Source organism: Brevundimonas lenta (assembly GCF_014196335.1).
GTDB lineage: Bacteria > Pseudomonadota > Alphaproteobacteria > Caulobacterales > Caulobacteraceae > Brevundimonas > Brevundimonas lenta.
Map to the genome: position 1 here is coordinate 54,965 of NZ_JACIDM010000003.1, position 53,357 is coordinate 108,321.

General features: G+C 69.5%; 61 protein-coding genes, 1 other RNA gene and 1 pseudogene (2 of these 63 running past the window's edge). 29 read left to right on the plus strand and 34 right to left on the minus strand.

What is annotated here, in order from left to right; translation table 11 throughout:
- From purC to GGR12_RS13490, 7 genes are all read left to right on the plus strand, one after another.
- Window positions 1-374 carry the 3' end of a phosphoribosylaminoimidazolesuccinocarboxamide synthase gene (gene purC, locus GGR12_RS13465; protein WP_183204976.1) on the plus strand. 385 nt of this gene lie to the left of the window's left edge, so 374 of the gene's 759 nt are visible here — the last part of the coding sequence; its start codon lies off the left edge, out of view; it ends in the stop codon at window positions 372-374.
- Window positions 374-610 carry a phosphoribosylformylglycinamidine synthase subunit PurS gene (gene purS, locus GGR12_RS13470; protein WP_183204977.1) on the plus strand — a complete coding sequence of 79 codons (237 nt, stop codon included), beginning with the start codon at window positions 374-376 and terminating at the stop codon, window positions 608-610. Before purC ends, purS begins: the two co-directional genes overlap by 1 nt.
- A complete protein-coding gene (locus GGR12_RS16760) occupies window positions 607-738 on the plus strand; it encodes a hypothetical protein (protein WP_281378594.1) in 132 nt (43 codons plus the stop codon). Before purS ends, GGR12_RS16760 begins: the two co-directional genes overlap by 4 nt.
- A gap of 300 nt (window positions 739-1,038) precedes the next feature.
- Entirely contained in the window at window positions 1,039-1,515 is a 477-nt protein-coding gene (locus GGR12_RS13475) for a YbhB/YbcL family Raf kinase inhibitor-like protein (protein WP_183204978.1), read from the plus strand.
- A 20-nt stretch (window positions 1,516-1,535) separates the two neighbouring features.
- Window positions 1,536-2,234: an HD domain-containing protein gene (locus GGR12_RS13480; protein WP_183204979.1), complete on the plus strand. Its 699-nt coding sequence runs from the start codon at window positions 1,536-1,538 to the stop codon at window positions 2,232-2,234.
- A gap of 46 nt (window positions 2,235-2,280) precedes the next feature.
- Window positions 2,281-2,943: a phosphoribosylformylglycinamidine synthase subunit PurQ gene (gene purQ / locus GGR12_RS13485; protein ID WP_183204980.1), complete on the plus strand. Its 663-nt coding sequence runs from the start codon at window positions 2,281-2,283 to the stop codon at window positions 2,941-2,943.
- A gap of 70 nt (window positions 2,944-3,013) precedes the next feature.
- Window positions 3,014-3,562 (plus strand): sugar O-acetyltransferase, encoded by a 549-nt coding sequence (locus GGR12_RS13490; protein ID WP_183204981.1) that lies wholly within the window; start codon window positions 3,014-3,016, stop codon window positions 3,560-3,562.
- Here the strand turns inward: GGR12_RS13490 and GGR12_RS13495 are convergent.
- Window positions 3,559-4,536 (minus strand): aspartyl/asparaginyl beta-hydroxylase domain-containing protein, encoded by a 978-nt coding sequence (locus GGR12_RS13495; protein ID WP_246328928.1) that lies wholly within the window; start codon window positions 4,534-4,536, stop codon window positions 3,559-3,561. The genes GGR12_RS13490 and GGR12_RS13495 overlap by 4 nt on opposite strands.
- 133 nt (window positions 4,537-4,669) lie before the next feature.
- Window positions 4,670-4,858 (minus strand): hypothetical protein, encoded by a 189-nt coding sequence (locus tag GGR12_RS13500; RefSeq protein ID WP_183204983.1) that lies wholly within the window; start codon window positions 4,856-4,858, stop codon window positions 4,670-4,672.
- 112 nt (window positions 4,859-4,970) lie between these two features.
- Between GGR12_RS13500 and GGR12_RS13505 the strand changes: the two genes are divergently transcribed.
- Entirely contained in the window at window positions 4,971-5,762 is a 792-nt protein-coding gene (locus tag GGR12_RS13505; protein ID WP_183204984.1) for a hypothetical protein, read from the plus strand.
- Here the strand turns inward: GGR12_RS13505 and GGR12_RS13510 are convergent.
- Both GGR12_RS13510 and GGR12_RS13515 read right to left on the minus strand, forming a co-directional pair.
- Window positions 5,759-5,998, minus strand: a complete 240-nt coding sequence (locus GGR12_RS13510; RefSeq protein WP_183204985.1) for a Tat pathway signal protein — start codon at window positions 5,996-5,998, stop codon at window positions 5,759-5,761. The genes GGR12_RS13505 and GGR12_RS13510 overlap by 4 nt on opposite strands.
- The gene (locus GGR12_RS13515; RefSeq protein WP_183204986.1) at window positions 5,998-6,156 is read right to left on the minus strand and encodes a hypothetical protein; all 159 of its coding nucleotides are present in this window, start codon (window positions 6,154-6,156) and stop codon (window positions 5,998-6,000) included. Before GGR12_RS13515 ends, GGR12_RS13510 begins: the two co-directional genes overlap by 1 nt.
- 101 nt (window positions 6,157-6,257) lie before the next feature.
- On the opposite strand from GGR12_RS13515, the gene purL reads away from it, so the two are divergent.
- The 4 genes from purL to GGR12_RS13535 are packed head-to-tail and all read left to right on the plus strand — an operon-like array spanning window position 6,258 to window position 10,849.
- A complete protein-coding gene (gene purL, locus GGR12_RS13520) occupies window positions 6,258-8,468 on the plus strand; it encodes a phosphoribosylformylglycinamidine synthase subunit PurL (protein ID WP_183204987.1) in 2,211 nt (736 codons plus the stop codon).
- Window positions 8,465-8,869, plus strand: coding sequence for a hypothetical protein (locus tag GGR12_RS13525; RefSeq protein ID WP_183204988.1), 405 nt, complete (start codon window positions 8,465-8,467; stop codon window positions 8,867-8,869). Before purL ends, GGR12_RS13525 begins: the two co-directional genes overlap by 4 nt.
- Window positions 8,870-8,880: 11 nt before the next feature.
- Window positions 8,881-9,225: a DUF305 domain-containing protein gene (locus GGR12_RS13530; RefSeq protein WP_183204989.1), complete on the plus strand. Its 345-nt coding sequence runs from the start codon at window positions 8,881-8,883 to the stop codon at window positions 9,223-9,225.
- 52 nt (window positions 9,226-9,277) lie between these two features.
- Window positions 9,278-10,849, plus strand: coding sequence for an alkaline phosphatase D family protein (locus GGR12_RS13535; protein ID WP_183204990.1), 1,572 nt, complete (start codon window positions 9,278-9,280; stop codon window positions 10,847-10,849).
- A gap of 4 nt (window positions 10,850-10,853) precedes the next feature.
- Here the strand turns inward: GGR12_RS13535 and GGR12_RS13540 are convergent, their stop codons facing one another.
- From GGR12_RS13540 to GGR12_RS13585, 10 genes and pseudogenes are all read right to left on the minus strand, one after another.
- Window positions 10,854-11,684, minus strand: a complete 831-nt coding sequence (locus GGR12_RS13540; RefSeq protein WP_183204991.1) for a DUF5694 domain-containing protein — start codon at window positions 11,682-11,684, stop codon at window positions 10,854-10,856.
- Between the two features lie 68 nt (window positions 11,685-11,752).
- Complete coding sequence (locus GGR12_RS13545; protein ID WP_183204992.1) at window positions 11,753-12,574, minus strand: TIGR00282 family metallophosphoesterase; 822 nt, start codon at window positions 12,572-12,574, stop codon at window positions 11,753-11,755.
- 3 nt (window positions 12,575-12,577) lie between these two features.
- A complete protein-coding gene (locus GGR12_RS13550) occupies window positions 12,578-13,177 on the minus strand; it encodes a 5-formyltetrahydrofolate cyclo-ligase (protein WP_343053261.1) in 600 nt (199 codons plus the stop codon).
- Window positions 13,178-13,301: 124 nt separating this feature from the next.
- Window positions 13,302-13,462: non-coding RNA, 6S RNA (gene ssrS / locus GGR12_RS13555), on the minus strand.
- A 127-nt stretch (window positions 13,463-13,589) separates the two neighbouring features.
- A pseudogene (locus GGR12_RS16865) lies at window positions 13,590-14,981 on the minus strand (TIGR01777 family oxidoreductase); the annotation flags it as partial.
- On the minus strand, window positions 14,959-15,615 hold the full coding sequence (locus tag GGR12_RS13565) for a DUF4166 domain-containing protein (protein ID WP_183204993.1): 657 nt from the start codon (window positions 15,613-15,615) through the stop codon (window positions 14,959-14,961). The gene GGR12_RS13565 and the pseudogene GGR12_RS16865, both read right to left, overlap by 23 nt.
- Window positions 15,616-15,633: 18 nt before the next feature.
- The gene (locus GGR12_RS13570; RefSeq protein WP_183204994.1) at window positions 15,634-16,176 is read right to left on the minus strand and encodes a GbsR/MarR family transcriptional regulator; all 543 of its coding nucleotides are present in this window, start codon (window positions 16,174-16,176) and stop codon (window positions 15,634-15,636) included.
- A 145-nt stretch (window positions 16,177-16,321) separates the two neighbouring features.
- A complete protein-coding gene (locus GGR12_RS13575; RefSeq protein ID WP_183204995.1) occupies window positions 16,322-16,702 on the minus strand; it encodes a hypothetical protein in 381 nt (126 codons plus the stop codon).
- Window positions 16,702-17,007: a cell division protein ZapA gene (locus GGR12_RS13580; RefSeq protein ID WP_183204996.1), complete on the minus strand. Its 306-nt coding sequence runs from the start codon at window positions 17,005-17,007 to the stop codon at window positions 16,702-16,704. Before GGR12_RS13580 ends, GGR12_RS13575 begins: the two co-directional genes overlap by 1 nt.
- Window positions 17,007-17,264 carry a hypothetical protein gene (locus tag GGR12_RS13585; RefSeq protein WP_183204997.1) on the minus strand — a complete coding sequence of 86 codons (258 nt, stop codon included), beginning with the start codon at window positions 17,262-17,264 and terminating at the stop codon, window positions 17,007-17,009. The genes GGR12_RS13580 and GGR12_RS13585 overlap by 1 nt, the downstream gene beginning before the upstream one ends.
- 97 nt (window positions 17,265-17,361) lie before the next feature.
- On the opposite strand from GGR12_RS13585, the gene tkt reads away from it, so the two are divergent.
- Genes tkt through purT form a run of 4 tightly spaced genes read left to right on the plus strand, consistent with a single transcriptional unit; the run spans window position 17,362 to window position 21,786 of the window.
- Window positions 17,362-19,356 carry a transketolase gene (tkt, locus tag GGR12_RS13590; protein WP_183204998.1) on the plus strand — a complete coding sequence of 665 codons (1,995 nt, stop codon included), beginning with the start codon at window positions 17,362-17,364 and terminating at the stop codon, window positions 19,354-19,356.
- Entirely contained in the window at window positions 19,353-20,198 is an 846-nt protein-coding gene (locus GGR12_RS13595) for an alpha/beta hydrolase (protein WP_343053263.1), read from the plus strand. Before tkt ends, GGR12_RS13595 begins: the two co-directional genes overlap by 4 nt.
- On the plus strand, window positions 20,195-20,590 hold the full coding sequence (locus GGR12_RS13600) for a VOC family protein (RefSeq protein ID WP_183204999.1): 396 nt from the start codon (window positions 20,195-20,197) through the stop codon (window positions 20,588-20,590). The genes GGR12_RS13595 and GGR12_RS13600 overlap by 4 nt, the downstream gene beginning before the upstream one ends.
- A 2-nt stretch (window positions 20,591-20,592) precedes the next feature.
- Window positions 20,593-21,786 carry a formate-dependent phosphoribosylglycinamide formyltransferase gene (gene purT, locus GGR12_RS13605; RefSeq protein ID WP_183205000.1) on the plus strand — a complete coding sequence of 398 codons (1,194 nt, stop codon included), beginning with the start codon at window positions 20,593-20,595 and terminating at the stop codon, window positions 21,784-21,786.
- Window positions 21,787-21,976: 190 nt separating this feature from the next.
- On the opposite strand, the gene GGR12_RS13610 is transcribed toward purT, so the two are convergent.
- Window positions 21,977-23,878: a methyl-accepting chemotaxis protein gene (locus tag GGR12_RS13610; RefSeq protein WP_183205001.1), complete on the minus strand. Its 1,902-nt coding sequence runs from the start codon at window positions 23,876-23,878 to the stop codon at window positions 21,977-21,979.
- A gap of 212 nt (window positions 23,879-24,090) precedes the next feature.
- Between GGR12_RS13610 and GGR12_RS13615 the strand changes: the two genes are divergently transcribed.
- Window positions 24,091-25,251, plus strand: coding sequence for a carbohydrate porin (locus GGR12_RS13615; protein WP_246328930.1), 1,161 nt, complete (start codon window positions 24,091-24,093; stop codon window positions 25,249-25,251).
- A gap of 12 nt (window positions 25,252-25,263) precedes the next feature.
- On the opposite strand, the gene GGR12_RS13620 is transcribed toward GGR12_RS13615, so the two are convergent.
- A complete protein-coding gene (locus GGR12_RS13620) occupies window positions 25,264-26,403 on the minus strand; it encodes a S41 family peptidase (protein WP_246328931.1) in 1,140 nt (379 codons plus the stop codon).
- A gap of 215 nt (window positions 26,404-26,618) precedes the next feature.
- Window positions 26,619-27,308: an EF-hand domain-containing protein gene (locus GGR12_RS13625; RefSeq protein WP_183205004.1), complete on the minus strand. Its 690-nt coding sequence runs from the start codon at window positions 27,306-27,308 to the stop codon at window positions 26,619-26,621.
- A 130-nt stretch (window positions 27,309-27,438) separates the two neighbouring features.
- On the opposite strand from GGR12_RS13625, the gene GGR12_RS13630 reads away from it, so the two are divergent.
- From GGR12_RS13630 to fba, 6 genes are all read left to right on the plus strand, one after another.
- On the plus strand, window positions 27,439-28,155 hold the full coding sequence (locus GGR12_RS13630) for a response regulator (RefSeq protein WP_183205005.1): 717 nt from the start codon (window positions 27,439-27,441) through the stop codon (window positions 28,153-28,155).
- Entirely contained in the window at window positions 28,152-29,750 is a 1,599-nt protein-coding gene (locus GGR12_RS13635; RefSeq protein ID WP_183205006.1) for an ATP-binding protein, read from the plus strand. Before GGR12_RS13630 ends, GGR12_RS13635 begins: the two co-directional genes overlap by 4 nt.
- Entirely contained in the window at window positions 29,750-31,078 is a 1,329-nt protein-coding gene (locus GGR12_RS13640) for a S41 family peptidase (protein WP_183205007.1), read from the plus strand. Before GGR12_RS13635 ends, GGR12_RS13640 begins: the two co-directional genes overlap by 1 nt.
- Before the next feature lie 114 nt (window positions 31,079-31,192).
- The gene (gene gap / locus GGR12_RS13645) at window positions 31,193-32,200 is read left to right on the plus strand and encodes a type I glyceraldehyde-3-phosphate dehydrogenase (protein ID WP_183205008.1); all 1,008 of its coding nucleotides are present in this window, start codon (window positions 31,193-31,195) and stop codon (window positions 32,198-32,200) included.
- Between the two features lie 173 nt (window positions 32,201-32,373).
- Window positions 32,374-33,570 carry a phosphoglycerate kinase gene (locus GGR12_RS13650; protein WP_183205009.1) on the plus strand — a complete coding sequence of 399 codons (1,197 nt, stop codon included), beginning with the start codon at window positions 32,374-32,376 and terminating at the stop codon, window positions 33,568-33,570.
- A gap of 119 nt (window positions 33,571-33,689) precedes the next feature.
- The gene (gene fba / locus GGR12_RS13655) at window positions 33,690-34,775 is read left to right on the plus strand and encodes a class II fructose-bisphosphate aldolase (protein WP_183205010.1); all 1,086 of its coding nucleotides are present in this window, start codon (window positions 33,690-33,692) and stop codon (window positions 34,773-34,775) included.
- Between the two features lie 53 nt (window positions 34,776-34,828).
- Here fba and GGR12_RS13660 read toward each other — a convergent pair whose 3' ends face one another.
- A complete protein-coding gene (locus GGR12_RS13660) occupies window positions 34,829-35,467 on the minus strand; it encodes a DUF2799 domain-containing protein (RefSeq protein ID WP_183205011.1) in 639 nt (212 codons plus the stop codon).
- A 126-nt stretch (window positions 35,468-35,593) separates the two neighbouring features.
- Between GGR12_RS13660 and GGR12_RS13665 the strand changes: the two genes are divergently transcribed.
- From GGR12_RS13665 to rpoH, 4 genes are all read left to right on the plus strand, one after another.
- On the plus strand, window positions 35,594-36,595 hold the full coding sequence (locus GGR12_RS13665; protein WP_183205012.1) for an RluA family pseudouridine synthase: 1,002 nt from the start codon (window positions 35,594-35,596) through the stop codon (window positions 36,593-36,595).
- A complete protein-coding gene (locus GGR12_RS13670) occupies window positions 36,592-37,296 on the plus strand; it encodes a hypothetical protein (protein ID WP_183205013.1) in 705 nt (234 codons plus the stop codon). The genes GGR12_RS13665 and GGR12_RS13670 overlap by 4 nt, the downstream gene beginning before the upstream one ends.
- Before the next feature lie 15 nt (window positions 37,297-37,311).
- Complete coding sequence (locus GGR12_RS13675) at window positions 37,312-37,620, plus strand: GNAT family N-acetyltransferase (RefSeq protein ID WP_183205014.1); 309 nt, start codon at window positions 37,312-37,314, stop codon at window positions 37,618-37,620.
- Between the two features lie 213 nt (window positions 37,621-37,833).
- Window positions 37,834-38,718 carry an RNA polymerase sigma factor RpoH gene (gene rpoH, locus GGR12_RS13680; protein ID WP_183205015.1) on the plus strand — a complete coding sequence of 295 codons (885 nt, stop codon included), beginning with the start codon at window positions 37,834-37,836 and terminating at the stop codon, window positions 38,716-38,718.
- 74 nt (window positions 38,719-38,792) lie between these two features.
- Here the strand turns inward: rpoH and GGR12_RS13685 are convergent, their stop codons facing one another.
- From GGR12_RS13685 to GGR12_RS13720, 8 genes are all read right to left on the minus strand, one after another.
- Entirely contained in the window at window positions 38,793-39,599 is an 807-nt protein-coding gene (locus GGR12_RS13685; RefSeq protein WP_183205016.1) for a response regulator, read from the minus strand.
- Between the two features lie 72 nt (window positions 39,600-39,671).
- Window positions 39,672-40,967 (minus strand): adenylosuccinate synthase, encoded by a 1,296-nt coding sequence (locus GGR12_RS13690; RefSeq protein ID WP_183205017.1) that lies wholly within the window; start codon window positions 40,965-40,967, stop codon window positions 39,672-39,674.
- An 85-nt stretch (window positions 40,968-41,052) separates the two neighbouring features.
- The gene (locus GGR12_RS13695) at window positions 41,053-42,216 is read right to left on the minus strand and encodes a phosphoserine transaminase (protein WP_183205018.1); all 1,164 of its coding nucleotides are present in this window, start codon (window positions 42,214-42,216) and stop codon (window positions 41,053-41,055) included.
- Window positions 42,213-43,109, minus strand: coding sequence for a DnaJ C-terminal domain-containing protein (locus GGR12_RS13700; RefSeq protein WP_183205019.1), 897 nt, complete (start codon window positions 43,107-43,109; stop codon window positions 42,213-42,215). Before GGR12_RS13700 ends, GGR12_RS13695 begins: the two co-directional genes overlap by 4 nt.
- A 113-nt stretch (window positions 43,110-43,222) precedes the next feature.
- The gene (locus GGR12_RS13705; RefSeq protein WP_183205020.1) at window positions 43,223-46,933 is read right to left on the minus strand and encodes a baseplate multidomain protein megatron; all 3,711 of its coding nucleotides are present in this window, start codon (window positions 46,931-46,933) and stop codon (window positions 43,223-43,225) included.
- Window positions 46,934-47,368 carry an NlpC/P60 family protein gene (locus tag GGR12_RS13710; protein WP_183205021.1) on the minus strand — a complete coding sequence of 145 codons (435 nt, stop codon included), beginning with the start codon at window positions 47,366-47,368 and terminating at the stop codon, window positions 46,934-46,936.
- Window positions 47,365-48,018: a DUF2163 domain-containing protein gene (locus GGR12_RS13715; protein ID WP_183205022.1), complete on the minus strand. Its 654-nt coding sequence runs from the start codon at window positions 48,016-48,018 to the stop codon at window positions 47,365-47,367. The genes GGR12_RS13710 and GGR12_RS13715 overlap by 4 nt, the downstream gene beginning before the upstream one ends.
- Window positions 48,011-48,646: a DUF2460 domain-containing protein gene (locus GGR12_RS13720; protein WP_183205023.1), complete on the minus strand. Its 636-nt coding sequence runs from the start codon at window positions 48,644-48,646 to the stop codon at window positions 48,011-48,013. Before GGR12_RS13720 ends, GGR12_RS13715 begins: the two co-directional genes overlap by 8 nt.
- A gap of 164 nt (window positions 48,647-48,810) precedes the next feature.
- Between GGR12_RS13720 and GGR12_RS13725 the strand changes: the two genes are divergently transcribed.
- Window positions 48,811-49,293, plus strand: a complete 483-nt coding sequence (locus tag GGR12_RS13725) for a DUF805 domain-containing protein (protein ID WP_183205024.1) — start codon at window positions 48,811-48,813, stop codon at window positions 49,291-49,293.
- Window positions 49,294-49,302: 9 nt separating this feature from the next.
- Here GGR12_RS13725 and GGR12_RS13730 read toward each other — a convergent pair whose 3' ends face one another.
- The 8 genes from GGR12_RS13730 to GGR12_RS13765 all read right to left on the minus strand — a co-directional run bounded on the left by GGR12_RS13730 (window position 49,303) and on the right by GGR12_RS13765 (window position 53,210).
- Window positions 49,303-49,830, minus strand: a complete 528-nt coding sequence (locus GGR12_RS13730) for a phage tail tape measure protein (protein ID WP_183205025.1) — start codon at window positions 49,828-49,830, stop codon at window positions 49,303-49,305.
- 63 nt (window positions 49,831-49,893) lie between these two features.
- Window positions 49,894-50,067: a phage tail assembly chaperone gene (locus tag GGR12_RS13735; RefSeq protein WP_343053265.1), complete on the minus strand. Its 174-nt coding sequence runs from the start codon at window positions 50,065-50,067 to the stop codon at window positions 49,894-49,896.
- Window positions 50,064-50,354 carry a GTA-gp10 family protein gene (locus GGR12_RS13740; protein ID WP_183205026.1) on the minus strand — a complete coding sequence of 97 codons (291 nt, stop codon included), beginning with the start codon at window positions 50,352-50,354 and terminating at the stop codon, window positions 50,064-50,066. Before GGR12_RS13740 ends, GGR12_RS13735 begins: the two co-directional genes overlap by 4 nt.
- Window positions 50,354-50,764 carry a phage major tail protein, TP901-1 family gene (locus GGR12_RS13745; protein ID WP_183205027.1) on the minus strand — a complete coding sequence of 137 codons (411 nt, stop codon included), beginning with the start codon at window positions 50,762-50,764 and terminating at the stop codon, window positions 50,354-50,356. The genes GGR12_RS13740 and GGR12_RS13745 overlap by 1 nt, the downstream gene beginning before the upstream one ends.
- Before the next feature lie 86 nt (window positions 50,765-50,850).
- Entirely contained in the window at window positions 50,851-51,249 is a 399-nt protein-coding gene (locus tag GGR12_RS13750) for a DUF3168 domain-containing protein (protein ID WP_183205028.1), read from the minus strand.
- The gene (locus GGR12_RS13755; protein WP_221212398.1) at window positions 51,246-51,539 is read right to left on the minus strand and encodes a head-tail adaptor protein; all 294 of its coding nucleotides are present in this window, start codon (window positions 51,537-51,539) and stop codon (window positions 51,246-51,248) included. Before GGR12_RS13755 ends, GGR12_RS13750 begins: the two co-directional genes overlap by 4 nt.
- Before the next feature lie 11 nt (window positions 51,540-51,550).
- On the minus strand, window positions 51,551-51,817 hold the full coding sequence (locus tag GGR12_RS13760) for a head-tail connector protein (RefSeq protein ID WP_183205029.1): 267 nt from the start codon (window positions 51,815-51,817) through the stop codon (window positions 51,551-51,553).
- A gap of 148 nt (window positions 51,818-51,965) precedes the next feature.
- On the minus strand, window positions 51,966-53,210 hold the full coding sequence (locus GGR12_RS13765; protein WP_183205030.1) for a phage major capsid protein: 1,245 nt from the start codon (window positions 53,208-53,210) through the stop codon (window positions 51,966-51,968).
- Between the two features lie 94 nt (window positions 53,211-53,304).
- On the opposite strand from GGR12_RS13765, the gene GGR12_RS13770 reads away from it, so the two are divergent.
- Window positions 53,305-53,357, plus strand: the 5' portion of a protein-coding gene (locus GGR12_RS13770) for a hypothetical protein (protein WP_183205031.1). Its footprint extends 820 nt past the window's final position; 53 of the gene's 873 nt are visible here — the first part of the coding sequence; the start codon lies at window positions 53,305-53,307; its stop codon lies beyond the right edge, outside the window.

Sequence of the window (53,357 nt, forward strand, 5' to 3'; positions counted from 1 at the left end):
ACGATCCGATGGTGACGGAAGAGCACATCACGGCCTTCAACTGGGCCTCGACCCAGGAGCTGGACGACATCCTGGCGATGACCGTGCGCGTGAACGACTATCTGTCGGGCATGTTCGGCGCCGTCGGCATCACCCTGATCGACTTCAAGATCGAATTCGGCCGCATCTGGGAGAACGACTTCTCCCGCGTGATCCTGGCCGACGAGATCAGCCCCGACTCGTGCCGCCTGTGGGACGTCGCCACCGGCGAGAAGCTGGACAAGGACCGCTTCCGCCGCGACCTGGGCAATGTGATCGAAAGCTACACCGAGGTGGCCCGCCGCCTCGGCATCATGAAAGACATGCCGACCGTGATTCAGGGGGGACTGCACTGATGGCCAAGGTGAAGGTTCATGTGTTCCTGAAGCCCGGCGTGCTGGACGTTCAGGGCAAGGCTGTCGAAGGCGCCCTGCACGGTCTGGGCTGGGCCGGCGTCGCCCACGCCCGCGTCGGCAAGCTGATCGAGTTCGACCTGGACGGCGTCGAGGATCTGGCCGCCGAGGCGAAGAAGATGTGCGAGACCCTGCTCGCCAACACGGTCATCGAAAGCTACCGCATCGAGGTGGCGTGAGCCGCCTCGTCAAGCTTCTGATCGCCCTGTTCATCGCCGGCTGCTGCGTGGTTTTCGCGGCGGCGCTGGCCGGTGGACTGATGGACGACCGCGCGTTTACGCCCGAAGCCAAGGGCGCGGCGCACTAGCGATAGACACCTGGACGCCTTGTCATCCCGGACGCCGCGGAAGCGGCGATCCGGGACGGCGTTCGCTCGTGGGCCAGCCTCCCGGAAATCGCGACGCGATTATCCGGGAGACGGGTGACATCAGGCTTTTTCCCCTCCCTGTCTCCCGGATAGCTGCTGACGCAGCTTCCGGGAGCTGAGTTGTTGGCAGTCCAACGTCCCGGATCGCCGCTTCCGCGGCGTCCGGGATGACAAGGTTCCCCATGGTGACTGTCGTGCAGTCTGTGCGTTAGGGTCCCACGCCTTTCGCGGGAGACGCCCATGACCTTCACCCTCACCTCGAACGACATCACCGACGGCGGCGTCCTGCCGGACGCCCAGGTGCAGGCGAAGGGCAACGCCTCGCCGCATCTGAAATGGTCCGGCGCGCCGGAGGGCACGAAGAGCTACGCCGTCACCTGCTACGACCCCGACGCGCCGACGGGCTCGGGCTTCTGGCACTGGACGGTCGCCAATATTCCGGCGGACGTGACCGAGCTGAAGACCGGCGCGTCGCCGAACGACATGCCGCGCGGCGCGGTCGAGGGTCGCACCGACTACGGGCATCCGGGCTTCGGCGGGGCCGCCCCGCCGCCGGGCCACGGTCCGCACCGCTACATCTTCACGGTGTTCGCGGTGGACAAGGAACGGCTGGACGTCGTGGCTGACAACTCGGGCGCAGTGTTCGGCTTCAACCTGCATTTCCATACGCTGGCCAAGTCGACGATCACGGCGACCTATGAAAACACGGGCGGCTGAGGGGCCGGAGGGGGACGGACATGAAGCGGATCATTCTGGCGATTGCGGCCTGTGCGGCCCTGACGGGCGGACCGGCGGCGGCGCAGGACGCCCCGACCGTGGCGACGGCGTCTCCGGCGGGCATTCCGGCCGACAGCCCATGGCGGCAGGCGGTGCTGGTCCAGGCGCTGGAGCATTTCCAGCATCCCGGCTGGGGCTGGCGGCATTCGGAGCGCGACTATCTGCTGGGGATGCAGATCGCGCGCGAGGAAGGGCTGACGGTCGACGAGGACGTGATGTTCGCCGCCGCCTTCCTGCACGACTGGGGCGGCATCGAACCGTTCGCGGTGGAGGGCGTGGATCACGCAACGCGCTCGGTGGAGCTGGCCGAGCCATTCCTGCGCAACGCGGGCTTCCCGATGGAGAAATTCCCGGCGGTGCGCGCGGCGATCCTGGGCCACATGTACGACAAGGACCCCGAGGGGCCGGAGGCGGTCGCCCTGCATGACGCGGACCTGGTCGACTTTCTGGGCGCGACCGGCGCGGCGCGGATGCTGGCGGTGACGGGCGAGCGGCCCGACTATGACCAGGCGCTGGGGCGGATCGAAACCTTCTCGGCCAATCTGCCCGGGCGGCTGGAGACGGATGCGGCGCGCCGGATGGCCGAACCGCGGGTGGAGTCGATGAACGCCTTCATGGCCGAGCTGCGGCGCGAAACGCCGACGGGCGCCAAACCCTGACCAGGCGCCCTGACATTGGCGCCGAACCCTGCTAAACGCCCGCGCCATGAGCGCAGCCGTCATCGTATTCCCGGGTTCCAACTGCGACCGTGACTGCAAGGTCGCCGTCGAACGCTCCACCGGCGAAAAGGTCGAAATGATCTGGCACGGCGAGACCGAGCTGCCGAAGGGCCTCGATCTCATCGTCCTGCCGGGCGGCTTCTCCTACGGCGACTACCTGCGCTGCGGGGCCATGGCGGCGCAGTCGCCGGTCATGCAGGCGGTGAAGAAGGCCGCCGACGACGGCGTGGCCGTGGTCGGCATCTGCAACGGCTTCCAGGTGCTGTGCGAAGCCGGGATGCTGCCGGGCGCCCTGCTGCGCAACAGCGGACTGAAATACGTCTGCAAGCCGATCAGCCTGACGGTCGCCAACGGCCAGACCCGCTTCACCTCGGGCTACCAGGGCCAGCGCGAAGTCATCATGACCCAGGGCAACGGCGACGGTAACTATTTCGCCGACGCCGAAACGCTGGCGCGGCTGGAGGGCGAGGGCCAGGTGGTGTTCCGCTACGTGGACAACCCCAACGGCTCGGTCGCCGACATCGCCGGCATCCAGAACGCCCGCGGCAACGTGCTGGGCATGATGCCCCACCCGGACCGGGCCTTCGAGGCCGAGCTGGGATCGGCCGACGGCGCGACCCTGTTCCAGAGCATCTACAACGCCGCCTGACGCGCGGCGGGCTTGACCCGCCCGGCTTAACAGTTCGAACTCAACCGGCGCGAACCGGTTGAGAGGCGGCATGTTCATCAGCGAACGCCAGAAGATGATCTCGGGTCAGCCGTACGACCCGGGCGATCCGGAGTTGCAGGCCGATGCGGCCGCCGCGCGGCAGTGGATGGCGCGCTACAACGCCAATATGGCGGCCTCGCCCGCGGATCGACGCGACCTGCTGCGCCAGCGGCTGGACGAGGTCGGCGAGGGCGCGGTGATCCGGTCGCCGTTCCACTGCGACTACGGCTACAACATCCGCCTGGGCCGCGGGGTCTTCCTGAACTTCAACTGCGTCATTCTGGACGTGTGCGAGGTCGAGATCGGCGAGCTGACGCAGATCGGGCCCGGGGTGCAGATCCTGACGGCCGACCACCCGCGCGATCCGGAACAGCGGGCGCAGGGGATCGAGTTCGGCAAGCCGATCACCATCGGACGCAATGTCTGGATCGGCGGCGGAGCGATCATCCTGCCGGGCGTGACCATCGGCGACGATGCGGTGATCGGCGCGGGCTCGGTGGTGACCAAGGACGTGGCGGCCGGCGCGACCGTGGTCGGCAACCCGGCGCGGCCGCGCTAGACCCCCCAGGCGGGTCCGCCGGCGCCGTAGCCGTCGATGGCCTGGAACATGGCGGCGACCAGATCGCGCTCCTCGTCGGTCAGCTCGGGCTTCCAGACGTCGAAGATCAGGATGGTCCGGTCGAGGCCGCTGTCGTTGCGGGCCTCGTGCTCGATGGTGTCGTCGAAGGCCCAGGCCTCGCCCTCCCGCCATTCCCGAATGTCGTTGCCGACGCGGAAACGGCTGCCTGAGGGGGCGATGACCGGCAGATGGCAGATCAGGCGGGTGTTGATCAGGCCGTGGTGCGCCGGAATGCGGGCGCCGGCCTTGAGGCGCGAGAACAGGATGGAGGGGGTCCGCCCCGGAACGCGGCACAGCGGGACCTCGGCCAGGGCCTCGAGCGTGCGGGGGCAGCGGCGGGCGATGTCGGGCTGTTCGAGGCCGTCCTTCCAGAGGAAGAGCGCGCTCCAGTCCGGATTGTCGATCATGCCGTCGGTGTCGGTATTCGGCCGGTCGGCGCGCTTTTCGACATAGGGACGGAACAGGCCCGGCTCGGCCAGCAAGGCCTCAAGTTCGGTGCGGATATCGGCCGTCGCATCTTCGATGGCCGACAGCCACGGCAGGGTGTCGCGCGGCTGGAACTGGATCTGGGGCAGGCCGGGGAACAGGTAGAACAGCGGCTCCTGCTGATAGAGCTGCTTGCGGCCGGCCATCAGGTCCAGCGACAGGGAGAAGCGGTCACTGGATTTCGCGGTGTCGAAGCCGGCCCCGGCGAGGCTTTGCGTCAGGTGATCCTCGAAGCGGCGCGCCTGCTCCTGCGCGGCGGCCTGGGCGCGGCGCAGTTCGGCGATGAGGTCGGCCGGCAGACCGCGACCGTCGCCGGCGCCGCGGAGGGCGAGGCTGTAGAAGCTGGCTCCGGTCCGGCCGTCGCCCAGACCGGTCAGCGCGTCGGCCTTGGCGATCAGGGCGCGGAGGTCGCGGGGATTGGCCTGCAAGCGCCGCTCGGCATCAGCCAGCAGGCCGCGCCACCGGGAATCGTCGGAAATCGGCTGAGCACTCGACATACCCGGATCGGAGGTCGGCGAGCGCCGTCAGTCAAGACGCATTTCCGCCACAGTTCACCAAGTCCTAGGGCTGTTCGACGTCGTCCTCATCGTCGATGTCCTCGTTCGGGGTGCGGATGCCGCCGGGGTCGCGCTGGGCCTTCAGTTCGCGCTCTCCGAAGCCGAGGCCCTGCTCGCGGGCGCGGTCGGCCTGGACCGTGTCGGTCTCGAAATGCGGTTCCTCGGCGGGGGTCGGACGTTCCTTGTCGGCCATGTCGTGTCTCCTTGTGTGCAAGGATCAACCGGACGCCGGGGTCCGGGTTCCATCGGATGGATGAACCAACACCGTTGCTGCACGTAGTTCAGGCGTAGCCGCAGGAGCCGCCATGGACTCGATCGTTCGACCCACATCCGCACAGACGACCCGACGGCTGATCGTGCTGGCCTGCGCGGTGTTCGCGGTGGTCATCGCCGAGGCCCAGATGCTGATGGGCTGGGGTCAGAGCGCGGCGGAGTTCGCCGCGGACAGCGACGCCACGCTGAAGGTCGCGGGCTTCGCCTTCGCCATCTGGGGCGTGATCTACATCGGCGTGCTGATCTATGCGGTGCGACAGGCGCTGCCGACGATCGGGGAAAGCGATCTGCTAAACCGGTTCGGCTGGCCGTCGGCCATCGCCTTCGCCGGTATAGGGCTCTGGATCGTGGCTGCGGCCTTCGACCAGGAGCTGCTGACCATCGTGCTGATCTTCGCGTCGCTGGCGGTGCTGGTCGTGCCGCTGGTGACCAATGCGCACCTGATCCGGGCGATTCCCCGGACCGGGCGGGAGCGATGGTTCATCGTCTGGCCGCTGGCCCTGCTGGCCGGCTGGCTAGCGATCGCGGCGCCGGTGAACCTGGTGACGGTGATCACAGGCGACGGCGCCCTGCCCGGTGTCCTGTCGCCAACGACCTGGGCGATGGTGGTGCTGTCGCTCGTCGTTCTGACGGCGCTGAGCATGACCTGGATCCTGAGGTCGATGCCGTTCGCCCTGCCGGTCGCGTGGGGCCTGCTGGGCGTGTTCGTGGCTGAGAAGGAGCGCAACATCCTGCTGGCGGGCTTCGCCATCATTGCGGCCGGCGTCGTGCTGGTCGGCGCGGTGATCCTGACCTTCCAGCTGAAGCCGGCAGTCGAACGCTAGGACCGCCTGGGCTTCCTGACCACCGGCGCGTCCTGCGGATCGGGCCCGGCCCCGACATCGAAGGCGCCCGATTCGTCGAAACCGACGCTGCCGACGCCCGTGGCCGACCCGGTCAGGCGCTGACGACGGCTCTGCATCGCCGCTTCAGGCGCGGCCTCCGTCAGCATGCGCGCCTCGTCCGGATCGTTGGACAGGTTCATGTGTTGGTGTTCGGGCGTGATGTCGTCACGGCGCATCAGTCCTCATCCTCTTCGTTTTCGTCTTCGTTATCGTCGTTGGCGGCCTGGCGGGCGGCCCGTTCGGCGGCGGCGGAAGCGCCCGCGTCATCGGCGGCGATAGTCGGCGCGTCGGGGTCTTCCGGCGTGGCGGCGGGGTCGATGGGCTGGTCGGGCATGGCGGCCTCCTTCGATCTCAGGGGACTCAATGACGCGCAGGCGGCGATGTTCCGCGACCGATGGCTGACACGGCGGCCGTCTGCCGCTATGAGGCCGGGCCATGAGCGCTCCCCAGAAGACCATGGCCGAACTGGCCGCCGAATACGGCCTGGCCCCGAACGAATATCAGGTCGTCCTCGACCGGCTGGGCCGAGAACCCAACAACGTCGAGCTCGGCGTCTTCTCGGTGATGTGGTCCGAGCACTGCTCGTACAAGTCGTCGAAGATCCACCTGGGCAAATTCCCGACCAAGGGCCCCCGCGTCATCTGCGGGCCGGGCGAGAACGCCGGCGTCATCGACATCGATGACGGCGACGCCTGCATCTTCAAGATGGAGAGCCACAACCACCCGTCATACATCGAGCCCTACCAGGGCGCGGCGACCGGCGTGGGCGGCATCATGCGCGACGTCTTCACCATGGGCGCGCGCCCCGTGGCGCTGCTGAACGCCCTGCGCTTCGGCGATCCGTCGCACGAGAAGTCGAAGCGCCTGGTCAAGGGCGTGGTCTCGGGCATCGGCGGCTACGGCAACTGCGTCGGCGTGCCGACGGTGGCGGGCGAGACCAATTTCCACGCCGGCTACAACGGCAACATCCTGGTCAACGCCATGTGCGTCGGCATCGCCAAGGCCGACAGCATCTTCTACTCGGCCGCGCCGGGCGCGGGCATGTCGGTGGTCTATTTCGGATCGAAGACCGGCCGCGACGGCATCCACGGCGCGACCATGGCCTCGGCCGAGTTCGACGAGGATTCGGACGAGAAGCGCCCGACCGTGCAGGTCGGCGACCCGTTCGCCGAGAAGCTGCTGATCGAGGCCACCCTCGAACTGATGGCCTCGGGCGCCGTGGCCGCGATCCAGGACATGGGCGCGGCGGGCCTGACCTCGTCTTCGGTCGAGATGGCCGGCAAGGGCGGCGTCGGCATCGAACTGAACATGGACGCCGTGCCCCAGCGCGAAGAGGGCATGACGGCCTATGAGATGATGCTGTCGGAAAGCCAGGAGCGGATGCTGGCCGTGCTGAAGCCCGGCCGCGAGAACGACGGCTACCGCATCTTCGAGAAATGGGGCCTGGACGCCGCCGTCATCGGCAAGACCACCGACACCGGCCGCCTGATCCTGAACCACCATGGCGAGGTCGTCTGCGACGTGCCGCTGGCACCGCTGTTCGACGACGCGCCGATGTACGACCGCCCGTGGGTCCAGCCGGAGCTGCACCCCCGCCTGGCCCCCGCCGAAGTGCCGGCCCCGGAGAGCTGGGTCGATGCGGTGCTGAAGGTGCTGACCTGCCCCGACATGGCGTCCAAGCGCTGGATCTGGGAGCAGTACGACCGCCACGTGATGGCCGACACCCTGCATGACTCCTCGACCGGCGCCGACGCCGGCGTCGTGCGCGTGCACGGCACGGAAAAGGGTCTGGCGGTCACCAGCGACTGCACCCCGCGCTATGTGCTGAACGACCCCTATGAAGGCGGCAAACAGTGCGTCGCCGAAGCGTGGCGCAATCTGACCGCCGTGGGTTCGCGCCCGATCGCGATCACCGACAATCTGAACTTCGGCAACCCGCAGCGCCCCGAGATCATGGGCCAGATCGTGCGCGCCATCGACGGCATGGCCGAGGCCTGCCGCGTGCTGGACTTCCCGGTCGTGAGCGGCAACGTCAGCCTGTACAACGAGACCAACGGTGCAGCCATTCCGCCGACCCCGACCGTCGGCGCCGTGGGCCTGCTGTCGAACTACGATGTGGTGACCGGCTTCGGCGGCATGCACGAGGGCGATGTGCTGGTGCTGATCGGCGAGACCGTCGGCGAACTGGGCGCCTCGATCTATCTGCGTGAAGTGCTGGGCCGCGAGGACGGCGCCCCGCCGCCTGTCGACCTGGCGCTGGAGCGCAAGACCGGCGACTTCGTGCGCGAGCAGATCCACGACGGCGTTCTGACCGTGGTGCACGACCTCTCGGACGGCGGCCTGATCGGCGCGGCGGCGGACCTGGCCCTGGCCTCGGACGTCGGCGTCGAGCTGGATGCGGACAGCAAGACCCACGCCCACATCCTGCTCTTCGGCGAAGACCAGGCGCGCTACCTGGTGGCCGTGCAGGACGCCACGGACGTGATCGCAAAAGCCCAGGCAGCCGGTCTGCACGCCTCGGTGGTCGGCCGCGCCAAGGGCCGTGACTTCACGTCGACGGGCCCGAACGGCGACCTGTTCCGCCTGCCGCTGGATCATCTGCGCGAGATGCACGAAGCGTGGATGCCGAACTGGATCGAGGGTTGAGCTTGCGCGCCGTCGTCGCGGGGCTGGTGCTGGGCCTGACGCTGGCCGCCTGTCAGACGTCGCCCGAAGTGCCGACGGCGCCGGTCACCCAGATGTCCGTGTCCATTCCCGTCGACTGCGACATTGAGGTGGTGTTCGGCAGCTACGCCATGGGCGCCGATCAGGCCCTGCGCGGGCGGGTGCGGGAGCTGCTGGCGTCGAACACGGGCGTGGGGGAGTTCAGCGAGAAGCGTTGGGGCCGGGAGGGCGAGTCGACCTTCTGCATCCATGCCATCAATCCCGGCGCGGCGGACAGCCTGTACACGACGATCGCCGGCTGGATTCCGGACAGCAGCGACCGGCATCCGACCAGCGTCGCCCACCGCGACGGACGCAGCCGCGCCGCCACCTGGCCGGGCTGAGGACACCCAGAATGCGTACGGCCCTCCCCTTCCTGCTGCTCGCCACCCTGGGGCTTGCCGCCTGCGACGGCGGCGGCGATCCGGTTGAGCAGGCGCTGCGCGAGACCGCCGCGGCCAATCACGCGGCGCGGCTGCCGGAGGAGAGCGTTTCGGTGAAGCCGGCGGGCTCGGCGGACGAGGCCTGGGTCGCCGCGGCGATCCAGCAGAACCGCCAGGCCATCGCCTCGGCCGGACAGGTGCTTGCGGCCACGGACGATCCGGCCGTCCGGAAAATGGCGCAGGCCGCGATCGATGCGCGGACCCGCGAGATCAACGACCTGCAGGCCTGGACGCCCGCCGCACGCCCGGCGGCGTGACGAACGTCACATTTCCGGTTTAGGTCGTCGCGCGACGTCGAAGGGGCCTCTGATGAACCTGCCTGATTCCGTATCCCGACGGGGATTGATGTTCGCGCTCGGCGCGGGCGGCGTGGTGCTGGGCTCAAGCCGGCAGGCGCTGGCCGATCCGGTTTTCGCCGAATATCCGTTCCAGCTGGGCATCGCCGCGGGCGACCCCGCGCCGGACGGCTTCGTGATCTGGACGCGTCTGGCCCCGCGCCCGCTGGAGATCGGCCACGGCATGCCGTCGCAGCCGGTGCCGGTGAAGTGGGAGGTCGCCTCGGATCGCGGCTTCGCCACCGTGGTGCAGAAGGGCGAGGCCGTCGCGCGGCCCGAACTGGCCCACGCGGTGCACGTCGAGATCACGGGCCTGGAGCCGGGCCGGGACTATTTCTACCGCTTCATCGCCGGGACAGAGCGCACCCCGTCCGGGCGCGCGAAGACGGCGCCGGCGGCCGGCAGCGCCGTGGCACAGGCCCGCTTCGGCGTGCTGGGCTGCCAGGCCTATGAGCAGGGGCTGTACACGGGACACCGGAAGATCGCGGGCGAGGACCTGGACTTCGTCTATTGCTACGGCGACTACATCTACGAGGGCCGGGGCAACCGGACCTATACGGGGTCGGGCGGGACGATCGAGAACCCGCGCCAGCACATCGGCGGCGAGTGCTACAGCCTGGACGACTACCGGCGGCGCTATGCGCAGTACAAGCTGGATACGGACCTGCAGGCCAGCCACCTGGCGGCGGCCTGGTACGTGACCTGGGACGATCACGAGATCCAGAACAACTGGGTGTCGGATCAGGACCCGGACGAGGTGCCGCCGGAGATCTTCAACCTGCGGCGTCAGGCGGCGGCGCAGGCCTTCTACGAGCACATGCCGCTGCGGCGGTCGTCGTTCCCGCGCGGGGCGGAGATGCAGCTGTACCGTCAGGCGTCGTGGGGCGACCTGCTGGATCTGAACTTCCTGGATACGCGCCAGTTTCGCACCAACCAGCCGTGCAACGACGGCTGGGCGACGACCTGTGCGGGCGTGTCGGATCCGGCGTCGCAGGTGCTGGGCGAGGCGCAGGAGCAGTGGCTGTACCGCAACCTGGATCGCAGCCGCGCGCACTGGAAGGTGCTGGCGCAGCAGATCATGGTGATGGACCTGGACCGCAAGGAAGGACCCGAGACGGGCTACAACCTGGATACCTGGGCCGGCTATTCGATCCCGCGCCAACGGCTGCTGGACCGGCTGCGCGAGCGCCGCATCGGCAACACCATCGTGCTGACCGGGGACGAGCACCAGAACTATGCCGGCGAGCTGTTCCGCGACAGCCGCAATCCGGACGGCGCGCCGATCGCCACGGAGTTCGTGACGACGTCGATGAGCTCGTCGGGCGACGGGCAGGACCAGCGGGCCGACGGCCGGCGCTATCTGGCCGACAACCCGTTCCTGAAATTCAACAACGCCCAACGCGGCTACGTCGTCTGCGACGTGACGCCGGAGCGCTGGCAGACCGAGTTCAAGGTGCTGGACAAGGTGTCGGAGCGCGGCGGAACGCTGACCACGCGGGCGAAGCTGGCGGTCGCCTCGGGCGATGCGCGGATCGTCGCGGCCTGACCCGTCAGGTCGTCGGAAGGTAGTCCGCCGGCTCGACCAGGCGGTAGCCTGGCGTGGTCTGGACCATCTGCCGGAGCCAGTAGTTGTGACCTGAGCCGTAGATGACGACGATGCGGTCGCCGGGCTCCGCCGCCTGCATCAGGCGGGCGAAAATCATGGCGTTGCGGGTGTACCAGCGGCCGTTCAGGAAGGCGCCCGGCTGGGCGTCGCCGGAGCCGAAGGACATCAGGGCCGAATAGAAGGTCTGGTCCGAGGCGACCCGTTCGGGCGTGTTGATGCCGGCGAGGATCTGCCCGACGGTCTGCGTCTGCTGGCGCTGTTCGAAGTCCGCGATCATGGCGGCGACGGTCGCGTGCATGGCGCCGAGATCGTCCATGCGCCCGTTGGCCTCGGCCCAGGCCTGCACGTCCTCGAACGGGAAGTAGGACGGCTGGCCGTCGTGGTCCTGTTCGTCGATGGCGTAGACGCGGGTCAGGCCGAGCCTGTTGGCCAGGCGGTAGCCGATCTGGATGCGTTCATCGCCGTCGGTCAGGAGATCGGCGGGGGTGAAGGCGGGATAGCGGTGGTCCAGCATGGTCGACTGGTCCCGCGCGATGCGCTCGATGGCGACCGCCGTGGGACGGAAGCGCGCCAGGCCTTCAGCCACGGCCTCCAGCTGGGCCTGCTTTTCGGGCGTGGTGACGGGATCGACCCGGGCGTTGTGCAGGTCCTGCCCCGGATTATCCATGTGATACGTGCCGAGGATCATCACCTCGATCGGCGCGGGCGTCGGCGTCTGGGCCTGGGCGGCCGCAGGGAAGGCGAGCGCCGCGACGGCGGCGAGGATCTTCAGCATCGGTCGGGCCCCACAGAGGTTCTGCAAAGGCAGAGGCCGCGAAGGGCCCGATTGGATGCAGTCGGCGGTCAGACGACCGGGATGGCCTGGCTGAGGCGGCCGCCGACGCGGATGGGTTCGACGCGGGTGGCGAGGCCGGTCTTGTCGTCGGTCTCGACATAAACGCCGCAGATGGTCGCCGGGCCGTGGGCCGGAGTATAGCGGCCGCCGGAGATGCGGGTGGTGAAGCGCCGCAGGGGCTCTTCCTTCTCGTTGCCGATGACGGAGTCGTAGTCGCAGCAGCCGCCCGCGTCGGTCTGGTAGGCGGTGCCGCCGGGCAGGATCTGGCTGTCGGCGGTCGGGACGTGGGTGTGGGTGCCCACGACCAGCGAGGCGCGGCCGTCGCAGAAATGGCCCATGGCCATCTTCTCGCTGGTGGCCTCGGCGTGCATGTCGACGATGACGGCGTCGGCGGCGATGCCCATCGGGCAGGCGGCGAGTTCTTTCTCGACGGCGCTGAAGGGGCAGTCCATCGGGTCCATGTGCACCCGGCCGAGGACGTTCATGACCAGCACGGTCTTGCCGCTGTGGGTCTCGAACAGATTGGCCCCGGCGCCCGGTGCATCCATCAGGCGCGGATAGTTGGCGGGGCGGATCAGGCGCGGCTCGCGCACGATGTAGGTCAGGGCCTCCCGCTGGTCCCAGCTGTGATTGCCCAGCGTCAGGCAGTCGGCGCCGGCCATGAACAGCTCATTGGCGGTGTTCTCGGTGATGCCGAAACCGCCCGCGGCGTTCTCGGCGTTGACCACCACGAAGTCGAGCTTCAGGTCGCGCTTCAGCGCGGGGAGATGGTCGATGAGGCCGTCGCGGCCGGACTTGCCAACCACATCGCCGAAGAACGCCAGACGCATATTTCAGAGAACCTTTCGGGCGGGGGTATAGCCCACCTCGGTGAGAACGCCATGCAGGCGTATGTCGTGTCGGTAGACCGGCAGGCCGTCGACCTGCTGACCGACGTAGGCGAAGCCGATGCGCAACGCTTCCGGCAGGGCCGCGAAGGTGCGGTCGTAGTAGCCGCCGCCCTGCCCCAGGCGACCGCCGTCGAGGTCGAAGGCCAGCAGGGGCGTGAGGATCAGGTCAGGGGTGACCGTGTCGGCCAGCAGCAGGGGCGCGGGCACGCCGACAAGATCGAGCTCCAGCGGTTCGCCCGGCGCCCAGCGGCGGAAGATCATCGGCGCATCGGCCTGGATCACCACCGGCAGGCACAGGACGCGTCCGAGGCGGGACAGGGCCAGGGACAGGGCGTCCATGTCGAGTTCCGAGCCGATCGCGCGATAGACGGCGACCACCTCCACGACCGGAAGGGCGGCCGCGTGTTCGGCGGCCCGCAGGGAGGCTTCGGGATCGAGGCCGGCCAGGCGCTTGCGCGCGGCGCGCATGGTCGCCCGGAGTTCGTGCTTGTCGATCATCCGCGAGAGGTAGCGCATCGGGTGGGCGGGAGTCCCCCCCTGCACTGGCCCCCTCCACCATCCTTCGCTTTCAGCTGCGGATGGTCCCCCTCCCCCTGCGGGGGAGGAAATGCGCTCATGCAGCGAGGCCCCGCGGGCCGAGCGCTAGCGCACCAAGGAAGGAGAAGGTGGCGGCGCCGCGTGAACCGTGAAGGACTGTTCAATCCTCTCGACCTGGGTAGCCAGGTGGGCTCCGTGTGCTCAGGCCCTCGAGCCCAAACAGGGACAGATCCCTTCGAGTGAATTAAGGTCGCGAGGATAAGTCGCCTTCGACGTGAGCCGCAGCAGGACCCGCCGCGGACCAAGATAGTCGGTCATACCCCTTTACGCCAGTGGCGCGACGGGGCCGGGCGCCGACGATGGCGGCGAAAGCGCTGTCCAGGTCGGGGTGGCGAAAGCGGAAGCCGGTCGCCAGCGCCTTCGCCGGCATGATCCGCTGACCGCCCAGAAGCAACTCATCCGCGAAGGCGCCCAGCGCCAGCCGCAGGGGCGCCGCGGGCGCGGCGAGCAGGGCTGGACGATGGAGCGCGCGGCCGAGGGCGCGGGCGAAATCCCGGTTCGTCGCGGGCTGGGGAGCCACAGCGTTCATGGCGCCCCGGACCCGCGGCTCGGCGACGGCATGCAGGATCAGGCGCACGCAATCGTCGTGCGTGATCCAGGACATCCACTGACGCCCGGAACCCATGGGGCCGCCGAGGCCGAACTCGAACGGGGTCAGAAGGCGCGACAGCATGCCGCCCCCGGCGCCGAGGACCAGGCCGATGCGCAGGGTGACCACGCGGACACCCATGGCCTCGACCGGCGCGGCGGCGTTCTCCCACGCGTCGCACAGACGGTGACTGAAGCAGGGGTTGGCGGGGCCGGTTTCATCGAGGATTTCGTCGGCGTGCAGGCCGTACCAGCCGATGGCCGAGCCGCTGACCAGGACCTCGGGCCGGCGCTCCAGCCGGGCGATCAGACGGCGGAGGTCGCGGGTGACTTTCAGGCGCGAGCGCAGGATGCGGCGGCGCTTGGCGAGGGTCCACAGGCCGTCGCTGATGGGCTCGCCGGCGAGATTGACCACCGCGTCAATGCGCGTGTCGTGAGCGATCTGGTTCAGGTCAGTGATGACGGTGATGGGGGCGGCGAGGTCGGCGGTCTTCGGATTGCGGACCAGGGCGATGACCTCGTGACCGGCGCCGGTCAGGGCCTCGATCAGCCGACGGCCGATGAAGCCGGTTGCGCCGGTGACGAGGACGCGTCGGCGGCCCGGAAGCTCACGCCCCATCAGGGCGGCGTCGGGCTGGACCAGACGGTCGGAGCGTTCGCTGGCGGCCAGGTCGCGCAGACCGAAGACGAAGACGCCGGCGGCCGCGGCGCTGGCCACCAGACTCCACAGGCCATGCGAGGTCGCGGCGAGGGTCGTCGGCTGATTGCTCCACGCCAGCAGAAGGGGCGCAAGCAGGATGAGGATGGCGCCGTAGTTCAGGGCCAGCAGGGTATGGGTGACGCGCTCCGAAGCCGGCAGACGGCGGGTGCGGTCCTCCTCGACGAAGTCGGTCAGGGTGATGACCACCTCGACGGCCAGCAGAACCATGACGGCGATGGCGAGCAGGCCTTTCGGCTCGGCCCACGCGATCATCAGGAAGAGGGCCGCGTAGATGAGGTTGCGGACGCCGTGCAGACGAAGCTCGGCCTTCTGCGACGGCCGCCACGCCAGCCGCTCGGTCAGTTCATGGTGGAACAGGGTGTCGAAGGCGCCCATGGCGATCTGGAGCGTCAGCAGGATCCAGAGCAGGTCGGTCATGTCAGTCGTCCTGGAACACCGCATCCTGGCCGAGAAGCCGGCCGAGCAGCGGGTGATCGAGGGCCAGGGTGAAGGCGAAGCGGCCCTCGCCGAGGTCACGGTGGGTGATGGTCAGGGCGCCGGGCTCGGTCCAGCGCGGCAGGCGGATGCGGACGCCCAGAACGGTCGCGAAATAGTGGGCGCTGCGGAACACCAGCGCGCCCTCCTCCGCCGTGACGGTCAGGGCCATGCCGACGCCGGCGCCGACGTATTCTTCCAGCCCGGTGGGGCCGGCGAAGCGTTTGGCGCTGTGAATGACCTGCGGGAAGCCGTCGGCGCGGACGTACATGCGCGTCCAGACCTGGCCCTGGCCGACCGCGTCCTCGGTGACGGCGACGACGCTGGGCCCCGGCTGGAAGACCAGCGGCAGGGGCGCGCCGATGAGGCGGGCGGCCTGGGCCAGGAGGCGGCCGGCGAGGTTGCTTTCGACGGCGAGGACGTCGCCCTTGTAGACGACGGTGGCGCCGCCCTTCAGGCGCTTGGAGAAGCGGCAGCGGACCGCCAGGGGCAGACCCGCCCAGTCGGCGGCGGGAAGCAGGGCGCGGAAGCGAAGGTCGGCCAGTTCGCCTTCCGGCGCGGCGCCTTCGGCTTCGTTCCTGATTGCGACTGCAGCCCCCATCGTCCCCTCCCCTGTTCGCTATTTGCCGCCGGGAACGAGCGCCGCGATCCGCGCGCCCAGTTTCAGCAGCGCCATCAGCTTGGGCCGGGCGACTGTGGTGATCTGCCCGTACCAGCGATCGATGGTCTCGGTGAATTCCAGCATCTCCTTCAGCCGCTTGAGGGCGACCGGGGAGACGGTGGGATCGGTCTCGGCCTCGGCGACGCAGGCGCGCAGGGTCTCGACCGCGGGGTCGATCTCCTTGGCCTTGCGCCCGGCGGCGATGCGGGAGGCGACCTCCCAGACATCGGTCTCGGCCTCGAAATGCTCGCGCCGGTCGCCCTTGATCGGGACGCGGCGGATCAGGTTCCAGGCCAGCAGCTCCTTGAGGGAGTTGGAGACGTTGGAGCGGGCCATTTCGAGGGTGACGGCGATATCCTCGGCCGTCATCGGCTTGTCCGCCGTCATGAGGAAGGCGTGGATCTGGGCGACCGAACGGTTCACGCCCCAGAAGCCGCCCATCTCGCCCCAGTGGAGGACGAAGCGTTCGATGGCGTCGGGAAGTTTCGTTGTTTCTGTCATGACAGAAATATCAGATGAAGCGGGACAGGAGTCAAGCGGTGGAGTTGTCGGAGTTTGAATGGATGAGGTCGGAGCCGCCCCCTCCGTCACGGCGCAAAGCTGCGCCGCGCCACCTCCCCATGGAATGGGGAGGAGATGGCGGGCGTCAGCGCTTGTCGGCGCGGCGCCAGCCGAGGACGCAGAGGCCCAGCATGATGCTGTTACCGACGGCGTCGAGCAGACCCAGCGGGGTGAAGACCGGGTCGACGAAGGTGAACCACCAATTGAACCAGAAGAACGGCAGCAGGCCGATTCCGTAGGCGAGGAAGGTCGTCTTCGTGAATTTGGAAAAGGCCGCGAACAGGCCCGAGATCATCGCCTGGGCGCCGAAACAGGCGACCACGAAGGGCAGGATCGGCGCGTCGATGCGGTGCTGCGGCAGGAAGGTCAGATCGATGACGCTCTGCGGGGCGACGAGGGCCCAGCCGCCGAGGACGAAGAATACCGCGGCGATGCCCCACTGGATGCGGCGAGCCGTCAGGAGCATCAGAGGCCCTGGGCGATCTTTTCGAGGCGGGCGGCGACGGCGTTGAGCGCCTCGGCGACGCCGTCGACATTGGCCGCCGCCGGGACGGGCGCGCCGCCGTTGAGGCGGATCTCGTGCAGTTCATCGGCCAGCATCAGGCCGGCCATGAGGAACAGGCGGATGTCGCCGACGTGGCCGACCTCACCCGCCACCTGGCGGACGTGGCTGTCGAATTGTTTGGCGAGGATGCGGACGCGCTCTTCCTGGCCGTCGGCGCAACCGACGGCGTAGGGGCGGCCGTTGATCTCGACAGTGACCGTCGCCATCAGCGCCCCTCCTGCTCGGCGAGGGTGTCGCGAATGGCGTCCTCGGCGCGGCCCAGAACGTCGGCGGCGTCGCGGACGGCGGCTTCAAGCTCATGAATTCGCACGCGATCGGTCTCACTGGAGGGGCCGGGCGCGAACAGGTCGTCGTCAGGCACGCGGCTGGCCCCGGCGGCGCGGCTCTTCAGATCAAGCAGGCGTCGCTCGAGAAGCGCCAGCGCGCGGTCGACGCGATCCTTGGCGGCCGATGCAGCATCCATCCGGTCAGAACCTCCAGAATCCGTATAGAACCCGCGCGCGCGTCGGGGTAAAGCGGCGCGCCTCCCTTTTTCCGCCTCCCCACATAAAGGTCTCCCCGTGACCGACGCCAAAACCGTATCCGAAAAAGCCTCTCCGAAGCAGATGGCCGACGCCATCCGCGTACTGGCCATGGACGGCGTGGAGAAGGCGAAGAGCGGCCACCCGGGCATGCCGATGGGCATGGCCGACGTGGCGACCGTGCTGTTCTCGAAATTCCTGAAGTTCGACGCGAGCCGCCCCGACTGGGCCGACCGCGACCGCTTCATCCTGTCGGCCGGCCACGGCTCGATGCTGATCTACGCCCTGCTGCACCTGACCGGCTACAAGGCCGCGACGAAGCAGGAGCTGTCGAACTTCCGTCAGTGGGGCTCCAAGACCGCCGGCCACCCCGAGTACGGCCACATGCCGGGCGTCGAGGTCACCACCGGCCCGCTGGGCCAGGGTCTGGCCACTTCGGTCGGCTTCGCCATGGCCGAGCGCCATCTGGCCGCCAAATACGGCAAGGACCTGGTGGATCACCGCACCTGGGTCGTCGCGGGCGACGGCTGCCTGATGGAAGGCGTGTCGCAGGAGGCGATCACGCTGGCCGGCCGCTATCAGCTGAACAAGCTGACCGTGCTGTGGGACGACAACGAGATCACCATCGACGGCAAGGTGTCGCTGTCGGACGCCACCGACCAGAAGGGCCGCTTCAAGGCCGCCGGCTGGGCCGTGAAGGCCATCGACGGCCACGACATGAAGGCCATCAAGTCGGCGCTGGCGTGGGCGACGAAGCAGGACAAGCCGACGCTGATCGCCTGCAAGACCAAGATCGGCAAGGGCGCCGCCACCATGGAAGGCAGCCACAAGACCCACGGCGCGGCGCTGGGCGCGGCCGAGGTCGCGGCCACTCGCCTGGGCCTGGCCTGGCAGCACGAGCCGTTCGAACTGCCGGAAGCCGTCGACAAGGCGTGGAAGAAGGTCGGCCGTCGCGGCGCCACCGAGCGCAAGGCGTGGGAGGCCCGTCTGGCCGCTTCGTCGCAGGCCGCAGACTTCACCCGCGCGATGAAGGGCGACCTGCCTGAGGGCGCCTTCGCCAAGATCGACGCGAAGATCGCCGAGCTGGTCGAGACGAAGCCGGCCCAGGCCACGCGCCAGTCGTCGGGCGCCGCCCTGGACGAACTGTTCGCCGCCATTCCGGAGCTGATCGGCGGCTCGGCCGACCTGACCGGCTCGAACAACACCTTCGTCAAGGACACGCCGATCTTCGACGCGCCGACCTATGAGGGCCGGTACATCAACTACGGCATCCGCGAGTTCGGCATGGCCGCGACCATGAACGGTCTGGCGCTGCACGGCGGGGTGATCCCGTACGGCGGCACCTTCATGGTGTTCGCGGACTACAGCCGTCCGGCGATCCGCCTGGGCGCCCTGATGGGCGTGCGCGCGATCCACGTGCTGACCCACGACTCGATCGGTCTGGGCGAGGACGGCCCGACCCACCAGCCGGTCGAGCACCTGGCCGCCCTGCGCGCCATTCCGAACCTGCTGGTCTTCCGCCCGGCCGATACGGTCGAGGCGATGGAGTGCTGGAAGCTGGCGCTGGAGCACAAGACCGCGCCGTCGGCCCTGGCCCTGTCGCGCCAGAAGACCGCCGCGGTCCGCACGGTCGCCGCGACCGAAAACCTCTCGGGCAAGGGCGCCTATGAGCTGCGCGCCGCCAACGGCGCGGCGAAGGCGACGATCTTCGCCACCGGCACCGAAGTGCCGCTGGCCCTGGCCGCCGCCGACCGGCTGGAAGCCGAAGGCACGCCGACCCGCGTGGTCTCGGTCCCCTGCTTCGAGCTCTTCTTCCAACAGCCGAAGAAGTATCAGGACAGCGTCATCGGCCGCGGCACGGTGCGCGTCGCCGTCGAGGCCGCGATCCAGCAGGGCTGGGAGCGCTTCATCGGCGAGGACGGCGGCTTCGTCGGCATGAGCAGCTTCGGCGCCTCGGCCCCGGCGGAGGTTCTGTACGAGAAGTTCGGGATCACCACGGACGCCGTGGTGGACGCGGTCAAGGCGCGTCTGTGACAGGCCTGCGCCGTCTGATGCTGGCGGCGGGGTTTGCCCTGTCGCTGGCTGCGGGGCCGATCGCCCACGCGCAGACGGAGCCGGTCGAGACACCGATCGTCATCGGCCAGTCGTACGCCCTGCCCTCGGCCATCTATGGCGGGACGCGGGAGATCAACGTCTGGCTGCCGCCAGGCTATGCCGAGAGCGGCCAGACCTATCCGGTGCTGTACCTGCTGGACGGCGGACAGCAGCAGGACTTCCACCACATATCCGGCATCGCCCAGCTGGGGACGATCGTCGGCACGACGCGGGATGTGATCGTGGTGGGCGTGGGGTCGGTGGATCGTCGCAACGAGCTGGCTCTGCCGACGGAAAATCCCGAGCTGATCGCGCGCTATCCCACCCAGGGTCAGTCGAGCCGGATGCGGGACTTCCTCTGGAAAGAGGTCGAGCCCTTCGTCGAAGGACGCTTCCGGACCAATGGCGAGACGGCGCTGATGGGCGAGTCCCTGGCGGGCCTGTTCGTGGTCGAGACTTTCCTGAAAGAGCCGCAGATGTTCGACGCCTATGTGGCGGTGAGCCCAAGCCTGTGGTGGGACGGCGGCCAACTGGCGCGACAGTCGGGGGCGCATCTGCGCGATCACTCGAACGATCCGCGCACCCTGATCCTGACGATGGGCGACGAGGGACCGGAGGCGCAGGCGCTGATGGATACGCTGACCGCCAGCCTGCGCGACCATGCCCTGCCCGGCGTCACGTGGGAGTTCCAGCCGCGGCCGACCGAGACCCACGCCACCATCTATCACGGCGCGGCGCTGGACGCGTTCCGGCGCCTGTATGCGGTCCCGCCCGCCCAATGAGCCGGATCAGCGCCATAAGCCTGCTGGTCAGGGACTACGACGAGGCGATCGCCTTTTACGTCGGCAAGTTGGGCTTCGAGCTCAGCGAGAACACCGACATGGGCGGCGGCAAGCGCTGGGTGCGGGCGACGCCGAAGGGCGGGCAGACCTCGCTGCTGCTGGCGAAGGCGACCAGCGAGGCGCAGCTGTCCCAGGTCGGCGACCAGGCCGGCGGCCGGGTCTGGCTGTTTCTGGAGACGGACGATTTCGCGCGCGACCATGCGGCGTGGACCGCGGCGGGCGTGACCTTCCGCGAAAGCCCGCGCTACGAACCCTACGGCACGGTGGCGGTGTTCGAGGACCTGTACGGCAACGCCTGGGACCTGATCGAACCCACCCGCAACGGAGACTGACCATGAAGCTGGGCACGCCCCTTTCCGACACCGCCGTGCGCGTGATGCTGCTGGGCTCGGGCGAGCTGGGCAAGGAGGTCGCTATCGAGCTGCAGCGCCTGGGCGTCGAGGTGATCGCGGTCGACCGCTATCCCAACGCCCCGGCGATGCAGGTGGCGCACCGCAGCCATGTGATCCCGATGACGGATCCGCAGGTGCTGAACGGCGTCATCATGGCCGAAGCCCCGCACATCATCGTGCCGGAGATCGAGGCCATCGCCACCGAGGTGCTGGCGCAGATCGAGGCCGCGGGACTGGCGGTGGTGATCCCGACGGCGCGCGCCACGCAGCTGACGATGAACCGCGAGGGCATCCGCCGTCTGGCGGCCGAGGAACTGGGCCTGCCGACCAGCCCCTACGCCTTCGCCAGGTCCGCGATGGAGCTGGCCGAGGCGGCGCACAACATCGGCCTGCCGGTGTTCGTGAAGCCGGTGATGTCGTCGTCGGGCAAGGGCCAGTCGATGATCGAGGCCCTGGAGGACGCGCCGAACGCCTGGGCCTACGCCCAGTCCAGCGGCCGGGTCGAGACGGCGACCGTGATCGTCGAGGGCCGCATCGATTTCGACTTCGAAATCACCCTGCTGACCGTGCGGTCTCTGCGGGATGGCAAGGTCGTCACCGACTTCTGCGCCCCGATCGGCCACCTGCAGGTGAAGGGCGACTATGTCGAGAGCTGGCAGCCGCAGGCGATGACGTCCGCCGCCCTGGCCGCCGCACAGGACATCGCCGCGAAGGTGACCGGCGCGCTGGGCGGTCTTGGCGTGTTCGGGGTCGAGTTGTTCGTGAAGGGCGACGAGGTGTGGTTCTCGGAAGTGTCGCCGCGCCCGCACGACACCGGCCTGGTGACGCTGGCCACCCAGACGATGAGCGAGTTCGCCCTGCACGCCCGCGCCATCCTGGGCCTGCCGGTGGACGTCAGCCAGCGCGAGCCGGGCGCCAGCGCGGTGATCTACGGCGGGATGGAAGCGACCGGGATCGCCTTTGAAGGCGTGGCCGAGGCGCTGTCGGTGCCGACGGCGGACCTGCGCCTGTTCGGCAAGCCGGAAGCCTTCGAGCGGCGCCGCATGGGCGTGGCCACGGCGCGCGGCGAGACCACCGATCAGGCCCGCGAGCGGGCCCGGCTGGCGGCCGGCAAGGTCAGGCCGACCGCATCCTGAGCCTCAGGTTCGGACTCGGCCCGGTCAACGCGTTCCACCCATCCGCTCATCCCCGCGAAAGCGGGGACCCAGTGCTTTTGTGGGAACGCCGGCGTTTCAGGACGGCGAGCCGAGCATGTCCGGCTCCCACCGATCATCCAAAGAACTGGGTCCCCGCTTTCGCGGGGATGAGCGGTATTGAGTACGGCGTCTAGAACTCGGCCCATTCGTCGGAGATCGGCGCAGGCTTCAGGGCCGCGCCGCCACGGCCGACCGCGCGCATCTGCGGGACCGGACGGTGCGCCGGGGCGTTCGTCGCATGCGCGTCGGTGGAGGCGGTGCGGAAGCGGGCGACCGACGAGGCCAAGCCTTCGGCCTCCTGCGTCAGCGAGTGGCTGGCGGCGGTCGATTCCTCGACCATCGCCGCGTTCTGCTGGGTCACCTGGTCCATCTGGTTGACGGCGGTGTTGACCTGCTGAAGGCCCGTCGCCTGCTCCTGCGCCGACGCGGCGATCTCGGACACCAGGCTGTCGATCTCGGCCACGCGGCTGACGATGCGTTGCAGGGCCTCGCCGGTCTGACCGACCAGATCCACGCCGGCGCCGACCTGGGTGGTCGAGGCCGAGATCAGGGTCTTGATCTCCTTGGCGGCTTCCGCCGAACGCTGGGCCAGGGCCCGGACTTCCGAGGCGACCACCGCGAAGCCGCGACCGGCGTCGCCGGCGCGAGCCGCTTCCACGCCGGCGTTCAGGGCCAACAGGTTGGTCTGGAAGGCGATTTCGTCGATCACGCCGATGATCTGGCTGATCTGCTGGGCCGACTGCTCGATCGCGCTCATGGCGGCGACGGCGTCACGAACGACGGCGCCGGACACTTCCGCATCGCCACGCGCGGCCTGCACGACCGTCGAGGCCTGGCGGGCGCCCGATGCGGTCTTGTTGACCGTGGCGGTGATCTCATCGAGGGCGGCGGCGGTTTCCTCAAGCGAGGCAGCCTGCTGCTCCGTGCGGCGCGACAGATCGTCGGCGGCGTGGCTGATCTCGCCCGAACCCGAGCGGATGGCCGAGACGTTCGAGACGACTTGCGACATCGCCTGCTCCAGCTGGACCATGGCGGCGTTGAAGTCTTCCTTCAGCTTCTCGTACTCGGCGGGGAAGGCCTCGTTGATGCGGTGGGTCAGGTCGCCGCGGCTGAGCTGGGACAGGCCGGTGCCGAGGGCGTCGACGACCAGACCCTGTTCGCGAGCGAGGACGGCGCGGGCCTGCTCGGCCTGGCGGCGCTGGTCGTCGTCGGCGGCGCGGCGGCGGTCGGCCTCGGCGGTCTCTTCGCTTATGCGCTGAACGATGAGGTCCTGCAGATCTCCGACGGCGCGGCCGACGGCCCCGATCTCGTCGCCGCGACGGGCGCTGGTCAGATCGACGTCGGTGCGACCCGAGGCGAGCGCGCGCATCTCGTCAGCGAGCGAGCGGATCGGACGGACGATCATGCGGGTGGCGGCGGCGAACAGGGCGAGGCTGAACAGGATGCCGGCGATGACGGCGCCCAGCATGACGTTGTGGCCCAGGGCGGCCTTGGCCTCGGCGCCGACGCGGGCGGCCTCGGCGACGGTCTCGATGTCGCCGGCGGTCGTTTCCATCCGGCCTTCAAGGTCGAGGAAGGCCTGTTTAAACGGCGCGAGCCCGGCGCGGGCGGCGGCCGGGTTCGCGTCCGCCTGGGCGACGATGCGTTCGGCGGCGGCGATATAGGCCTGAAGCGGCGCCTCGACCTCGCCCAGCGACTTGCGGATGTCGGGGTCGGTGGCGAGCGCCTTGTTGGTGGTCATGGCTTCGCGGAAGCTGGCGACGTGTTCGGCGGTTTCGGCGCGCACGTCCGCCAGATCGATGCCCGCGGAGGGATCGGCGGCGAGGATAGCCGAGAGCACGTCCGAACGCAGCGCGTCATGCATCATGTCGGCCTGCATGTGATTGCGCAGGACTTCGGACGACCGGCTGGACCCCTCCAGCGCCTGGCTCAGCGACGAGGTCATCCACATGCCCGCGCCGGCGCTGGCGCCGCAGAGCACGAGAACAGCGACGCCGGCGACGGCGACCTTGGCCCGGATAGTCTTGAACATAGAGTCCTCCCGATCAGGCCGAATTGGCGTCGAGAGGGTTAAAAAACCGCTGATACGCGCGGTGGAAACTACGTAGTTTCAGCTTAAGCCAAGAGCAAGTCCCGCAACGATACAGCATACAACGGGACACAACGCCCGATCAGCTATGCATAGCTGCGCAATCCCTGATGGCGAACAGAATGTTTGAGATCAAGACCAAAAGACAACTTAAGTTGACGAGCGCTGTCGCGGGCGGGTTTCTCGCCGCACTCGCAGTCTCCGGCCAGTGTTCGGCGCAGGAAAGCGACAGCGCCTGGTCGACCGAGGTTACCTATACCGCCGATATCACGGGCGTGGTCTCGGGCGGACCGGTCCAGGCCGGCAAATTCCTCGACAACCTGGACGTCATCATCGACGGCGATCTTGACCGCCTCATCGGATGGCGGGGCGCGAAGCTTCACCTTTACCTGCTGAACAACAACGGCGGGCAGCCGAACAACGTCGCCGGCACCCTGCAGGGGGTCGACAACATCGAGGTCGGGGACACGGGCGCGCGCCTGTACGAACTCTGGATCGAGCAGGATTTCGACGGCAAGGGCTCGGTACTGGCCGGCCTGTATGACGTGAACAGCGAGTTCTATTCGACCGCGGCGTCGGACCTGCTGATCGCCCCGCCGTTCGGCATCGGCTCCGAACTGGCGGCCACCGGGCCGAACGGCCCATCGATCTTCCCCTCCACCGCCCTTGCGGTCCGCGCGCGCATCGGCAGCGCCGAAGGCAGCTACCTGCAGGTCGCCGCGGTCAATGCGGAAGCCAGCACCCTGGGCGACGTCGACGGCGTGGACGCGGACTTTGATACCGGCGGCCTGTTCCTGGCGGAAGCCGGCTGGACCGGTCCGCTGCGGGTCGCGGTCGGCGGCTGGCGCTACAGCGAGGAGCAGGACGACATCCGCGACACCCTGCCCGGCGGCGATCCGGCGCGCAGCACGGCGCAGGGCGCCTATCTGCTGGCGGAAGGTCCGCTGTACTCGAACGACGACGGGCTGGCGGCGCGGGCCTTCCTGCGCGCGGGCGTGTCGGACGGCGACACCACCGACTTCGAGGGCGGCTGGCAGGCGGGCATCCGGCTGGATCAGGTGCTGGCCTCACGGCCGGACAGCGCCTTCTCGATCGGCGTCCATCAGGGGCTTCTGTCGGACAAGGCGCGCGCGAACTTCCGCGACGACCTGATCGATCCCGCGCGCGCCGAGCAGGGCGTGGAGATCACCTACGCCGACACGATCGGGCGACTGACCATCCAGCCCAGCGTGCAGTGGATCGCCAATCCGGGCGGCGACCGGGATGCGGATGCGATCGTGGTCGCCACCCTGCGGCTGGCGGTGGCGATCCACTGATCGCCACACGCCTTACGGCAGGACGGAAACGCCCGCGGCCTGGGCCATATCCGGCGACGGACCGCCCAGCGCCGCGATGGCGGCGACCAGACCGGCGTCGTGGCCGGCGCGACGCTCGCGCAAGGGAGCCGGCGCGACCAGGTCCGGAGTCACGCCCCGCTTCTCCAGACGGACGCCCCCGGAGGTGACGAAGTCGGCGCGGCTGAGCGTCAGACGGCCGCCGTCGGGCAGCAGGGTCTCTTGCGAGATGAGCACGGCGCCGGCGGTCGGCTCGCCGATGACGACGGCGCGCTTCGCTTCCTGCAGGGCGGCCGGGGTCAGTTCCGCGGCGCTTCGGCTCTGGCTGTCGACCAGCACGGCGACGTCGTTGAAGACGGGCGCGGCCAGCTCGCCGCAACCGCCGGCGGTCTTCAGGACGATCTGGCGGCCGGTGCGGGCCGTACGCGTGGCCCAGGCCTGATCACGCGGCAGGAAGCAGCTCAGAACAGCCTCGGCCTCCATCAGGCGACCGCCGGGATTGCCGCGCAGGTCCAGCACCACGTCGGTGTCGGGATCCAGACCGGCCAGCTCTTCGCCCATCCAGCGACCCAGACCGGGCTCGAAGCCCTCGATGCGCAGGACGACGACGCCCGGGTGCGAACGGTCGGCGACGAAGGCCGGCTGCGGCTCCATGATCACGGGCGTGACCTGGACCGGCTGCGGCTGTCCGGCCTCGTCGACGAAGGACAGGGTGACGGCTTCGCCTTCGACGACGTCGCTCTCGGGCGACCACTGACCGGGCGCGCCGGTCTGCAGACGCCAGCCGGGCAGGACGCCGGCGGAGTCGGCGGGAGAGCCCGCACGGACCGTCTCGACCAGATAGACGCCCGGATCGTCGGACTGATGACGCAGGGAGACGCCGATGGTGGCGCGGCGTTCGCGCAGGGCGTCCTGGCGGCGGGCGACGGCCGGCGGCGAGGCGCCGGCGTGGTCGTCGTTCAGCAGGTCCAGCATTTCGCCCAGCACGGTGTACAGGCCGCGGTCATCGGTGGCGGCGAGGGCCTGCGCCCGATAGGTGCGGCGGGCCTCGTTCCAGTTCACGCCGTGAAGCTGGGGATCGTAGTACTGGGTGCGGACCTCGCTCCAGACGCGGTCGAACACGCGCTGGTTCATGCGCGCACGCTCCCGGGGAGATACGGCGCCCGCCGCGGCGGGCGCGGCTGCGGCTGTATCGCCCAGCGGCGAGGCGGCGAAAGCGGGAGCGGCGACAAGCGCAAGGCCAATCGCGGCTGACACGGTCAGTCGTCTGACGAAGCTGCAGGAAGGCATGGGCGGACGTTACGACGCCCGCCCGATGACAATCAAATCACAAAAACGCCGGGTCGCGATCAGTTTTCGTTATCGTGACGCGTTTCAACCCGGTGTGTGAAGATGCGAACGTCGCCGTCGCCGCCGCGTTCGCCCTGCTCCACGAAGCCGGACTGGTCAGCGTCCATACGGGCGAAGGCCTCGCGCAGAGGGGCGGTGAATTCGGCCTCGCTGAGCTTGCCGTCGCCGTCCCTGTCGAGATCGTGGTCGCCGCCCGGACCGCCCATCTGGCGGATTTCGACGCGGTGCTCTTCGCTCCATTCGCCGCCGCGCGGACCCTGGACCACCCGCGGCGCGCCGTCGGGGCCGGGCTCCCCGACGAAGACCATGGTGCGTTCGCCGCCCCCGGAGGTCCAGGTCGAGGCCTGCCCCCCCGGTCCGTCGCGGCGGATTTCGATGCGGCGTTCGCCGGGACCGCCGGCGCCGGTCATGACCATCACCTGATGGCTGTCGTGTCCCGAGGCCATTTCCTCGGTCGACAGGCGGCCGTCGCCGTCCTTGTCGAGCCCTGCGAAGGCGTTGTTGAGCGGCGCGGCGAATTCCTCGCGGCTCACCTGACCGTCACCGTCCTTGTCGAGGCCGCCCGGCCCGTCCTCACCCATGGTCATGAAGTGGGCGCGCATTTCCGGCGGCCGCGGGGGTGCAGGCGGAGCGGGCGGCGCCGGCGGTTCCTGGAGCAGGACGGCGGACAGGGCGATGAGGGTCAGCATGGGCGGTCGGCTCCCGGATTGTTGTCGGACGCCGTTCGACCACGGCGCGCTTGCGTCCGTGTTTCAGGCGCGTCCGGATTTGTTTCAATCCTGAAATGACGCCGACTTCCGGCTCGGACAGAATGGCGGAATGCAGTCAGAGGCTCCGCGCATCCTTGTCGTCGACGATGACCCAGGCATCCGTGAAGTGTTGTGCGATTACCTCGCCCAGCACGGCTATGACGCCGTGGGCGCGGCCTCGGCGGCGGAGATGGACCGGGCGGTGGCGACGCGCGCGCCGGACCTGATCGTGCTGGACCTGATGATGCCGGGCGAGGACGGGCTGTCGGTCTGCCGCCGCATGGCCGGCAAGGGGCCGCCGATCGTCATGCTGAGCGCCATGGGCGAGGACACGGACCGGATCATCGGGCTGGAGCTGGGGGCCGACGACTATCTGGCCAAGCCCTGTAATCCGCGCGAGCTGCTGGCCCGCGTGCGCGCCGTGCTGCGCCGACCGCGCGAGGAGGCGGCGACGGACGGACCGGCGCTGGGCTTTGCGGGCTGGCGGCTGGATCTGATGCGGCGCGAGCTGACCCGGCCCGACGGCCAGGTCGTCGGCCTGTCGGCGGGGGAGTTCGCCCTGCTGCGCGCCTTCGCCGAGCGTCCCGGTCGGGTCATGACCCGCGACCAATTGCTGGAGCGCGCGCGCGGCGCGGACGCCGACGTATTCGACCGCGCCATGGACGTGCAGATCAGCCGGCTGCGCAAGAAGCTGGACGACGGCTCGGGTCTGGAGATGATCCAGACGCTGCGGGGCGAGGGCTACCGGTTCGACGTCAAGGTCGAGCGGCATCGGGGCGCGCATTGAGACGTCCGTCCTCGCTTCCCGTGCTGGTCCAGGTCGCCGCGCTGGCGGCCTTCGCCGTCGTCATGTCGCAGGCGGTCGCCTTCGGCGTGGTGCTGCTGGCGCCCGAACCGCGCCCGGCGGGCTTCAGCATCGAGGCCGCCTCGCACGCGCTGAAGGGCGAACCGGCTGAGACCGCCGATGGCCGCGCCCTGCGCCGCCGCATCTCCGACCACCCCGTCGAGCCCCGCCAGAAAGGCGTCGGCGACCCGTTGGCGCTGGCGATCCGGTCCGGTCTGGCGAACAGCCTGGACGTGCCGGCCGAGCAGGTGATCGTGGCGATCGAGCAGCCGATGCGCCGGGAGCGGTCCGCAGCGTTCACCCGCCGCCGCGTCGATGACGACAGTCCGTCGGCGACCAGTTTCGTCTTCGTGCGCCGGGATGACGACGTAGTCGTACCGACGCCGCCCCCCGCCCCTGCGGCGCCCGCTCCGCCAGCGCGGCCCACGCCGCCTCCGATGCCGCCGGCGCCCATGCCGGGCCGCATCGTGAAGCCAGACCAGATACAGGTGCACGCCGAACTGCGGGCCCGAGCGATGGCCAGGGGCGGTCCGATCGTGGTCGACAGCACCACGCATCAGTTCACGGTCATGACGGATCGGCTGACCTTCGCGCCGTTCTCGGCGTCGCTGCGTCTGCCTGACGGGCGCTGGGCGACGGTCGAACCGCCGCGCAGCTTCCTGTCGCCGTGGCAGCAGCGCGTGTTGCTGGCGCTGGCGATCTCGATGCTGCTGCTGGCGCCGCTGGTGTGGTGGATGGCGCGGCGGCTGACGAGGCCGATCCGGGTGTTCGCCGAGGCCGCCGAACGGCTGGGCGCCGATCCCGAAGCCGATCCCCTGCCGCCGTCCGGCCCACGCGAGGTGCGCACGGCGATCACCGCCTTCAATGACATGCAGGCCTCGCTGCGGCGTCACATGCGGCAGCGCACCCAGACCGTGGCCGCCATCGCCCACGACCTGCGCACCCCGCTGACCCGCCTTCGCTTCCGCGCCGAACAGGCGCCGGACGCGGTGCGCGACCGCATGGCTTCGGACATCGAGGAAATGGACGCCCTGATCGGCCAGGCCATGGCTTTCGTGCGGGGCGAGACCACGCCGGAACGCTGCGAACCGCTGGATCTGGACGCCCTCGCGTCGGATTGCGCGGCGGGCTTCTCGGAAACCGGCGCCGCCGTGACCTTCGACGGAGGCGGCGCCCTGCCCGTGCGCTCCGACCCCGCCGCGCTGCGCCGGGCGCTGGACAACCTGATCGCCAACGCCATGCAGTACGGTGGGCAAGCCCGCGTGCGCGCCTTCGCATTCGACGGCGCGGCGGTGGTCACCGTCGACGACGACGGACCGGGCCTCGATGACGCCGAGCTCGAGGCCGTGTTCGACCCCTTCCATCGGGGCGAACGCTCGCGTAATCGCGAAACCGGCGGCGCGGGTCTTGGCCTGACGGTTGCGCGGCAGGCGGCGCGCGGCTCCGGCGGCGACGTCGTCCTGATGCGCCGCGACGGCGGCGGCATGACCGCCCGCCTGCATATTCCTCTCGATCCGAACCCTGTGGAGACGCCTTGATGCGCATCGTCCTGATCGCGGCCGCCCTTCTGGCCGCCGGTCCCGCCTTCGCCCAGACAGCCCCCGCGCCGAATGCGCCGGCCGCCGCCGCGACCGTCGAGCGGCCCACGCCGCGCCAGACCGTCGACGCCGTCGCGGCGCGTATTCGCGAACTGTATTTCGACCCCGCGATCGGGGACCGCGTCGCCGGCGAACTGGAGGCGGAGGCCGCGGCCGGCGCGTTCGACGCGCTGACCGATCCTCGTGACCTGGCCCCGGCGCTGACGGCGCGATTGCGGCCGCTGGATGCGCATTTCAACGTCACCTTCGATCCCGCCGCCCCGAGCGGCACGCCGGTGCGCCGCATGCGCCCGCCCGAGGGTGCGGCCCCGGCTGTGCGGCCCGTCAATCCGGGCGAGGCGCGGGCTCACTACGGCTTCCGCAAGGTCGAGGTCCTGCCGGGCAACGTCGGCTACATCGACCTGCGCCAGTTCTACAATATCGACTTCGACAACCCGGCCGACCCGGCCCGGCGGGCCGCCGATGCGGCGCTGGACTTCCTCGCCGACGCCGACGCGATCATCTTCGACCTGCGCGACAACGGCGGCGGGGCCCCGTCGATGGTCGGCTATCTGACCAGCGCCTTCACGCCCGCGGACGCGCCGATCTACAACATCTTCCATAGCCGCGAGGGCACCGAGAGCGAGGCCCCGGCCGTGTTCCGGCCCAACCCGCGCCTGGACGTTCCAGTCTACGTCCTGATCAGCGGACGCACCGGCTCGGCGGCGGAGGCCTTCCCCTACACGCTGCAGGGCGCACGACGGGCGACCATCGTCGGCGAGGCGTCCGGCGGAGCGGCGAATCCGGGCGGCATGGTCCCGGTCGGCGGCGGCTTCGCCGTCTTCGTGTCGATGGGTTCGCCGAAGAACCCGATGACCGGAAAGAACTGGGAAGGGACCGGGGTGCTGCCCGATGTCGCAGCGCCGTGGGATCAGGCCCTGGACAGGGCCCATTCGCTGGCGCTGGAGGGGATCATCTCGGCGGACGCCGGGCGCACGGACGCCGTCTGGGCGCTGGAGACCCTGCGGGCTCCGGCCGGCCCGTCGGACCTGTCCGTCTACGCCGGAATGTATGGAGAGCAGCGGGTATCCATCGAGGGCGGCAAGCTGCAGATCCAGCGCGGCCGCCGCCCGCCGGTCGTTCTGAAGCCGCTGGGCGACGACCTGTTCACCGTGGTCGGCGACCCGACGCGCCGGATTCAATTCAGCCGGGATGAGGCTGGTCGCGTCATCGCCTACGATGGGCTGGCGATCGACGGGCCGGGCATGCGCGCAAGGCGCACCGAATAGGCCGCAGCGTTACAGTTCATCACGGCTTGTTACAGGCGCGGGGTTGAATCCCCGCGCCGGCGGTCCCATTGAAGCGCCAACCAGACACCCCCGCGCTTTTCAGGAGCTCCGCCCATGACCGTCCGCGTCGCCATCAATGGTTTTGGCCGCATCGGCCGCCTCGTCCTGCGCTCGATCGTCGAGCATGGCCGCAGCGACATCGAAGTGGTGGCGATCAACGATCTGGGCCCGGTGGCCACCAACGCCCACCTGCTGAAGTACGACTCCGTCCACGGCCGCTTCCCGGGCACGGTGACCTCGGGCGAGGACTGGATCGACGTCGGCTCGGGCAAGATCCGCGTCACCGCCGAACGTGACCCGGCGAAGCTGCCGCACGCCGAACTGGGCGTCGACATCGCCTTCGAGTGCACCGGCATCTTCACCACCAAGGAGAAGGCCTCGGCCCACCTGACCGCCGGCGCCAAGCGCGTGCTGGTTTCGGCCCCGTGCGACGGCGCCGACAAGACCATCGTCTACAAGGTCAACCACGAGACCCTGACCGGCGCCGACATCGTCGTCTCGAACGGCTCGTGCACCACCAACGCCCTGGCCCCGGTCGCCAAGGTGCTGAACGACCTGTTCGGCATCGAGCGCGGCTACATGACCACCATCCACGCCTACACCGGCGACCAGCCGACGCTGGATACGATGCACAAGGATCTGTACCGGGGCCGCGCCGCCGCCCTGTCGATGATCCCGACCTCGACCGGCGCCGCCAAGGCGCTGGGCCTGGTGCTGCCGGAACTGAAGGGCAAGCTGGACGGCTCGTCGATCCGCGTCCCGACCCCGAACGTCTCGGTCGTCGATCTGAAGGTCGTGGCCGGTCGCGAAGTCACCGTGGAAGAAATCAACGCCGCCCTGCAGGCCGCCGCCGACGGCCCCATGAAGGGCGTGCTGGCGACGACCACCGATCCGGTGGTCTCGATCGACCTGAACCACGTCGCCGCCTCCTCGACCGCCGCCCTGCCCCAGACCCAGGTCGTCGACGGCAAGCTGGCCCGCGTCCTGACCTGGTACGACAACGAGTGGGGCTTCGCGACGCGCATGGCCGACACCGCGCTGGTGATGGCGAAGCTGATCTAGGACTGCTCCCTCTCCCAATGGGAGAGGGCTTGAGCGCCCGGGAGCGAAGCGATCGGTTGCGCGAAAGGGTGAGGGGCGGCGGCTTGCCGCCCTCGCACCAGCCGACCCTCATCCGACGGGGCTCCGCCCCGCCACCTTCTCCCATCGGGAGAAGGCAAACAGAGCGCGACCCCATGACTTTCCGCACCCTCGACGACGCCAAGGACCTCGCCGGCAAGACCGCCCTGGTTCGCGTGGACTTCAACGTGCCGATGGAAGGCGGAACCGTCACCGACGACACCCGCCTGCGGGTCGCCCTGCCGACGATCAACAAGCTGCGTGACGCCGGCGCCAAAGTCGCCCTGCTGGCGCATTTCGACCGGCCGAAGGGCCAGCGCGTGCCGTCGATGAGCCTGAAGCCGGTCGTCGATGACCTGGAACGCCTGCTGGGCGCCCCGGTGCGCTTCGCGAACGACTGCGTAGGCGACGAGGCGAAGGCCGTGCTGGCGGACCTCGACGCCGGCGGCGTGGCCCTGCTGGAGAACGTCCGCTTCCACGCGGGCGAAGAGAAGAACGACCCCGCCTTCGCCGCTCAGCTCGCCGAGCTGGGCGACGTCTTCGTCAACGACGCCTTCTCGGCCGCCCACCGCGCCCACGCCTCGACTGAAGGTCTGGCCCGTCTGCTGCCCGCCTACGCCGGCGAGTCGATGCGCCGCGAGCTGGACGCCCTGGACGCCGCCCTCGGCAATCCGCAGAAGCCGGTCATCGGCATCGTCGGCGGGGCCAAGGTCTCGACCAAGCTGGATCTGCTGAAGAACCTGGTCGGCAAGCTGGATCGCCTCGCCATCGGCGGCGGCATGGCCAACACCTTCCTGTACGCGCAGGGCGTCGATATCGGCGGCTCGCTGGCCGAGAAGGACATGGCCGACACGGCCCGCGAGATCATGGCCGAGGCCGCGGCGAAGGGCTGCGAACTGCTGCTGCCGGTCGACGTCGTCGTCGCTGCCGAGGTCAAGCCGGGCGCCGCATCGCGCGTCGCAAAGGCCGGCGACGCCCTCGCCGCCGACGACAAGATCCTGGACGCCGGTCCGGAGACTGTGGCCCGGCTGACCGCCGCCATCGACGCCTCGAAGACCCTGATCTGGAACGGCCCGCTGGGCGTGTTCGAAATCCCGCCGTTCGACGCCGCCACGGTGGCCGCCGCGAAACACGCGGCCTCGCGCGCGAAAGCCGGTCAGCTGATCGCCGTCGCAGGAGGCGGAGACACCGTCGCGGCCCTGAACCACGCGGGCGTGGCCGACGACATGACCTTCGTCTCGACCGCCGGCGGCGCCTTCCTGGAATGGATGGAGGGCAAGCCTCTGCCGGGCGTCGAGGCCCTCGAGGCCTGACGTTGCGCTGAGACCACGAACGACGCCGGACCCGTGGTCAGGCTGTAACAATGCGTGACTTCGACCGTTCTCCGGTCTAGATCACGGCCAACAATCAGAGGGCTCAGGAGACACCCACCATGGCGCGCATCACGCTGCGGCAACTGCTCGATCACGCGGCTGAGAACGACTACGGCCTGCCCGCCTACAACATCAACAACATGGAGCAGGGCCTGGCGATCATGGAGGCGGCGGAAGCCGTCAACGCCCCGGTGATCATTCAGGCCAGCCGCGGCGCCCGCAGCTATGCGAACGACATTGTCCTGGCCAAGCTGATCGACGCCCTCGCCGAGCTGTATCCGCACATCCCGGTGTGCATGCACCAGGACCACGGCAACGGCCCCGCCACCTGCGCCACCGCCATCCAGTACGGCTTCACCTCGGTGATGATGGACGGCTCGCTGGAAGAGGACGCCAAGACCCCCGCCAGCTACGAGTACAACGTCGACGTCACCCGCCGCGTCACCGAGATGGCCCACAGCTGCGGCGTCTCCGTCGAGGGCGAGCTGGGCGTGCTGGGCTCGCTGGAAACCGGCATGGGCGAGGCTGAAGACGGCCACGGCTTCGAAGGCAAGCTGGACCACTCCGCCCTGCTGACCGACCCCGATCAGGCGGTTGAGTTCGTGAAGGCCACCAAGGTCGACGCCCTCGCCATCGCCATGGGCACCAGCCACGGCGCCTACAAATTCAGCCGCAAGCCGGACGGCGAAGTGCTGGCCATGAACGTGATTGAGGAAATCCACCGCCGCCTGCCGGACACCCATCTGGTCATGCACGGCTCCTCGTCGGTGCCGCAGGACCTGCAGGACATCATCAACCAGTACGGTGGGAAGATGCCCCAGACCTGGGGCGTGCCGGTGGAGGAAATCCAGCGCGGCATCAAGCACGGCGTCCGCAAGATCAACATCGACACCGACAACCGCATGGCCATCACCGGCGCCATCCGGAAGGTGCTGGCCGAGAAGCCGGGCGAGTTCGACCCGCGCGCTTATCTGAAGCCCGCCAAGGAGGCCATGCGCAAGCTGTGCATCGAGCGCTACCAGCAGTTCGGCTGCGAAGGCCAGGCCTCGAAGATCAAACCGCTGTCGACCGCCCAGATGGCCAAGCGCTACGCCGCCGGCGAACTGGACCCGCACTTCGGCGCCCGCGCCTCGAAGGCGGCCTGAATTTCAGGGTGAAAGCAAAGGCCCGTACGATCAGATCGTCCGGGCCTTTCTTCTTACCAGCGACCGTAGGAACGCTCGAACCGATAGCGAACGTCGCGCGCCCGCATTTCGGCGTCGTCCAGCGCCCGCTGCGCGCGGCGCCAGTCGCGTTCGGTGTCCTCGCGTTCGCGTCGGACTTCCTGAATCCGGTTGCGGATGACGTCGCGCTGTTCGTCGGTCAGACCCTCGGTCCGCAGCTCCCGCTGCTTGGCGTCCAGCTTGTCGTCCAGCTCCTCGAGCCGTCCGCCGAGGCTGTTGATCAGGCTTTCCGCGTCCCGCACCGCCTGTTCCGCAGCGTAGACGACGCGCCCATCCTCATAGGCCGGCATGAAGTCGCGCTCCAGCTCCGCCGGACACACGCCCGCGTAGCCGTTGCCGCTGCGGCCTTCGGCGAAGCCGCGGCCGGGCGTGCAGTACGTGATCACCCCCTGCGACCAGCCGCTCCGGTACGCCGCGTCGTCCGGCGCGATCCCGTGCTTCATGCACGCCTCGGCATGTTCGCCGAGCCGGCTCTGGGCGAGGCCGGAGGCCCCGTCTGAATAGCCCTGGCCGCTCCAGTCGCCGGCCAGGCACTGATCCTTGCTCATGGTCGCGCAGCTGCCGAGCATCAGCGCTGCCGTCGTCGCCGCAGCGGCGAACAAAATGGTGCGCATCGCGCCCTCCCCCCGATAGACGCGGGCACCATGCCGTATGGTTAAGCTTCTTCCAAGTGACGGTTTGACCCGCCCCGTCCCGCCCATGCTAGACGGGTCGGACCGCCGCCCGGCGGCGGAGCGCCCGTGTCCGACGAACCCCTCCTCACCGAAGACGACGAGCCGACGGCGCTGGAAGCCCGCATCGAGACCGCCGGCGTGCGCCTGGACAAGGCGCTGGCCGAGGCGTTTCCGTCCCTGTCGCGCGCCCGGCTTCAGGCCCTGCTGGCCGAAGGCGCCGTCACCTGGGAGGGCCAGCCTGTTTCAGGCGGTTCGGCCAAGGCCCGTCCCGGCCTCTACGCGGTCATCCTGCCGCCCGTCGCGCCCGCCGAACCGCAGCCGGAAGCCATTCCGCTGACTGTCCTGTTCGAGGACGCCGACCTGATCGTCATCGATAAACCCGCCGGCATGGCGGCCCACCCGGCTCCGGGGAGCGAGACCGGCACGCTCGTCAACGCCCTGCTGGCCCACTGCGGCGACACCCTTTCGGGCATAGGCGGCGTCGCCCGTCCGGGCATCGTCCACCGTCTGGACAAGGACACCTCCGGCGTCATGGTCGCCGCCAAGTCCGACCGGGCTCACGCCGGACTGTCGGCCCTGTTCGCGACTCACGACATCGAGCGCACCTACATCGCCCTCACGCGAGGCGCTCCCAGCCCGGGCAAGGGCCGGATCGAGAGCCTGATCGGCCGCTCCTCGTCGGACCGCAAAAAGATGGCCGTGCTCCGCTCGGGCGGGCGCAACGCCATCACCGACTATGTGGTCCAGGCCACCTTCGGACAGCCCGCCAAGGCCGGCGGCGCCCCGATGGCCGCCCGGGTCGCCTGCACGCTCCATACGGGCCGGACCCACCAGATCCGCGTCCATCTCGCCTCAAAGGGCGCGCCGCTTCTCGGCGACCCAGTCTACGGTTCGGGCAGCCCCGTCGCACTTGTCCGCGCCGCCATCGCCGATGCGGGTCTGACGCGCCAGGCGTTGCACGCGGCCATCCTCGGTTTCATCCACCCCGTCACCGGGCAGGCCCTGCGCTTCGAGACCGCCCCCCCTGCCGATATGCTGGCGCTGGAAGCGGGACTCGCCGCCCTGTGAGAGTGATCGTCGCCGCCGCTCTGCTCCTTCTGCTCGCGAACTGCGAACGCGCGGTCGATCTCGTTCCGTGGAAGGGTCAGCCGGGTTCCACCCAGCCCAACGCCGTCGGCCTGGTCACCCTGCCCTGCGACGCCTCCACGCCGCTGGAGCCTACCCGTCCCTATTACTGCCGCCGTGATCGACATTTCGTCACGCCGCCGGCGCGAGAGGCCCTGGTCACGGCGGCGAAGGCCATGCGCGCCCGTTACCCCGGCGAAGTGCTCCGCTTCATGGACGCCTCCGGCCCCGACGGCGAGAAGCCGTTTCCGCCGCATCTCAGCCACGGCGACGGCCGCCAGATCGACCTCGGGCTCTACTACACCGACGTGAAGGGCCGCCCGCTCGACCACTTCCCCGCCACCGACCGGTACGGCGGCTACTGGCCGGCCGAGCCGCCCCGCCCGGGTGAGGAGATCGCCTGCCCGAACGGCCGCCCGGCCCGCGCCGAAAAGCCTGATCCGCCCGCCAACCGCCCGTGGAGGCTGGACGAAGCGCGGACGAAAGCACTGATCCAGGCTCTGATCGCAGATCGCCGTGTCCGCCGTATTCTGATCGAACCCCACCTTGAACGCCGCCTCGGCCTGTGGGGCCATCCCAAGCTGCGCTTCGCCGGCTGTCAGGCCGCGCGCCACGACGACCATATCCACGTCGACTTCCACTAACCGGAGCCCCCCCCCATGGCCGACGCCGACATTCGCGACAACGCCGACGCCCACCGCTACGAACTGCCGGTCGGATCCGAGGTGGCGGTGGTCATCTACAATCTGTCCGACCGCAACCTCATGATCACCGAGACCCTCGTGCCGCAGGCGCTTGAGGGTCAGGGCATCGCCAGCCGGCTGGCGAAACACGTGATCGAGGACGCCCGCACCCGCGGCCTGCTCATCCTGCCGGTCTGCCCGTTCTTCGCAGGCTACCTGCAGAAACACCCCGAACATGCAGACGTCGTGCACCCCACCTACCGCTCCATCCTCGGCCTCGAATAGTAAGTCTTGATTAAGGACTGACCCTCTGATATACAGCCGCTCATTCGGTGCAGTGGCGCCGGGGCAACGGTCACGCTTTCATGTGACGATCCGCCTCTGACAAAGGCTGAAACCCGACCCTATTTCATCGGTTGAGGGGTGAGGCGTCGGCGCACATACCGTGGCCGTCTCCGTTGGACCCGCTCGTTGAATACGGTCGGAGGGACCAGACTAATGGCTAACAGTACGCTCGCGGTGATGTCGCCTGAACAGGGACTGTCGCGCTATCTCACGGAAATCCGTAAGTTTCCGATGCTGGCCAAGGATGAGGAGTTCATGCTGGCCAAGCGCTGGACGGAACACCAGGATCCGGAAGCCGCCCACCGCCTTGTCACCTCGCACCTGCGCCTCGTGGCCAAGATCGCCATGGGTTATCGCGGCTACGGCCTGCCGATCGGCGAAGTGATTTCGGAAGGCAACGTCGGCCTGATGCAGGCCGTCAAGAAATTCGACCCGGACAAGGGCTTCCGCCTCGCCACCTACGCCATGTGGTGGATCCGCGCCTCGATCCAGGAATACATCCTGCGCAGCTGGTCGCTCGTGAAGATGGGCACGACCGCCGCGCAGAAGAAGCTGTTCTTCAACCTGCGCAAGGCCAAGAGCCAGATCTCGGCCTTCGAGGAAGGCGACCTGCACCCCGACCACGTCGAGATCATCGCCACCAAGCTGGGCGTGACCAACGAGGACGTCATCAGCATGAACCGCCGCCTCGGCGGCGACGCCTCGCTGAACGCCCCGCTGCGCGCCGATGGCGAGAGCGAGTGGCAGGACTGGCTGGCCGACGACACGGCGATCTCGCAGGAGACCGCCCTGGCTGAAAGCGAGGAGAAGTCGCTCCGCATGGGCCTGCTGCAGGAAGCCATGGAAGAGCTGACCGATCGCGAGAAGCACATCCTGACCGAGCGCCGTCTCAAGGACGACCCGGTCACGCTCGAGGAACTGGCCGGCCAGTACGGCGTCAGCCGCGAGCGCGTGCGCCAGATCGAGGTCCGCGCCTTCGAGAAGCTGCAGAAGGCCATGCGCGCCGCCGCCGAAGAGCGGAACCTGGTCGACGCCTGACTGCGCTCAAGCAGCGCGCTCAAGTAGCCCGAAGGGCGGTAGCGCCACTGGAATGATGTTCAAGGCGGGCTGTTTCAGCCCGCCTTTTTCATGGGCTCGGCCTTGTGCATGGCCAGCAGGGCGCCGATCGGAGCGGACAGCGTCTCCTTGCTCGGCGGCGCCGAGGCGAGGCTGACCTCCAGCGCGCCGACGGCGACGGCCAGTCGCGAGTCCGAAACCTTCATCGCCAGCGCCTTCAGCGCGCCCGCCTGCTCGCGGATCGCCCGCGCGGCCTGGGCCGGGTCGTTGTGGAACTGATCCAGCGCCGACGCCAGGATTCGCATCGCCTGATCCTTGGCTTCGGCGTGGGCGGCCGCGCCCGTCGCCGGTCCGTCGCCGCGGCGCTTGGCCGGTCCGGTGTATTCGCCCGAGTTGAAGCGACGCCGGTCGGGGCCGACATAGGCCACCGCCTCGATCCAGTTGCGCGGCTTCAGGGCCACGTTCTCGATCCGCCGCAGCAGGTCCGCGCTGGTGTAGGGCTTGCGCAGGAACTCGTGCACGCCGGCGTCGCGCGCCCCGATGATGGTCGTCGCCGTCGCCTCGGCCGTGACCATGATGATCGGCGCCCGGCGACAGGCCATTTCCGAACGCCGCAGCGCCTTGGCCAGGCTTTCGCCGTCCAGTCCCGGACCGGTGCGCTCGGTGAAGACGATGCCGGGCTCCAGCGCCGCGGCGGCCTTCATGGCGCGCGCCTCGTCAGCCTCGATCATCACCTCGCGGGCGCCCAGCGCCTTGACGATATCGGTCAGCAGGCGCGCGGCGTGCGGGTTCGGGTCCACGATCAGGACCTTGCCCATCACCGGCTCAAGCTTGACCAGTATCCGACGATCGATTGCGAACACGCAGTATCCTCCACCTCCCGAAAGTGTGGCCGATACAGGGTTAAAGTGGCTTGAACGCAGTCGCTTGCGCGGTCAGCCCTGGAAGGGATCGCGCATCAGGATCGTGTCGTCGCGCTCGGGGCTGGTCGACAGCAGCGCCACCGGCGCGCCGATCAATTCCTCGATCCGCCGCACGTACTTGATGGCGTTGGCGTTGATGTCCTTGAAGCTGCGCGACCCGGCGGTGCTCTCGCTCCAGCCTTCCAGCTCCTCGAACACCGGCTCCGCCGCCGCCTGTTCCTTCAGGCTGGACGGCAGGTAGTCCACCACCTGCCCGTTGATCCGGTAGCCGACGCAGATCTTCAGCGTCTTCAGACCGTCCAGCACGTCCAGCTTGGTCAGGGCGATCCCGTCGATGCCGTTGATCGCCACCGACTGGCGCACCAGCACCGCGTCGAACCAGCCGCAGCGGCGCGCCCGGCCCGTGTTCACGCCGACTTCGCGGCCCACGGTCGCCAGATGCTGCCCGACCTCGTCGTTCAGTTCACAGGCGAAGGGACCCTCGCCGACGCGCGTGGTGTAGGCCTTCACGATGCCCAGCACATAGCCGACGCCGCGCGGCCCGATGCCCGAACCGGCCGCCGCCTGTCCGGCCACGGTGTTCGAGCTGGTCACATAGGGATAGGTGCCGTGATCGACGTCCAGGAACGCGCCCTGCGCGCCCTCGAACAGCACGCGCTTGCCGGCCTTCTGGGCCTGGTCCAGCACGCGCCACGCCGGCTGCATGTACGGCAGGATCTTCGGCGCGATCTCCAGCAGCGCCTGCAGCAGCGCCTCCGGATCGATCGGCTCCAGCCCCAGGCCCGCGCGCAGCGGATCATGGTGCGCGCGCAGACGATCTATCTTGACCTTCAGGTCCTCGGCGTTGGCCAGGTCGCACACGCGGATCGCGCGACGACCGACCTTGTCCTCATAGGCCGGGCCGATGCCGCGGCCCGTGGTGCCGATCTTGGCTCCCGGCGCGCTGGCGGCGGCTTCCCGCGCCACGTCCAGCGCCGGGTGGATCGGCAGGATCAGGCAGGCGTTGTCGGCGACGATCAGCACGTCCGGGCTGATCTTGATCCCTTGCGCCTCGATCTTCTCGATCTCGCCGACCAGGTGCCAGGGATCGACCACCACGCCGTTGCCGATGATCGAGGGCTTGCCCTGCACCACGCCCGACGGCAGCAGCGCCAGCTTGTAGACCTTGCCGTCCACGACCAGCGTGTGGCCCGCGTTGTGACCGCCCTGGAACCGCACGACCATGTCGGCCCGGTTCGACAGCCAGTCGACGATCTTGCCCTTGCCCTCGTCGCCCCACTGGGCGCCGACTACTGCGACGTTCGCCAAGGTTCACTCTCCGCTGATCCGGCTTCCGGAATGCGGGCGCAGCCTATAGCGGGGGAATCGTCGGGTGTCGTCCCGGCCAGGAGGATTATTCCGCCAGCGCCGTCTCGAACGCCCACTCCAGCCACGGCGTGAGCGCCTCGATATCGACCGTATCGACCGTGCACCCGCACCAGATCCGCAGGCCGGCCGGGGCGTTGCGGTGGCTTTCGATGTCGAAGGCCGCGCCGGCCTCCTCGACCAGCGCCTTCATCCGTTTCACCAGCGCCTGCCGCCCGGCCTCATCCATCGCCGTCACGCGCGGATCGACGAGCTTCAGACAGACAGACGTCGTCGACCGCGTCGCCGGGTCCCCGGCCAGGTATTCGACCCACGGCGTCCGCCGGACCCAGACGTCCAGCGCCGCAGCATTGGCCTCGGTCCGCGCGATCAGCGTCTCCAGCCCGCCGACTGACAGGCCCCATTCGACGCCGTCGATCCAGTCCTCGATCGTCCAGACCGAGAAGGTGTTGATCATCGACCCGGTCGCCAGCATCCGGTCGAACCCGTTCGCGTCCCGCAGTCTCAAAACCTTCGGCACGCTGCGCGGCGGCTCATAGCCGTCCAGCCGCGCCACGGCCTTCGGCGACAGCGCCGCCACGCCCAGCCCGGCCTCGCCGCCCAGGGCCTTCTGGAAGCTGAACGTCACCACATCCAGCTTGTCCCACGGCAACGGCATGGCGAAAGCCGCCGAGGTCGCGTCGCAGATCACGATCCCTTCACGGTCTGCCGCGATCCAGTCCGCCCCCGGCGCCTTCACGCCCGAGGTCGTGCCGTTCCAGGGGAAGACCAGGTCTTTCTTCGGATCGACCTTCGACACGTCGGGGAACTGGCCCCACGGCGCCGTCAGCACTTCGGGCTCCAGCTTCAGGTGATCGCTGATGTCCGTCGCCCAGACCTGGCCGAAATTCTCGAACGCCAGCACCTGCACCGGCCGCTCGCCCAGCATCGACCACAACGCCGCCTCGACCGCCCCGGTGTCCGAACCGGGCACGTAGACGATCTGCCAGTCAGCCGGGACCTGCAGCAGTTCGCGGGTCAGCTTCAGCCCGTACGCGAACCGCGCCACCACCTCGGGCGCGCGAATGCCGCGTCCCAGCAGGGCATGAGGAATAGTCTGGCTGGACCAGCCCGGCCGTTTCGCCGTCGGCCCGGACGAAAACCACGGACGTTCCGGCTTCACATTGGGCCGGTTGACCGCCGCTCCCGTCACGCCCGCCCCTTGGCGCGCATGTCTTCGGCCAGCTTCGTCAGGGCGTCGTCCTCCTGCTCGGGCAGCATGACCATCAGCTTGGCCAACAGGTCGCCGCGCTTGCCGCCGACGAACGCGCCGCGCCCTTTCAGGCGCAGCACCTTGCCCGAGTTCGAGCCCTTGGGAATGGTCATGCTGACGGTCCCCTCGGGCGTCCGCACCGGCACCTTGCCGCCCAGCACCGCATCCGTCAGCGGCACCGGCAGGTCCATCGTGAGGTCAGCGCCATCCCGCGTAAACACCGGGTGCGGCGCGATCTTCATCTCGATCAGGGCGTCGCCCGCCTCACCGCCCCGGCCGGGCGCGCCCTGCCCGCGCAGGCGGATCGTCTGACCATCCGCCGCGCCCTTGGGGATCGTGACGTCCAACGTGCGACCGTCGGAGAACTGGATCCGCCGCATCGCGCCCGTGATCGCGTCCTCAAGGCTGATTTCCAACGTGGCGCGCACGTCCTGGCCACGGCTCGAAAAGCCGCCCGCCCGTGTGCCGCTGGCCCGCCCGCCGCCGAACATGCCGCCGAAGATTTCGTCCAGATCGACGTCCTCGAACCCGCCACGCTGGCCGGTCTGACCGAACGGGCTCCCACCCGGGCGTCCACCGCCGCCGCCACCGAAGCCGCGGAATTGCTCGCGTCCGTCGGCGTCGATCTCGCCCCGGTCGAACTTCTTGCGCTTCTCGGCGTCGCCCAGCAGGTCGAACGCAGCGGTCACCCGCTTGAAGCGTTCGTCAGCTTCGCGATTGCCCGGATTTTTGTCCGGATGCAGTTCCTTGGCGAGCTTGCGGAACGCCTTCTTGATCTCGTCCTGGCTCGCGCCCCGGGCGACACCCAGTTCCTTGTAGGGATCGCCCGCCACTCGAAATCCACTCCGTCCTGGGTCTGATCGCTGAGCGCATCCGACCCGCCAAGAATCCAGAGCTCTCCAGTTAGGACATCGCCGCCGTTCCGCAAAGGCGATCGCGCCTGAATTCAGACCAGCGCGCCCCTCGCCTCCGCGCCCCAGCCGTAGCCGTCGCCCCATTGCGCAACCGCAATCGCCGCGCCCGGGCCCGGCCCGTCAGGGAAGTCATCAGCCACATTCGCCCCCGCATAGGTCGCCTCGACGTCGTTGACCTCCATAGTTCGCACCACCGCCGAGCCGTTCAGCACCCGCACCCTGAACCGTAACGGATCACTCAGGCCCGCCTCGCCCTCCCACCGATCTCCGTCCACCCGGTTCCGCGGAATCCAGCTCAGGTCGTATCCGCCATCGACGCTCGCCTTCGCTCTCAGGTGCGCCGGGCTCCAGGGCTGATCGTGCAAACCGGTCGGCGTCCAGATGATCTCCGTAACGCTCGCCCCGCCGGCTGGAGCGCCCGCAGGTCCCGCCCGCCAGATCAAAGGCAACCCCCGCTCGCCGATCGCGGACTCAATCCGCGCCGGAACAGCGTCCAGAAGCACCACCACCGAGCCCGTGGGCGCAACTGACGCTCCGGTTCCCTGCTGACCGCGCAGCAACCCCGACAGCCGCCACACGTCGTCGCCGACCAGTTCGGCCGTGCGGTACTGCACCAGCTCCCAGCCATCCGCCCCCTCAACAGCGACCGTATTCGCACCCGCCAACACTGCTGCAGACGATCGACTCTGCGGCGCGCGCCCTTCGACCCGGACCAGCAATGCGTTCGTCCCGTCCCACCGATCCCGAACGCCGGGCGCCAGCGACTCCACCAGCACCCCGACGGTCGCCGGCAGGGCCACCTGCCCGCGCAGCGTCAGCGCCTCCGCCGAGGTCCCCGCCGCCACCTGCATCGGTCTCCACGGTTCGCCCGCGACGACCGCGATCGGTCGCCGGTCGTCCTCCATGCCGGGCAGCGGAGGCAGTTCCAGCATCCGAAAGAACGGCGCGCCGGTCGGCATCGCCGGGTCCGTCACCACCGGGCCGCCTGCGTCGTCCCCGATCGACATCGGGACCACAGGCTCCAGCGTGGCGGCCGCATTCTCCTCCAGATCGATGCGAACCACCCGCCAGACACCGACATGACCCTCGACCTCAACCTGATCGCCCGGTTCCAGCCGCAGCGCGTCCAGCGGTCCCAGCCCGACCGTCAATCGCTCGCAGTCCAGGGCGGTGAGCGCGCGCTCCGCCGCCGCCCCGGCCAGCGCCGGCGAACACACCGCCGGCACATCCAGATCGATCCCGGCGCCGTCGCCGGCCTGCCGCGCCCCGGCCGTGCCGGTCTGATAGTCCCTGTCGCCGTCGATGAAGCGCACCCGCGCCGACACTGGCCGCAGCTCCAGCACCCGGTCGGCGACGACGCTCGTCCCCTCATCGGGCAGCGCCAGATCATCCGCCCCCAGGCTCGCGACGATGGCCTCTTCGCCGGCCATCACCACACGCCCGCCTCGCTCCACGGCGACAAGGCCCAACGCGCCCAGCAACGGCTCCAAGGCATCCCGTGTCCGCATCGGCCGGTCGATCACATAGCCCGAAACATCCCCCGCGAACTTCCCGATCCCGAACGCGTCCTCATCCACGCCACCGCGCATCAGCATCGCCGCGATCACGTCGCGCGCCTCGGCCCCGAAGCGACCGTTCAGCCAGTGGCCGGTCCGCCAGGCCCCGGCGTCGGCCCACACATCCAGCCGCCCCGGGAACGTCGGCCACGGCCGCGCGTCCCAGCACCAGGCGTCCGCCGCCTCCAGCATCGCCCCGCCGTAGACTTCGGACACCGGGTTGTTCGCCGCGAAATGGCCCAGCACCGCTTCCAGCGCCCGCCGCTGCATCCGGTCGTCACGGGCGCCGGTCGAATGCGGAGGCAGGGCGCTCTCGGTGCTCTTCGGATCCTGGAACAGGTTCGGCGCATTGCCGCCCCGATCCACCGCCCCGCAGCCGAACTCCGTCAGGCGCACCGGCTTCATTCCCGGAACCCACGCCGTCGCCGCGTCGGAGCGGACGCCGCCCGGCCGGTCATGGTGCGCATGGCTCCACCATCCCGCCAGGTCCTTGACCCGGAACACCCAATGCTCGCCGTGCGCACCGTCGACGATCGGGGTCCGCATCTGCGCCGCCCGGTCCGCCTCGCTGGCGTAGTACCAGTCGAAACCGTCCCCGCCGGCGACCTGCTCCGCCAGGTAGGCGGGATCGTCCGCCCCCGCGGACGTCGCCCCGTCCACGCCCCCGTCGCCCTCCCGCCAATCGCCCAGCGGCGGATACCAGTCGATGCCGACGTAATCGATCTCCGGGTCGGCCCACAGCGGGTCCAGGTGGAACAACACCTCCCCGTCCGCACGAACACCGGCATACTCCGACCAGTCCGCCGCATAGGACAGCGCCACGTCCGGTCCCACCACCGCACGGCATTCCGCCGCCAGCGCCTGGAACTGCGCCACCGCCGGAAAGCCCCCGGCCGCATCGCGGGTCATCGTCAGGCCACGCATCTCCGAGCCGATCAGCAGCCCGTCCGCGCCCGTCTCCGCGACCAGGGCCGCATAGTGCAGCGCCAGCCGCCTCAGGCCCCAGCCGTCCGCCGCGCCGAAGATCGCCGCCACCTCGTCCGCCGCCCCGGCGCCGTCGTCACCGCGCACGCGTCCCCGCCACGGATAGGCCGCCTGCTCCTCGCCGCCGTACGGATCGGGCAGGCCGTTTCCGGTCGGCAAGTCCATGAACACGAACGGATACAGCGTCACCTCCAGCCCCCGCGCCTTCAGCTCCGCCACCGCCTGTCGCACGCTCTCGTCCGAAGGCGTCCCGCCATAGGCTGCGCCGCCCCCGCTCTGCGAAACCGGCCGCGCCTCATGCCGCGCCAGCCCGGCCACGGACCAGACCAGCGGCTCGGTCGCCTTGTCCGCCCGGTCGACGCGTGGCCGGATCGTGCAATGTCCCGCGCGCAAATCGTCGCCGAACCAGCCCACCACCAGGCTCACCCGCTTCAGGTTCGGGTACTGCGCCTGAAGCTGATCCAGCGACAGGACCAGGTCGCTCCGCCCGTCGGCGGCGTGCATGTTCTCCGGCGTCGTCCGGGTCAGCCCCTCGCGCCGCATCACCGGCTCGGTCGCCAGCACGAACTCGCCCGCCCCCGGGATCAGGCACACGCCCTCCAGCCGGTCCTCCAGCCGCGCTTCGCCGCCGCGAGGCCGGCGGAACACCTCGAACCCCAACTGCGGAACCCGGTTGCCATGGGGCCCCAGCGGCAGATCCTCGAACACCACATAGGCCGTGCCGCGATACGCCGGTGCCCTGCCCTCGATCGCCTCGATCAGCGGGTCGGGCGCCTGCGTCTCCCCGCCCCGATGCACCCGCATCGTCAGACCCGACAGATCGATCAGCCTCCCGTCCGCCCACACCCGGCCGACCCCGTCGATCTCGCCCTCGCACAGCGCGACGGCGAAGCTCAGCGAATAGCCATACTCGACCGTCCTCGGACCGCCCTTGCTCCCGGACGACGTCTTGCGGCCCTCCAGAAAGCGCGCCGCCCAGATCACCTGCCCGGTCACCCGCGCCCGGCCGAACACGCAGGCCATTGGCGCGCCCTCGGCCGTGCCCTGCACCTTCAGCGTCTCAAGGCGCGGCCCCCGCTGCCGGGCCGGGTCCAGCCCGGCGATCGCCCGCTGGTCCAGCGTGCGCCCCACCTGCGCCCCCAGCGTCGCCCCGGCCGATCCGGCGACCGAGCGTCCCACGCTGCCCAGGATCACCTGCGCCATTCAGTTCTCCTTCGGCCAGGTGAAGGCGGCCACCAGTCGCCGCCGCCACCAGCTTCCCATCCAGCTTTCGACCACCGCCCGGCCCCAGTAGGCGTGGATCATCCGCCCCTCCCCGTCCGCCTCGCTCAGGATCGCGCAGTGCTTCGCCGCGCATCCCGCCGCCATCCGGAACAGCAGCACGTCGCCCGGCCGCGCCCGCGCCGGCGGGATCTCCACCAGCCAGCGCCGCGCCGCCGCCCACAGCGTCTCCTCCCCGCCCGTCTCGGCCCAGTCGGGCGCATAGGGCGGCGGCGTTTCAGGCTCGGCGCCCACGACCTCCCGCCACACGCCGCGCACCAGGCCCAGGCAATCCGCCCCCTCGCCCTTCAGGCTCGCCTGATGCCGGTAGGGCGTGCCCAGCCAGCCGCGCGCCGCGTCCAGAAACCGCGCGCTCATCGGCGTCTCCGACCGTCGTTGCGGCCGCCCTCCACCGGGGCCGCGGTCAGGAAATCGTCGCCGGGCACGTCCGGAAAGCCCCTGAACCTCGCCCCGTTGCCGAAGGTCCCGACGCAGGTCTCCCAGCGGCGATCGCACCGCACGCCCGGAAAACCGGCCGGATCGACCCCGCACCGGGCGTCGCCCAGAACCGCGTCGCACTCGCGGCCATAGGTCCGCCCGACGACCCGCTCCAGGGCCGCCATCGGACCTTCCAGATCGGCCGTGAAGCCCGTCCCCTCCTGCCGCACCTTCGCCAGCCGCGCCGTCTGCAACCGCACCCGCAGATCCGGCCGCGCCCAGTCCACGCGCCAGATCTCCACCGCCGCGCCGTCATAAAGCCCGGCCTGCAGGTCGCCCGCCGTGATCGCGTCGTCGTCCAGCCCGCCGGCCGCCGCCCCCGATCCCGCGGCGAGCCCCTCGGCCGTCCCCGTCGCACCCGCCGTCCAGCCGCTCGCGGCCCGGCACGTCACGCCCCCGACCTCCAGGTCCCGGTCATGGTCGGTGAAGCCCAGCACCGTTCCGTCCAGCCGCGTCAGCATCCAGGCATGGCACAGCGTCGCCGCCCCGCTTTCGATGCGGGCGGCCATCTCCTCCGGAATCTCACGCATCGGCCTGCACCCTGACCTCGATCAGCGGAACCGCCGCCATCCGCCCGGCGTCGAAGCTCTCCAGCGTCACCTCGATCCGGTCGGCGTCGAACCGCACCGGCACGTCGAACTCGAACCCGGCGGTCACCGCCGCGCCCTCGCCTGGCGCGACATGAAACTCGACCACGCCGAACGCCGCATCGACGGCGAAATCAGTCGTCTCGACCCCGTCCAGCGCGACCCGCACCGTTCCCTCGACCGGCTTGGCGATCCGGCGGCTCCATGCGTCCTCGCCGTCGCCGTAGCGCTTCGTCAGGGCGAACCTCGTCCGCACCCCGTCGCCCTCGCCCAACAGCTGATCCGTCGGCGCCGGCGTCGTCCCCGGCGCACACGACCGGCAGTCGGCGAAGTCCCTGAACCGGAACCCGTACAGTCGCCCCCGCCGCGCCTCGAAGAAGGCCGTCAGCGTCGCCATGTCGTCCAGCGACGCGAGATTCGCCCCAATCAGATAGCGCCGGCGCCCATCCGCCCACGGCGTCGACCGCCGCTCGAAACCGGAGCCCAGCGTCACCACCTCGGTCCGCCGCTCGACCCCGCCGCTCGATCCGAACGCCAGCCGCGCAGGCAACCTCACCTCATGGAATGCCATGAAACGTCCTTCGTCCATTGGTTGAAAAAGCAGCTCGTCGCCGGTCGCCGGCGGCCCGGTTCCACAGGCCTCGACCAGACCGCGCGTCAGCTTCCCTTGTCGGGCGAGCGCTGGTCGGTCATCCTCACGCCGGTCAATTCAACCAGCACGTCAGGGAGGGCGGCATGTCCATGGATTCCTCGAGCCAGATTCAGGGCTTCGATTGGCAGAAACTTCTGTTCTCGTTCGAAGGCCGCACGCGCCGGTCGCATTTCTGGATCGGCTGGCTGATCATCCTCGGCATCAGCGTGGTGACCAGCTGGATTCCCGTGGTCAACCTGCTGGCCATCGTCCTGATCTGGCCGCAACTGGCGATCTCGGTGAAGCGTCTGCACGACATGGGCAAGACCGGCCGGCTGGTGCTGATCCCGATCGTCGTCGACTTCGTCATCGGCATCTTCGCCTTCGTCACCGTCGGCATGCACATGGTCAACAACATGGCCGCGCTTGAGGCCGAAGATCCCGCCGCCGTCATGGGTCTGATCGGCCCGATCTTCGGCTGGCTGGCGCTGATGTTCCTCGTCAACATCGCCTTCCTGCTCTGGATCGGCATCACCGACAGCCAGCGCGGCGACAACAAATACGGCCCCAACCCCAAGGGCCTGTAAGCCCTCGTTCTAGAGCCGGCGCGCGCCCAGACTGGCGGCGCGCGCCAGCATCTGGGCGATCTGCGCCTCGGAGCGCAGCAGCCCCTGGACCCCGCCGTCCACCCTGACGTTCACCGTCACCCCGCCAGCGCCGATCGGCTCGATCACGCCCGCGCCCGACGGCCGGAACACTTCCGGCCCGCGCTCGCCGACCAGATAGGCGCCGCCGCCCGACACCGGCCCGCCATCGGCGCGACTTCCTGAAAACATCGACCCGACAGCCTGCGCGATCGCATCGCCCAGTCCGCCGCCGCCGCTTCCGGCCGAGGCGTTCACCGCCGTTAGCACCGCCCGCGCCAGCTCCGCCAGCGTCACCCCGCCGTCGGCCGCCGCCCGCGCCAGCGAGCGCGTCAGGCTTTCGCCGGCCCGCCCGAACGCCTGGCCGATCGCGTCCGCCGCCCGCTCGGCCGGCTCGCGCAAACTCTCCAGCGCCGCCGCGGCCTCCGCCGTCCTCTGCGGCACACCCTCCAGCCCGCCGGGCTCGAACGTCTCACTCATCTCTTCCTTTCTCCCTCCCCGTTCGGGGAGGGTGGTCGCGCAGCGACCGGGTGGGGGCGGCCGTCAATCCGGCCATGCCTCCGCCATCCGTTCCAACTCGCACCGCCGCATCGGCTCCGCCCCCGTAGGCCGCTCCGTCAGCATCCGCCATTCCTTCAGCGACAGCCGCCAGAACGCCGCCGGCTGCACGCCCAGCGCCGCCGCCGTCCGCAGCATCGCCGCCCAAGGAGTCTTCACCCGGCTGCGGCGACGAACGCCTTCGCCACCGCCTCCGCCGCCTCGCGCGGATCGACCGCCGCCTGGCCCAACTCGCCCGCCAACGCATGCTCCCCGCCGCCCCGCAGCAGCGCCGCCAGCACCACCATCAGGTCTCGCGCCGACAACGTCCGCATACGCTCCGCCAGCCCGGCCGCCCCTTCGATCGCCAGCGCCGTCTCGATCTCGGCGAGCGCGCCCAGCGTCAGACACAGCCGCCGCTCTGCGCCGGCCAGAGTCGCCGTCGCTTCACCCCGGACCCCGTTCATCACAGCGGCCCGAAGCTGATCTCGCCCGCGCTCGCCAGGCTGATCGCGAACGTCGCCTCGCCCTCGTGCTCGCCGGCGTATTCCAGCGCCGCCACCAGGAACGGCCCCTCCAGCGCGCCGAAGTCCGGCACGATCAGCTGCCAGGCCTTCGCGGCCTGCGAAAAGAAGGCCTCCCGGATCAGGGCGTCCGACGCCGCGTCGCGGAAGATGCCCTGCCCGCTCACAGCCGCCGACTTCACTCCCGCCCCGGCCAGCAGCTCGCGCCAGCGCCCGGCGCTGTCCCCGTCCGTCGCATCCACCGTCCGGGCGTTCAGCGCGATGGTCCGCGCCCGCAACCCCGCCACCGTCGTGAATACGCCCGGTCCGCTCTCGATCTTCAGCAGAATGTCCTTGCCGCGTTGAGCGCTCATTTGAATCTCCGTCATCCTCGGCCAACGGAGCGGGCGCAGCCCGCGCAGGCCGGGCCGAGGACCCAGCCGCTCCGACAATCATTGGTTCAGGCGTCTTCCGTCACGGCGCGGAGCCGCAGCACCGCAAATGTTCTGTTTCCATCCGGGGCCGGCCACACATCCGCGAACCGCACGCCCAGGCTCACCGCCCGCACCCCGTCGGCTTCCAGCCGGGCGTCCGCCAGCCGCAGACGCACCGCCGCCGCGATCGCCTTCGCCTCCTCGGTCCCCTTTAAGCGCGACATCACGGTCAGGGTCAGCGCGTGCTCGATCCCGCAGCCGTCCGCCCGCACCGGGCGGCTCTCGCTTCGCCCGAGCAGCACATGCGGAAAGCCCGTGCTCTCCGGAGCGCTATCCCAGACCCGATCCCCGACCAGCGCCTGCAGCGCGTCATCCGCCCGCAGATGCGCGATCAGCGCCTTCTGCAACGCCAGTTCATGGCTCATCGCATCCGCTCCAGATTCACGATCGCCCTTCCGCCGACGGTCTCGCCCGACGCGATCCGCCAGTCCGTCCCGCCGAAGCGCAGCACCCTTCCGGCCGTCAGTCGCCCATCGGCGCGGGTCTCGGCGGTCACCGCCTCCACGGCCCGCATTCCGCCCGCCTCCTGGCGTTCCCGCCGGCGTCGCGCGCCCAGCTTCAGCCATGCGGAACCCAGCGGCTCCCAGCTCACGCTCCGGCCGCCGTACGGCGTCTCCGCCTCGACCAGCTCGAACAGCCCGGCCAACAACTTCATCGCGCCGGCGGTCAAAGCCGCACCACCCGGTACGGCGCGATCCAGGCCTCGACCGGCGGGACCGCCATCTCGCCCTCGCCGCGCTCATAGGCGCGCAGGATCAGCATCAGGATCGCCAGCCTCAGCGGCGCCGGCGAGGTCGAGGTCAGGCTCAGCCCCACCTCCCCCTCCACCCGCGCCCGGGCTGCATCGATCAACGTCTGGATCAGGCTGTCCTCGGCGTCGTGCTCGACGCGCAGGAACAGCTTCGCTTCCGTCAGCGAGACGGGTGCGGTCATTTGGATCTCGCTTTGCTCGATAGGGGCGAGGGTCAAGGGGCGAGGATCGAACCCCGCGCTTCACCTCGACCGTCGCCGGCTTCACTCGGGAACCGGGACGAGCGTCGAGTCCCTCGACCCTCGCCCCTCATCCCTCGACCCTCCGCGACTACGTCGCCGAGAACTTCATCACCTTGATCGCGTCGAAGTCCTGCACCCCGCCCCCGACGCGACGGGTCGTGTAAAACAGCACATAGGGCTTGGCCGAATACGGATCCCTCAGCACCCGCACGCCCGCGCGATCCACGATCAGATAGCCGCGGCGGAAATCCCCGAATGCGATCGCCGTCGCGTTGGCCGCGATGTCCGGCATGGTCTCGATCTCGGTCACGGCATAGCCCAGCAGGCTGGCGGTATCCCCCGCGCGCTGCGCCGGCTGCCAGATGTAGTTGCCGTCGGCGTCCTTGAACTTGCGCACCGCCGAGACCGTGCGTCGGTTCATCACGAAGCGCGAGTTCGGCCGGTACTGGGCCTTCGGCGCATAGACCAGGTCGATCAGCCGGTCTGTCGGGCTGGTCGAGGCGAAGGCGCCCGCGCCGCCCGAGGCGACATAGCCGATCTCGCCCCAGTCCTGATCGCCGTCCGAGACGATGTCATAGTCCAGGAAGCCGCGCGGCTTGTTGACGCCGTCGCCGTTGACGAAGGCCTCGGTCTCCTGGGCCGCGAACGCGTCCTCGACCTCGGCGGCCAGCCATTCGTCCAGGTCGACCAGGGCGTCGTCCAGCAGCGACTGCGTCGCCGCCGGGCAGGCGTACAGATCGGCCGACGGGAACTCCAGCAGCGCCAGGGTCGCCGGATCCGTCTCCGGTCGCGCCGCCGTCTCGGCCACCCAGCCCGAACCCACGCCGGCGATCGACACCGGCTTGCGGAACACGCCCGCGCCCACGGTGCGCACCGTGGCGATCTCGCGCATCGGCGAACCGGCCATCAGCCGGCGCTCGATCGCGCGCTCGGTCTGCTCCGGCACGATGTAACCGCCCGAACTCGGGGCCGACGACAGCCCCGTCTTCAGCTCCAGCCCGAAGCTCGCGCCCGTCTTCAGATAGCCGTCGAACGCCGCCTTGGTCTCCTCCCCATGCAATGGGGAGGGGGACCGCGAAGCGGTGGAGGGGCCCGCCCCCAGCTCCGGCCTGCGCCCCTCGCTCACCACGCGGTCCAGCCGCGCCTGGGCGCTCGACACCGCCTGGTCGATGCGGGCCACCTTCTCCTCCAGCAGCGTATCCGCGCTGGCCTTGCGCTCGATCTCGTCCAGTCGCGCATCGTTGGCGCCTTTGAACGCCTCGAACGCGGCCATCATTTCATGCATGGCGGCGCGCGCCTCGGGCGAGCCCGATGCCTGTTTGGTCTCTTTCATTCTCTCTCCGCTTCTCAGGAACCGCAGATCGCGGTTAGGGTCCGGGCGTGATCATCACGGCCCGGAAACTCTTGAATCAGGACGGGCTGCCCGCATGACCGCCTTCACCCGCCTCGAACGCGCCGTGATGGCGGCGCTCGCCCAGGA

What these genes read in the sequence shown, in the direction of transcription:
- GGR12_RS13610 (WP_183205001.1), bottom strand. Translation starts at nt 23,878, where the DNA reads ATGTTCAAGACTATCCGGGCCAAGGTCGCCGTCGCCGGCGTCGCTGTT.
- GGR12_RS13585 (WP_183204997.1), bottom strand. Translation starts at nt 17,264, where the DNA reads ATGGATGCTGCATCGGCCGCCAAGGATCGCGTCGACCGCGCGCTGGCG.
- GGR12_RS13545 (WP_183204992.1), bottom strand. Translation starts at nt 12,574, where the DNA reads ATGCGTCTGGCGTTCTTCGGCGATGTGGTTGGCAAGTCCGGCCGCGAC.
- GGR12_RS13650 (WP_183205009.1), top strand. Translation starts at nt 32,374, where the DNA reads ATGACTTTCCGCACCCTCGACGACGCCAAGGACCTCGCCGGCAAGACC.
- GGR12_RS13505 (WP_183204984.1), top strand. Translation starts at nt 4,971, where the DNA reads ATGGACTCGATCGTTCGACCCACATCCGCACAGACGACCCGACGGCTG.
- GGR12_RS13630 (WP_183205005.1), top strand. Translation starts at nt 27,439, where the DNA reads ATGCAGTCAGAGGCTCCGCGCATCCTTGTCGTCGACGATGACCCAGGC.
- GGR12_RS13530 (WP_183204989.1), top strand. Translation starts at nt 8,881, where the DNA reads ATGCGTACGGCCCTCCCCTTCCTGCTGCTCGCCACCCTGGGGCTTGCC.
- purQ (WP_183204980.1), top strand. Translation starts at nt 2,281, where the DNA reads ATGAGCGCAGCCGTCATCGTATTCCCGGGTTCCAACTGCGACCGTGAC.
- GGR12_RS13580 (WP_183204996.1), bottom strand. Translation starts at nt 17,007, where the DNA reads ATGGCGACGGTCACTGTCGAGATCAACGGCCGCCCCTACGCCGTCGGT.
- GGR12_RS13740 (WP_183205026.1), bottom strand. Translation starts at nt 50,354, where the DNA reads ATGAACGGGGTCCGGGGTGAAGCGACGGCGACTCTGGCCGGCGCAGAG.
- GGR12_RS13710 (WP_183205021.1), bottom strand. Translation starts at nt 47,368, where the DNA reads ATGAGCGCGCGGTTTCTGGACGCGGCGCGCGGCTGGCTGGGCACGCCC.
- GGR12_RS13515 (WP_183204986.1), bottom strand. Translation starts at nt 6,156, where the DNA reads ATGCCCGACCAGCCCATCGACCCCGCCGCCACGCCGGAAGACCCCGAC.
- GGR12_RS13570 (WP_183204994.1), bottom strand. Translation starts at nt 16,176, where the DNA reads ATGACAGAAACAACGAAACTTCCCGACGCCATCGAACGCTTCGTCCTC.
- purS (WP_183204977.1), top strand. Translation starts at nt 374, where the DNA reads ATGGCCAAGGTGAAGGTTCATGTGTTCCTGAAGCCCGGCGTGCTGGAC.
- GGR12_RS13565 (WP_183204993.1), bottom strand. Translation starts at nt 15,615, where the DNA reads ATGGGGGCTGCAGTCGCAATCAGGAACGAAGCCGAAGGCGCCGCGCCG.
- GGR12_RS13535 (WP_183204990.1), top strand. Translation starts at nt 9,278, where the DNA reads ATGAACCTGCCTGATTCCGTATCCCGACGGGGATTGATGTTCGCGCTC.
- GGR12_RS13705 (WP_183205020.1), bottom strand. Translation starts at nt 46,933, where the DNA reads ATGGCGCAGGTGATCCTGGGCAGCGTGGGACGCTCGGTCGCCGGATCG.
- GGR12_RS13760 (WP_183205029.1), bottom strand. Translation starts at nt 51,817, where the DNA reads ATGACCGCACCCGTCTCGCTGACGGAAGCGAAGCTGTTCCTGCGCGTC.
- GGR12_RS13620 (WP_246328931.1), bottom strand. Translation starts at nt 26,403, where the DNA reads ATGAACCAGCGCGTGTTCGACCGCGTCTGGAGCGAGGTCCGCACCCAG.
- GGR12_RS13720 (WP_183205023.1), bottom strand. Translation starts at nt 48,646, where the DNA reads ATGGCATTCCATGAGGTGAGGTTGCCTGCGCGGCTGGCGTTCGGATCG.
- GGR12_RS13500 (WP_183204983.1), bottom strand. Translation starts at nt 4,858, where the DNA reads ATGGCCGACAAGGAACGTCCGACCCCCGCCGAGGAACCGCATTTCGAG.
- purL (WP_183204987.1), top strand. Translation starts at nt 6,258, where the DNA reads ATGAGCGCTCCCCAGAAGACCATGGCCGAACTGGCCGCCGAATACGGC.
- GGR12_RS13675 (WP_183205014.1), top strand. Translation starts at nt 37,312, where the DNA reads ATGGCCGACGCCGACATTCGCGACAACGCCGACGCCCACCGCTACGAA.
- GGR12_RS13725 (WP_183205024.1), top strand. Translation starts at nt 48,811, where the DNA reads ATGTCCATGGATTCCTCGAGCCAGATTCAGGGCTTCGATTGGCAGAAA.
- GGR12_RS13600 (WP_183204999.1), top strand. Translation starts at nt 20,195, where the DNA reads ATGAGCCGGATCAGCGCCATAAGCCTGCTGGTCAGGGACTACGACGAG.
- gap (WP_183205008.1), top strand. Translation starts at nt 31,193, where the DNA reads ATGACCGTCCGCGTCGCCATCAATGGTTTTGGCCGCATCGGCCGCCTC.
- GGR12_RS13730 (WP_183205025.1), bottom strand. Translation starts at nt 49,830, where the DNA reads ATGAGTGAGACGTTCGAGCCCGGCGGGCTGGAGGGTGTGCCGCAGAGG.
- GGR12_RS13745 (WP_183205027.1), bottom strand. Translation starts at nt 50,764, where the DNA reads ATGAGCGCTCAACGCGGCAAGGACATTCTGCTGAAGATCGAGAGCGGA.
- GGR12_RS13475 (WP_183204978.1), top strand. Translation starts at nt 1,039, where the DNA reads ATGACCTTCACCCTCACCTCGAACGACATCACCGACGGCGGCGTCCTG.
- GGR12_RS13640 (WP_183205007.1), top strand. Translation starts at nt 29,750, where the DNA reads ATGCGCATCGTCCTGATCGCGGCCGCCCTTCTGGCCGCCGGTCCCGCC.
- fba (WP_183205010.1), top strand. Translation starts at nt 33,690, where the DNA reads ATGGCGCGCATCACGCTGCGGCAACTGCTCGATCACGCGGCTGAGAAC.
- GGR12_RS13715 (WP_183205022.1), bottom strand. Translation starts at nt 48,018, where the DNA reads ATGCGTGAGATTCCGGAGGAGATGGCCGCCCGCATCGAAAGCGGGGCG.
- GGR12_RS13480 (WP_183204979.1), top strand. Translation starts at nt 1,536, where the DNA reads ATGAAGCGGATCATTCTGGCGATTGCGGCCTGTGCGGCCCTGACGGGC.
- GGR12_RS13540 (WP_183204991.1), bottom strand. Translation starts at nt 11,684, where the DNA reads ATGCTGAAGATCCTCGCCGCCGTCGCGGCGCTCGCCTTCCCTGCGGCC.
- rpoH (WP_183205015.1), top strand. Translation starts at nt 37,834, where the DNA reads ATGGCTAACAGTACGCTCGCGGTGATGTCGCCTGAACAGGGACTGTCG.
- GGR12_RS13660 (WP_183205011.1), bottom strand. Translation starts at nt 35,467, where the DNA reads ATGCGCACCATTTTGTTCGCCGCTGCGGCGACGACGGCAGCGCTGATG.
- GGR12_RS13765 (WP_183205030.1), bottom strand. Translation starts at nt 53,210, where the DNA reads ATGAAAGAGACCAAACAGGCATCGGGCTCGCCCGAGGCGCGCGCCGCC.
- GGR12_RS13750 (WP_183205028.1), bottom strand. Translation starts at nt 51,249, where the DNA reads ATGAGCCATGAACTGGCGTTGCAGAAGGCGCTGATCGCGCATCTGCGG.
- GGR12_RS13625 (WP_183205004.1), bottom strand. Translation starts at nt 27,308, where the DNA reads ATGCTGACCCTCATCGCCCTGTCCGCCGTCCTGCTCCAGGAACCGCCG.
- GGR12_RS13755 (WP_221212398.1), bottom strand. Translation starts at nt 51,539, where the DNA reads ATGAAGTTGTTGGCCGGGCTGTTCGAGCTGGTCGAGGCGGAGACGCCG.
- GGR12_RS13575 (WP_183204995.1), bottom strand. Translation starts at nt 16,702, where the DNA reads ATGCTCCTGACGGCTCGCCGCATCCAGTGGGGCATCGCCGCGGTATTC.
- GGR12_RS13490 (WP_183204981.1), top strand. Translation starts at nt 3,014, where the DNA reads ATGTTCATCAGCGAACGCCAGAAGATGATCTCGGGTCAGCCGTACGAC.
- purT (WP_183205000.1), top strand. Translation starts at nt 20,593, where the DNA reads ATGAAGCTGGGCACGCCCCTTTCCGACACCGCCGTGCGCGTGATGCTG.
- GGR12_RS13510 (WP_183204985.1), bottom strand. Translation starts at nt 5,998, where the DNA reads ATGCGCCGTGACGACATCACGCCCGAACACCAACACATGAACCTGTCC.